This is a genomic window from Pseudomonas sp. fls2-241-TYG-175, from assembly GCF_030209155.1.
GTDB lineage: Bacteria > Pseudomonadota > Gammaproteobacteria > Pseudomonadales > Pseudomonadaceae > Aquipseudomonas > Aquipseudomonas viridiflava.
On sequence record NZ_JARVSO010000038.1, the window covers coordinates 1 to 57,671 of the forward strand.

Annotated in this window: 40 protein-coding genes (1 of these 40 running past the window's edge); 16 read left to right on the forward strand and 24 right to left on the reverse strand. The window is 60.0% G+C overall.

Annotated elements, in window-relative coordinates; all coding sequences use genetic code 11:
* Positions 1–171 precede the first annotated feature (171 nt).
* From mdoH to pip, 4 genes are all read right to left on the reverse strand, one after another.
* Positions 172–2,754 (reverse strand): glucans biosynthesis glucosyltransferase MdoH, encoded by a 2,583-nt coding sequence (mdoH, locus tag QRN20_RS22210; RefSeq protein ID WP_004882697.1) that lies wholly within the window; start codon positions 2,752–2,754, stop codon positions 172–174.
* Positions 2,747–4,669: a glucan biosynthesis protein G gene (locus QRN20_RS22215; protein WP_285361211.1), complete on the reverse strand. Its 1,923-nt coding sequence runs from the start codon at positions 4,667–4,669 to the stop codon at positions 2,747–2,749. The genes mdoH and QRN20_RS22215 overlap by 8 nt, the downstream gene beginning before the upstream one ends.
* Before the next feature lie 257 nt (positions 4,670–4,926).
* Positions 4,927–5,364, reverse strand: a complete 438-nt coding sequence (gene dtd / locus QRN20_RS22220) for a D-aminoacyl-tRNA deacylase (protein ID WP_025993906.1) — start codon at positions 5,362–5,364, stop codon at positions 4,927–4,929.
* A gap of 39 nt (positions 5,365–5,403) precedes the next feature.
* The gene (gene pip / locus QRN20_RS22225; RefSeq protein WP_058432383.1) at positions 5,404–6,375 is read right to left on the reverse strand and encodes a prolyl aminopeptidase; all 972 of its coding nucleotides are present in this window, start codon (positions 6,373–6,375) and stop codon (positions 5,404–5,406) included.
* Between the two features lie 281 nt (positions 6,376–6,656).
* Here pip and QRN20_RS22230 point away from each other — a divergent pair, with 281 nt between their 5' ends.
* The 7 genes from QRN20_RS22230 to QRN20_RS22260 all read left to right on the forward strand — a co-directional run bounded on the left by QRN20_RS22230 (position 6,657) and on the right by QRN20_RS22260 (position 16,313).
* A complete protein-coding gene (locus QRN20_RS22230) occupies positions 6,657–9,107 on the forward strand; it encodes a glycogen/starch/alpha-glucan phosphorylase (RefSeq protein WP_004882701.1) in 2,451 nt (816 codons plus the stop codon).
* Positions 9,108–9,338: 231 nt separating this feature from the next.
* The gene (locus tag QRN20_RS22235; protein ID WP_058432382.1) at positions 9,339–12,194 is read left to right on the forward strand and encodes a DUF2339 domain-containing protein; all 2,856 of its coding nucleotides are present in this window, start codon (positions 9,339–9,341) and stop codon (positions 12,192–12,194) included.
* 26 nt (positions 12,195–12,220) lie between these two features.
* A complete protein-coding gene (locus QRN20_RS22240; protein ID WP_162868476.1) occupies positions 12,221–13,570 on the forward strand; it encodes a DUF3999 domain-containing protein in 1,350 nt (449 codons plus the stop codon).
* Between the two features lie 145 nt (positions 13,571–13,715).
* The gene (locus QRN20_RS22245) at positions 13,716–14,726 is read left to right on the forward strand and encodes a class 1 fructose-bisphosphatase (protein WP_004882704.1); all 1,011 of its coding nucleotides are present in this window, start codon (positions 13,716–13,718) and stop codon (positions 14,724–14,726) included.
* A gap of 14 nt (positions 14,727–14,740) precedes the next feature.
* Positions 14,741–15,343 carry a DUF924 family protein gene (locus QRN20_RS22250; protein WP_088236111.1) on the forward strand — a complete coding sequence of 201 codons (603 nt, stop codon included), beginning with the start codon at positions 14,741–14,743 and terminating at the stop codon, positions 15,341–15,343.
* Between the two features lie 134 nt (positions 15,344–15,477).
* Entirely contained in the window at positions 15,478–15,732 is a 255-nt protein-coding gene (bamE, locus tag QRN20_RS22255) for an outer membrane protein assembly factor BamE domain-containing protein (protein WP_004882706.1), read from the forward strand.
* A gap of 2 nt (positions 15,733–15,734) precedes the next feature.
* Positions 15,735–16,313: a lipocalin family protein gene (locus tag QRN20_RS22260; protein WP_058432380.1), complete on the forward strand. Its 579-nt coding sequence runs from the start codon at positions 15,735–15,737 to the stop codon at positions 16,311–16,313.
* 59 nt (positions 16,314–16,372) lie between these two features.
* Here QRN20_RS22260 and hemE read toward each other — a convergent pair whose 3' ends face one another.
* From hemE to QRN20_RS22320, 12 genes are all read right to left on the reverse strand, one after another.
* The gene (gene hemE, locus QRN20_RS22265; protein ID WP_004882708.1) at positions 16,373–17,440 is read right to left on the reverse strand and encodes a uroporphyrinogen decarboxylase; all 1,068 of its coding nucleotides are present in this window, start codon (positions 17,438–17,440) and stop codon (positions 16,373–16,375) included.
* Positions 17,441–17,577: 137 nt separating this feature from the next.
* Entirely contained in the window at positions 17,578–18,345 is a 768-nt protein-coding gene (locus tag QRN20_RS22270) for a S1 family peptidase (protein WP_058432379.1), read from the reverse strand.
* A 576-nt stretch (positions 18,346–18,921) separates the two neighbouring features.
* On the reverse strand, positions 18,922–20,340 hold the full coding sequence (locus QRN20_RS22275) for a glutamate synthase small subunit GltD family protein (protein WP_004882710.1): 1,419 nt from the start codon (positions 20,338–20,340) through the stop codon (positions 18,922–18,924).
* A gap of 121 nt (positions 20,341–20,461) precedes the next feature.
* Positions 20,462–24,907 (reverse strand): glutamate synthase large subunit, encoded by a 4,446-nt coding sequence (gene gltB / locus QRN20_RS22280; protein ID WP_122417890.1) that lies wholly within the window; start codon positions 24,905–24,907, stop codon positions 20,462–20,464.
* 359 nt (positions 24,908–25,266) lie between these two features.
* Positions 25,267–26,895, reverse strand: a complete 1,629-nt coding sequence (locus QRN20_RS22285) for an SPOR domain-containing protein (protein WP_122417891.1) — start codon at positions 26,893–26,895, stop codon at positions 25,267–25,269.
* A 9-nt stretch (positions 26,896–26,904) separates the two neighbouring features.
* Positions 26,905–28,008, reverse strand: a complete 1,104-nt coding sequence (aroB, locus tag QRN20_RS22290; RefSeq protein WP_058432376.1) for a 3-dehydroquinate synthase — start codon at positions 28,006–28,008, stop codon at positions 26,905–26,907.
* A 125-nt stretch (positions 28,009–28,133) separates the two neighbouring features.
* Positions 28,134–28,652 (reverse strand): shikimate kinase AroK, encoded by a 519-nt coding sequence (aroK, locus tag QRN20_RS22295; RefSeq protein WP_004882714.1) that lies wholly within the window; start codon positions 28,650–28,652, stop codon positions 28,134–28,136.
* A 4-nt stretch (positions 28,653–28,656) separates the two neighbouring features.
* Positions 28,657–30,756 carry a type IV pilus secretin PilQ gene (locus QRN20_RS22300; RefSeq protein WP_058432384.1) on the reverse strand — a complete coding sequence of 700 codons (2,100 nt, stop codon included), beginning with the start codon at positions 30,754–30,756 and terminating at the stop codon, positions 28,657–28,659.
* Positions 30,757–30,803: 47 nt separating this feature from the next.
* A complete protein-coding gene (locus tag QRN20_RS22305) occupies positions 30,804–31,331 on the reverse strand; it encodes a pilus assembly protein PilP (RefSeq protein ID WP_122413125.1) in 528 nt (175 codons plus the stop codon).
* A complete protein-coding gene (gene pilO, locus QRN20_RS22310; protein WP_004882717.1) occupies positions 31,328–31,951 on the reverse strand; it encodes a type 4a pilus biogenesis protein PilO in 624 nt (207 codons plus the stop codon). Before pilO ends, QRN20_RS22305 begins: the two co-directional genes overlap by 4 nt.
* Positions 31,948–32,526 carry a PilN domain-containing protein gene (locus QRN20_RS22315; RefSeq protein ID WP_025993896.1) on the reverse strand — a complete coding sequence of 193 codons (579 nt, stop codon included), beginning with the start codon at positions 32,524–32,526 and terminating at the stop codon, positions 31,948–31,950. The genes pilO and QRN20_RS22315 overlap by 4 nt, the downstream gene beginning before the upstream one ends.
* Positions 32,526–33,590, reverse strand: a complete 1,065-nt coding sequence (locus QRN20_RS22320) for a pilus assembly protein PilM (protein ID WP_004882719.1) — start codon at positions 33,588–33,590, stop codon at positions 32,526–32,528. Before QRN20_RS22320 ends, QRN20_RS22315 begins: the two co-directional genes overlap by 1 nt.
* Before the next feature lie 209 nt (positions 33,591–33,799).
* Here QRN20_RS22320 and QRN20_RS22325 point away from each other — a divergent pair, with 209 nt between their 5' ends.
* On the forward strand, positions 33,800–36,241 hold the full coding sequence (locus QRN20_RS22325) for a penicillin-binding protein 1A (protein ID WP_371306676.1): 2,442 nt from the start codon (positions 33,800–33,802) through the stop codon (positions 36,239–36,241).
* A 346-nt stretch (positions 36,242–36,587) separates the two neighbouring features.
* A complete protein-coding gene (locus QRN20_RS22330) occupies positions 36,588–37,043 on the forward strand; it encodes a YkgJ family cysteine cluster protein (RefSeq protein ID WP_004882721.1) in 456 nt (151 codons plus the stop codon).
* Between the two features lie 217 nt (positions 37,044–37,260).
* Here the strand turns inward: QRN20_RS22330 and typA are convergent, their stop codons facing one another.
* A complete protein-coding gene (gene typA, locus QRN20_RS22335; RefSeq protein ID WP_025993639.1) occupies positions 37,261–39,081 on the reverse strand; it encodes a translational GTPase TypA in 1,821 nt (606 codons plus the stop codon).
* 143 nt (positions 39,082–39,224) lie between these two features.
* Complete coding sequence (thiI, locus tag QRN20_RS22340; RefSeq protein WP_004882723.1) at positions 39,225–40,679, reverse strand: tRNA uracil 4-sulfurtransferase ThiI; 1,455 nt, start codon at positions 40,677–40,679, stop codon at positions 39,225–39,227.
* A 334-nt stretch (positions 40,680–41,013) separates the two neighbouring features.
* On the opposite strand from thiI, the gene glnA reads away from it, so the two are divergent.
* From glnA to ntrC, 6 genes are all read left to right on the forward strand, one after another.
* On the forward strand, positions 41,014–42,420 hold the full coding sequence (gene glnA / locus QRN20_RS22345; protein WP_004882724.1) for a glutamate--ammonia ligase: 1,407 nt from the start codon (positions 41,014–41,016) through the stop codon (positions 42,418–42,420).
* A gap of 184 nt (positions 42,421–42,604) precedes the next feature.
* On the forward strand, positions 42,605–43,162 hold the full coding sequence (locus QRN20_RS22350) for a chorismate mutase (RefSeq protein ID WP_058432198.1): 558 nt from the start codon (positions 42,605–42,607) through the stop codon (positions 43,160–43,162).
* 69 nt (positions 43,163–43,231) lie between these two features.
* Positions 43,232–43,771 (forward strand): DUF4124 domain-containing protein, encoded by a 540-nt coding sequence (locus tag QRN20_RS22355; RefSeq protein ID WP_050575422.1) that lies wholly within the window; start codon positions 43,232–43,234, stop codon positions 43,769–43,771.
* Positions 43,768–44,391, forward strand: a complete 624-nt coding sequence (locus QRN20_RS22360) for a DUF4124 domain-containing protein (RefSeq protein ID WP_058432197.1) — start codon at positions 43,768–43,770, stop codon at positions 44,389–44,391. The genes QRN20_RS22355 and QRN20_RS22360 overlap by 4 nt, the downstream gene beginning before the upstream one ends.
* A gap of 525 nt (positions 44,392–44,916) precedes the next feature.
* Positions 44,917–46,002 carry a nitrogen regulation protein NR(II) gene (gene glnL, locus QRN20_RS22365; RefSeq protein WP_024686098.1) on the forward strand — a complete coding sequence of 362 codons (1,086 nt, stop codon included), beginning with the start codon at positions 44,917–44,919 and terminating at the stop codon, positions 46,000–46,002.
* Positions 45,999–47,435 (forward strand): nitrogen regulation protein NR(I), encoded by a 1,437-nt coding sequence (ntrC, locus tag QRN20_RS22370; protein ID WP_004882730.1) that lies wholly within the window; start codon positions 45,999–46,001, stop codon positions 47,433–47,435. Before glnL ends, ntrC begins: the two co-directional genes overlap by 4 nt.
* 247 nt (positions 47,436–47,682) lie before the next feature.
* Here the strand turns inward: ntrC and mgrA are convergent, their stop codons facing one another.
* The 4 genes from mgrA to QRN20_RS22390 all read right to left on the reverse strand — a co-directional run bounded on the left by mgrA (position 47,683) and on the right by QRN20_RS22390 (position 53,626).
* Positions 47,683–48,720 carry an L-glyceraldehyde 3-phosphate reductase gene (gene mgrA, locus QRN20_RS22375; protein ID WP_004882731.1) on the reverse strand — a complete coding sequence of 346 codons (1,038 nt, stop codon included), beginning with the start codon at positions 48,718–48,720 and terminating at the stop codon, positions 47,683–47,685.
* A gap of 26 nt (positions 48,721–48,746) precedes the next feature.
* Complete coding sequence (locus QRN20_RS22380) at positions 48,747–49,682, reverse strand: sulfonate ABC transporter substrate-binding protein (protein ID WP_122417893.1); 936 nt, start codon at positions 49,680–49,682, stop codon at positions 48,747–48,749.
* Positions 49,683–50,003: 321 nt separating this feature from the next.
* A complete protein-coding gene (locus tag QRN20_RS22385; protein WP_088236120.1) occupies positions 50,004–51,329 on the reverse strand; it encodes an LLM class flavin-dependent oxidoreductase in 1,326 nt (441 codons plus the stop codon).
* A gap of 29 nt (positions 51,330–51,358) precedes the next feature.
* Positions 51,359–53,626, reverse strand: a complete 2,268-nt coding sequence (locus QRN20_RS22390; RefSeq protein ID WP_122413121.1) for a TonB-dependent receptor — start codon at positions 53,624–53,626, stop codon at positions 51,359–51,361.
* 218 nt (positions 53,627–53,844) lie between these two features.
* Between QRN20_RS22390 and QRN20_RS22395 the strand changes: the two genes are divergently transcribed.
* Entirely contained in the window at positions 53,845–54,891 is a 1,047-nt protein-coding gene (locus QRN20_RS22395) for a LacI family DNA-binding transcriptional regulator (RefSeq protein ID WP_285361232.1), read from the forward strand.
* Positions 54,892–54,977: 86 nt separating this feature from the next.
* Here the strand turns inward: QRN20_RS22395 and betT are convergent, their stop codons facing one another.
* Positions 54,978–56,933, reverse strand: coding sequence for a choline transporter BetT (gene betT / locus QRN20_RS22400; RefSeq protein WP_161627598.1), 1,956 nt, complete (start codon positions 56,931–56,933; stop codon positions 54,978–54,980).
* A 432-nt stretch (positions 56,934–57,365) separates the two neighbouring features.
* On the reverse strand, positions 57,366–57,671 hold the 3' end of the coding sequence (epsC, locus tag QRN20_RS22405; RefSeq protein ID WP_004882745.1) for a serine O-acetyltransferase EpsC. 648 nt of this gene lie beyond the right edge of the window; the window shows 306 of its 954 coding nt (coding positions 649–954); its start codon lies off the right edge, out of view; it ends in the stop codon at positions 57,366–57,368.

A 57,671-nucleotide genomic window follows, 5' to 3' on the forward strand; every position in this document is an offset into this window, starting at 1 on the left:
CGGTCGTAACCGTGCCCGCTCCAAACGCTTATCGCGACTTGTGTATAACGCAGAGTGATCCGCGTGGGTATCCAGCCTGTGACGCTCCGCGTCACTTGCGCGGTCGTGAGCCGGGCGCATAAAAAAGCCCCTGAAGCAGCACTTCAGGGGCTTTTTCAAACCGGGTGGCGATCAGGCCAGAACCGGCTGTACCTCAGGTTTCAGTGGCTGCAATGGCAGCAACGGCGCATGAGGGTCAGCTGCAATGGAAGCTCTCCACGCTGCCAGCCATTCTTCATGGCCACCACTCCAGACCAGCTCATGCAGACGCCCCAGGGCAACCGGATCGCTCAGCAACATCAGGCGCTCATGATTGCCAAGCTTGTCCGGACCAACCTTCAGTGCATGCTCGACGCGCTCCATACGGACCACTTCGATCGGCCTGGCCTGCTTGTGACGCGACGTTGCCAGTGCACAGGCCAAGGCATTCTGCTGTGGATCAACCACGGCGCGAATAAAGCCTTCCTTCAGCGCATGCCAACGGTTCTCGTGGGTGTACTGATCGGTAGAGATCAGTTCCTGCGGCGGCTCGAACTCTTCCGGGATCAGGAAGAACTTCTCGTCGCGCGCCTTGAGACCCAGACCGGTACGGCTGGAAATCACCGACACCGGAATCGACAGCATCAACGACACCACAATCGGTGCCAGCCACCAGAGGAAGCTCGGGTTCAGCGAGAACACCAGAGCGGCCCAGCAAGCGCCCAGCAGCGTCTGAGGACCGTGACGTTTGACCGCTTCGATCCATGGCGTGGAGTCATCGTCGCGCTGTGGGGAGTTCCAGGTCGCTGCCCAGCCCAGGAAAGCGGCCAGTACGAAGCGGGTGTGGAACAGCATGCGAACCGGCGCCAGCAGCACCGAGAACAGCATTTCCAACAGCATCGAGATGGTGACCTTGAACTTGCCGCCATAGCCCTTCGCGCCCTTGGCCCAGATCAGAATGACGCTGAGCAGTTTGGGCAGGAACAACAGGACGATGGTGGTCGAGAACAGCGCAACGGCTTTTTCCGGGTGCCATTGTGGCCACAGCGGATACAGCTGACGCGGTTCAAGGAAGTAGGTCGGCTCCATCAGCGTGTTCACGGCCAGCAAGGCAGTGGACAGCACCAGGAAGAAGAACCACAACGGCGCCGACAGGTAAGACATCACGCCTGTCAGGAACACCGCACGGTGAACCGGGTGCATGCCCTTGACCAGGAACAGCCTGAAGTTCATCAGGTTGCCGTGGCACCAGCGGCGGTCACGCTTGAGTTCGTCGAGCAGGTTGGGTGGCAACTCTTCGTAGCTGCCCGGCAGATCGTAGGCAATCCAGACGCCCCAGCCGGCACGGCGCATAAGCGCAGCTTCGACGAAGTCGTGAGACAGGATCGCACCGGCGAAGGCCCCCTTACCCGGCAACGGCGCCAGTGCGCAGTGCTCGATAAAAGGCTTCATGCGGATGATCGCGTTGTGACCCCAGTAGTGGGATTCACCCAGCTGCCAGAAGTGCAGACCGGCAGTGAACAGCGGACCATAGACACGTGTGGCGAACTGCTGCATGCGCGCATACAGCGTGTCCATGCCCGAGGCACGTGGCGCGGTCTGGATGATACCGGCGTCCGGCGTGGCTTCCATCAGGCGAACCAGACTGGTCAGACACTCGCCGCTCATGACGCTGTCGGCGTCGAGCACGACCATGTAGCGGTATTCACCACCCCAGCGACGGCAGAAGTCATCGAGGTTGCCGCTTTTGCGTTTGACGCGACGGCGACGACGACGATAGAAAATCTTGCCGAAACCACCGGCTTCACGGCACACGTCAAGCCAGGCCTGCTGCTCGGCAACGGCGATATCGGTGTCGTTGGTATCGCTGAGGACGAAGAAGTCGAAGCGATCCAGGTCACCCGTGGCCGCCACCGACTCGAAGGTCGCACGCAGACCGGCGAACACGCGAGGCACGTCTTCGTTGCAGATCGGCATGACCAGAGCAGTACGCGCGCCGACTTCAATCGGCTCGTTACCTGCGCTGGCACCGGAGATGCGGTACTTGTCGCGACCAGTCAGCAATTCCAGGAAGCCCATCAGCGCGGTCCAGAAACCCGCCGATACCCAGCAGAACAGAATCCCGAACAGCAACAGGATGCTGGTCTGCAAGGCGTAAGGCATGACCTGCAACGCAGTCTGCACGAAGGTCTGGCGCGTGATTTCGTCCAGCGAAACCAGCGACCAGCCCTGATACGGCAGGATGCCTTTCATGTACCAGCCAGCCACGATCGTCTGACCCAGCATGAGAACCAGCAGGATATAACGACGGATCGAGCCGACCGTGCGCCAGCGCGACTTGGGCAGGTCGCGTGGCAGATCGTCGTGCTCAGGCTTCGGCGGATTGGTCTTGCCGGTCAGCCGACGCCAGCCGCGCACCAGAATGTTGGTGCGCCACGGCTCGGGAACGACCTTGGTGCGACGGATTGGTGGAGTGGCCTTCAGGCACAGGCGACCGCTTGCATCGACACCGAGCATCTCGGCGTCCTGCAATTCGTCGGCTGTGGACAGCGTCAGGCGACGGCCTACCGAAGCCTGTGCGGCCTCGGCAGTGTCGGTGAATGGCTGCGCCGAAAGGCGTTCGTGCAACTCGGCGAAGGATTTGCAGCCGGCCAGTTCGGCCCGCTGCTCGTCGCTCATCGGTAAATGCGCCAGGTACTCGTTCAGAGACACTGGCACCGGTAGAGAATTACTCATCGCTCGGCAACTGATAGCTCCAGGTCTCGGTCATGACTTGCAACGTCTTGGCCGGTTCCGGATGGGTGGGCGCGGCCTCGGTTTCAGGCTGCTGGATTTCTTTACCGTCCTTGTCCTTGGCTACGTCAGCCTTGGCGGCGTCGGTTTTGGCGACGTCACCTTTGGCAGCGTCAGGCTTGGATGCCTCACCTTTCGCAGCTTCAGGCTTGGCAGCTTCGACCTTCGGCGCATCGGCCTTGGCAATTTCTACCTGGTCCGTGTCCTTGGTTGCCGCAGGTTTGGCGGCTTCCTTGGCAGCCGCTTCCTTGGCAGCGACTTTCTTGTCTTCTGCCTTGTCGGCAACCAGCAGTGCAGGCTCCTTGCCCGGTTCGGCCGGAATCTCGCGCAGCAGGTAAGCGCGCATTTCAGTCGGCTTGCCGGAGTCCTTGACCTTCACCCGCAGGGTCAGGCGATAGCCTTTGGTGACCGGGTTGTAGCGCAGGTTGTTTTCGACCAGCTCGACGTTGTCGTCGGTGGTCACCTGGCTGCGAATGGTCTTGTCTTCAGGCAGTGCAGCCAGCACCGGACCGACAAAATCGACCAGGAATGCGAGGCTGCCATCCGGCTGACGAATCAGGTTGGACTGACGCACGTCACCGATGGAGCGCTGAGTCTGCTTGACCCAACCCAGATCCGGGGAGTGAATCGAGTTTTCCTGCATGGTCCAGTGGATGCGGTAGTTGAAGTCCATCGGCCCGCCCGGCTTGGCCAGGGTCTCAGGCTTCCAGTAGGCAACGATGTTGTCGTTGGTTTCGTCGGCAGTCGGAATTTCGACCAGCTCGACCGTACCTTTGCCCCAGTCACCTTTCGGCTCGATCCAGGCGCTTGGGCGCTTGTCGTAGCGGTCGTCGAGGTCTTCGTACTGGCTGAAGTCACGGCCACGCTGCAACAGACCGAAACCACGCGGGTTCTCGACCGAGAAGCTGCTGATGGACAGGTGTTTAGGGTTGTTCAGCGGACGCCACAGCCACTCACCGTTGGCTGCCTGAATCGACAGACCGCTCGAATCGTGAAGCTCGCGACGGTAGTTAGGCACACGCGAAGGCTGGTTGGCACCGAACAGGAACATGCTGGTCAATGGCGCAACGCCCAGCTTGTTGACGTTGTCACGCAGGAACATGCGCGACTTCACGTCGACCAGCGTGTTGGTACCAGGACGCAGGGTCAACTGATAGGCACCGGTGGCACGCGGCGAATCGAGCAGTGCGAAGATCACCAGATGGTTGTCATCCGGGCCTGGCTTCTCGATCCAGAATTCCTTGAAGCGCGGAAACTCTTCGCCCGACGGCGATGCAGTGTCGATGGCCATGCCACGAGCGGACAGGCCGTAGACCTGGCCCTTGCCGATCACGCGAAAGTAGCTCGCGCCCAGCATGGTCATGATCTCGTCCTGTTTGTCATCCTTGTTGATCGGGTACAGCACACGGAAACCGGCATAACCCAGTTTTTCGGTGGATTTCGGATCGATCTTCAGGTCGCCGAAATCGAAACGACTGGGGTCGTACTTGATTTCGTCAACGGACGTGGCGGTGACTTCGTTGATCTTGACCGGCGTGTCGAAATGCATGCCCTGATGATAGAAGGACACTTTGAACGGCGTCTTGTCGCCCGCCCACTCGGCCTTGTCATCACGGAACCGGATTTTCTGGTAGTCCGCGAACTTCATGTCGCGCAACTCGTTGGGCAGATTGCTTCTCGGCGCTTCGAATTTCTGCCCGGCCATTTCTTTGGCTCTGGCCGCTACATCATCCAGGCTGAAAGCCCACAACTGACCCGCACTGAACAGGCAGACCAGCGCCGAACTTGCCAGGAGCGCACTGCGCAGGCGCTTGACAGATTTCTTTGGAGCATTACAGGGACTAACAATCACGAGCAACCCTCGCCGAAAACAGATGAAGAAACCAACGGCCAGCTATCGATGCCGGGTTGGCGAGCATTGTTCCGACTCCAATTGGGCCTAATGATTCCCCAACCTGGTGTCAGAACCGCTTTTGTCATGCCAGATGGACCAACCACCGCTGATCTCCGTTGCGCGCGATTATCCAGTAGCACGCGTCACAACGCATCAGGTATGACAAAGAATTTTATTCCCCCCGGACTTATGAATCCGGGAGAAGACAACGGAATATTAGCTCAGGTTTCAAGCAGGAAAGTCACAGGGCCATCATTGACCAGATGCACTTGCATGTCCGCACCAAACTGGCCCGCCGCAACCGTTGAATGCGCGATCCTGGCCTGACTCAATAGATAGTCGTACAACTCGGCACCCAGCGCAGGCGGCGCCGCTTTCGAGAAGCTTGGACGCATGCCGCTTTTGGTATCGGCCGCCAGCGTGAATTGCGAAACCAGCAGCAATCCGCCGCCCACTTCACGCAGGGAAAGATTCATCTTGCCCTCGGCATCACTGAACACTCGATAGTTGAGCAACTTGTGCAGCAACTTATCGGCACTGGCCCGAGTGTCTTGAGGCTCCACACCGACCAGCACCAGAATGCCCTGATCGATTGCGCCAACCACCTCGCCACCCACTTCCACGCGTGCACCCTGCACGCGCTGCAATAAAGCTTTCATAGAGACTCTTTTCAGACCTGCGACAAGGACGCGACGGTATCAGGCTTCTTCAGGTGGCAGGTCAAGCAGACGACGCGCGACCTGTGCGGCGGCCCGTACCAGCGCATCGGTGATGCCCGGCTCCGACGCCGCGTGGCCTGCATCACGAATCACCTGCAGCTCGCTGTTGGGCCACGCCTGATGCAGCTCCCAGGCATTGTCCAGTGTGCAGATGACATCGTAACGACCATGAACAATGATGCCCGGCAGATGGGCGATCTTCGGCATGTCGCGAATCAACTGGTTGGTTTCCAGGAAGGCATTGTTCATGAAGTAGTGACACTCGATACGCGCAATCGACAGGGCGCGTTGCGGCTCGGAGAACCGGTCGACTACCTGGGGATTGGGACGCAGGGTGGCCGCACGACCTTCCCAGGTTGACCAGGCCTTGGCGGCATGCATCTGGGCGATCTGGTCCGGGCCGGTGAGGCGCTTGTGGAAAGCCGCCAGCAGGTTGTCCCGCTCATCCAGCGGAATCGGTGCGACATAGTCCTGCCAGTAATCGGGGAACAGGCGGCTGGCGCCCGCCTGATAAAACCAGTCGATATCCTGCTGGCGCGCCAGAAAAATTCCGCGCAGGATCAGCGCATGAACGCGGTCCGGGTGAGTCTGGGCGTAAGCGAGCGACAACGTCGAACCCCACGAGCCGCCGAACAGCACCCACTTTTCGATGCCTAGGTGTTCACGGATTCGTTCGAGATCTTCAACCAAATGCCAGGTGGTATTGTTTTCGATGCTGGCGTGAGGCGTGGAGCGACCGCAGCCGCGCTGATCGAAAGTAATGATGCGGTACAGGTTCGGATCGAAGTAACGACGGCTCTGTGCATCGCAACCCGAACCCGGTCCACCATGGATAAAGACCACGGGAAGGCCTTCGGGCGACCCGCTTTCATCGACGTAAAGCACATGCGGCTGTTCCACGGCCAGATCGTGCCGGGCGTAAGGTTTGATCTGCGGGTACAAAGTCTGCATATGTGCTCCATGAGTCCGATTCAGAGGCTTCTATTATTCTGCCGTTGGGCATCATAAACCCGAAACGAGGAATGAGCATGCTGCACATCATCGTTGCGAGTGGAACGATCAATGCAAGCGTTTTGCCAATTTGCAAAGTTCGCGAACCTGCGCAGGCGCGCTGGGTCGAAGCGAGAGCTCTGTCTTCAATTATTTCTTTCATTTTCAGGAAATAACTGACGACACGCCTACAGTCTAATAACCCCATCTTTCAATCCGTCAGACTACTTGAGGTCGTACCGATGTCTCAGGAACCACTCGTTCGTGACGCTGATGTGGCTGCTTTCCGCGCCGCAGTGCTCGCCAAACTCACTTACTCAGTGGGCAAGGACCCCGACCATGCGTTTGAGCATGACTGGTTCGAAGCTGTTGCCCTGGCTGCTCGTGACCACATGGTCGAGCACTGGATGGACCACACGCGACAGATTTATCGCAAGGTTCAGAAACGGGTCTATTACCTGTCGCTGGAATTTCTGATCGGCAGATTGCTGTACGACAGCCTGAGTAACCTGGGCCTGCTGGAAATCGCTCGCGAAGCCATGACCGAACTGGGCGTGGACATCGAGCGCATTCGCCTGCTCGAACCCGATGCCGCGCTGGGTAACGGCGGCCTGGGTCGTCTGGCGGCCTGCTTCATGGAAAGCATGTCGACTCTGGGCATTGCGGGTCATGGCTACGGCATTCGCTACGAACACGGCCTGTTCCGTCAGGCAGTGGTCGACGGCTGGCAGCAGGAGCAGACCGAGAACTGGCTGGACTTCGGCAACCCGTGGGAATTCGAACGTCCGGAAGTGGTGTACTCGATCGGCTTCGGCGGCAGCGTCGAAACCTTCACCAACGAAGCCGGTGAGACGCGTCAGGTCTGGCGCCCGGGCGAAACCGTCCGCGCCATTGCCTACGACACGCCGGTAGTCGGCTGGCGTGGTGCAAGCGTGAACACCCTGCGCCTGTGGCGCGCCCGTGCGGTGGAAGATCTGCACCTGGAACGCTTCAACGCCGGTGACCACTTTGGTGCCGTGGCGGAAGTCGTGCGCGCTGAAAGTATTTCCCGTGTGCTGTATCCGAACGACGCGACTGAAGCCGGTCAGGAACTGCGCCTGCGCCAGGAATACTTCTTCGTTTCGGCTTCCCTGCAGGACTTGCTGCGTCGTCACCTGAACATGCACGCTACGCTGACTGATCTGCCGGAGCATGCGGCGATCCAGATGAACGACACACACCCGTCCATCGCGGTGGCCGAGCTGATGCGTCAGTTGATCGACAACCACAACATTCCGTGGGACACCGCCTGGAAAATCACCGTCGGCACCCTGGGCTACACCAACCACACCCTGCTGCCTGAAGCGCTGGAAACCTGGTCGGTCGGCCTGATGGAGCGGATGCTGCCGCGCCACATGCAGATCATCTACCTGATCAACGCGCAACACATCGACACGCTGCGCGCCAAGGGCATCCACGATTTCGAAGTGCTGCGCGCGGTGTCGCTTATCGAAGAAGACAATGGCCGTCGCGTGCGCATGGGCAACCTGGCATTCCTCGGTTCCCACAGCGTCAACGGCGTTTCGGCATTGCACACTCAGTTGATGCGCAAAACCGTATTTGCCGAACTGCACAAGCTGTATCCGGAACGGATCAACAACAAGACCAACGGCATCACCTTCCGCCGCTGGCTGTTCCAGGCCAACCCGAAGCTGACCGAAATGCTGGTCGAAGCGCTCGGCCCGGACGTGCTGGACAACGCAGAAACCCGTTTGAAGGAGCTGGAGCCGTTCGCCGAGAAGTCATCCTTCCGCAAGCAGATGGCCGATCAACGCCTGCACAGCAAACGTGCGCTGGCGGCGATCATTCATGAACGCCTCGGCATCGCAGTCAACCCGGCGGCGATGTTCGACGTGCAGGTCAAGCGGATCCACGAATACAAGCGTCAGCTGCTGAACCTGTTCCACACCGTCGCCCTGTATCAGGCGATTCGTGCAGAGCCGGGCACGGACTGGGTGCCTCGGGTCAAGATCTTCGCAGGCAAGGCAGCAGCCAGCTATCACTCGGCCAAGCTGATCATCAAGCTCACCAACGACATCGCCCGCACTGTCAACAACGACCCGACCGTACGCGGCCTGCTCAAAGTGGTGTTCATGCCCAACTACAACGTCAGCCTGGCCGAGAGCATCATTCCGGCAGCCGACCTGTCGGAGCAGATCTCCACTGCAGGCCTTGAAGCCTCGGGCACCAGCAATATGAAGTTCGGCCTCAACGGCGCACTGACCATCGGCACGCTGGACGGTGCCAACGTGGAAATGAGCGAGCAGATCGGTCTGGAAAACATGTTCATCTTCGGCATGACCTCGCAGGAAGTCGAAGCCCGCAAGCAGGCAGGCGACTTCAGCGCACATGGCGATGTTGCCGCGTCCGGTCGTTTGAACGATGTGTTGCAGGCGATTCGTGGCGGGGTGTTCTCGCCGGATGATCCGAACCGCTATGCAGGTCTGGTCGATCAACTGCTGGCCTATGACCGTTTCCTGGTCTGCGCCGACTTCGACTCGTACTGGGCCGCCCAGGCCAAGGTCGAGGAACGCTGGCACGACTCCAAGGAATGGTGGCGTTCGGCAGTGCTCAACACGGCACGCATGGGCTGGTTCTCCTCGGACCGGACCATTCGCGAGTACGCGGGCGAAATCTGGAAAGCACTGGACTGAAACAAGGGGGGCACATCCGTAATCTGATGCACCGCCCCTTTCGCGGACAAGTCCGCTCCTACTGGCAGAAACCGGCTTTCGACCTGTAGGAGTGGACTTGTCCACGAAGACTGGCTTTCAGACGCTCCATTTCGACTGAATGTACCGCTCCACGTCAGGAGCGCGCTGAGTCCCTCTCTCCCCTATACTGCGCACCGATAAACCTTCACACATCGAAAAGGATGTCGTCGCGTGCTTTGGATTTGTCTGGTAGTGGGCGGTGCAGTGCTCGGGTACTCGGTCAGTTACGACGAGTGGGAAGGCATGCTCATCGGTGCAGTCATGGGCTGGGGGCTATGGGCGGGTGTTCGCCTGTATCTGCTGGACAAACGCTCGGCCGAGCAGTCTCTGGAGTTACTCGCTACCCGGAAAACCGTCGAATCCCTCCAACAGCGTCTGACGCTTCTCGAATACCCGCCCGTTCCAAGCCCGCAACCCGCCGCCAAAGCGCAGCAGACCGCTCCGTTGCCCGCCGACTCGGTCATCATCGCAGCGCAGACCACCGGCCCCGAGCTGATCTGGGACCTGCCTGCTGAACAAGCACCTGTAGCGCCGACCGCTGCCCCAGCTGCAACGGCCACGACCAGGCAGGCATCGACCACACCGTCTTCACCCAACTTCATCGAAAAGACTCTATCCGGCGCCATGGGCTGGCTGATGGGTGGCAATACGGTTTTGCGGGTCGGCATCGTCGTGCTGTTTCTGGGGCTGGCTTTTCTGTTGCGCTACGCCACCGAAGGCATGGTCGTACCCATCGAGGCGCGCTATGCAGGTGTGGCCGCCAGTGCGCTGGCATTGTTGGGGCTCGGCTGGTGGCTGCGCCTTCGCAACGCCCCTTACGCCTTGATGCTTCAGGGCGCGGGCATCGGTGTGCTGTACCTGACAGTATTCGCCGCGATGAAACTGCACACGCTGCTCGACCCGACCCTGGGCTTCGGGCTATTGGTAGCGATCACAGCGTTCTCGGCCGTGCTGGCCCTGACCCAGAATTCGCTGGCGCTGGCCTGCGCAGGCGCACTGGGCGGGTTTGCCGCGCCGCTGCTCGCCTCGACCGGGCAAGGCAGCCATGTGTCGCTCTTCAGCTACTTCGCCTTGCTCAACGCCGGTATCTTCGCCATCGCCTGGTTCCGGGCCTGGCGCGTGCTGAACCTGATCGGTTTTTTCGGCACGTTCGGCATCGGCTTTGCGTGGGGTATCAAGGCCTACACACCGGAGCTGTTCTGGAGCACCGAACCATTCCTGATCCTGTTTTTCCTGATGTACCTGGCCATCGGCCTGCTGTTTGCGCGGCGCAAGCTTCAGGAGCAGGCAGGCGGCCCACAGGAAGACAGCCGCAACGCCTTGCTGCGCTGGTCGGCGCGTCAGGGTGATTATGTCGACGGCACGTTGCTGTTCGGGACGCCTATCGTCGGGTTCGGCCTGCAATATGCGCTGGTCGAACACTTCGAACTGGGCGCTGCATTCAGTGCGCTGGCGCTGGGTGTGATTTACATGGGACTGGCGCGGGTGCTGGCAGCGCGCGGCTCGGAAAGAACCAGGATGCTAATGGAAACCTGCCTGGCGCTGGGCGTGGTGTTCACGACACTGGCGATCCCGCTGGGGCTGGGTTCGCAATGGACCACCTGCGCCTGGGCCGTGGAAGGCGCAGCCATCTTCTGGCTGGGCATGCGCCAACATCGGGTATTGGCGAGTGCGTTTGGTCTGTTCCTGCAATTGGCTGCCGGCATCACCCTGCTGAGCAACCTGGATCTGTCGGACACATCGCTGTTGCTCCACGGTGATTACTGGACCGCGATGATTCTGGCGATTGCCGCCTTTGTCAGCGCCTGGTGCATCCATCGCTACCAGACGTTGACGCTGATGGATCAGGAATTGGCCAGAGCGTTGTTGATGGTCTGGGCTGCGGCGTGGTGGATGTTTTCAGTCATCAACGTCGTCCAGCTGTTCGTGCCTGTCTTGCTGCAGACCTCTGCGCTGCTGATGGCGGCGGCGGCCAGTGCCGCGCTCTGGACCGTGCTGGCATTGCGGCTACGCTGGTCCGATCTGGCGACGTTGTGCGCCACACTGACTCCGCTTTGCACCCTTGTGCTGCTGACCTCGCTGAGCAGTCAGTATCATCCGGCGCAGGATGGCGGCTGGATCGCCTGGCTGGCGGTATTCGCGGTGCATTTGCTTTCGCTACGTCGTCTCGCCGAACTGGCCCCGAGCCTTGCGATTCGCCTTGCACATGTCGTTGGCTGCTGGCTGATCATCGCCGTACTGGCCCTGGAGCTGCGCTTCGGGCTGATGCAATTGTCCGAGCAGTACAACGCATGGCGCTGGCTGGGTTGGGCCGTTGTGCCGAGCCTGTACCTGTGGGCAATGACGTCGCAGCGCCAATGGCCGTGGCCTGTGTCCGCCTACCCTCAGGCCTACCGGGTCAGCGCCGCCGCTCCCCTCGCCGTATTGATGCTCGCATGGTTCTGGCTGGCCAATATCTTCAGCGACGGTGCAGCAGATCCCCTGCCGTACATCCCACTGCTCAACCCGCTGGAAATCGGTCTGCTGTTCTCGCTGACCGGCGTCTTCCTGTGGACGCGCAATTACTTGCCGAAGATGGGCCTGGATGACACGCGCTCGCGCAATATTCCCCTGCTGATAGCCGGCGCTTCACTCTTTGCGCTGGTCACGGCAATGGTCATGCGCACTGCGCATCACTGGGCTGACGTGCCCTGGGACACCGAATATCTGCTCGAATCGATGCGCGTTCAGGCCGGGCTGTCGATCGTCTGGACGTTGATGGCACTGGCGCTGATGATCGGCGGGCACATGCGCGCCCATCGACAGATCTGGCTGGGCGGCGCAGCGTTGATCGGCGTGGTGGTGATCAAACTGTTCTTCATCGAACTGGGCAATCGCGGGGGCATGGAACGTATTGTCTCGTTCATAGGAGTTGGCATTCTGCTACTGGTGGTGGGATATTTCGCACCATTACCGCCGAAACCTCCCGTTACCCAGACTGACGGGGAGCCCGGCACGGCTCCAACCGCTGAGCCGAACAGCCCATGAGGAAACCGTTCTTGAGTCGTTCACCCCTGAAAATCGCCGTGCTCGGCCTGACCCTGTGCACGACGATGGCCGCCCATGCTCAAGACAAACCGGCCGATTTCGCCAGCCAGACGCCGCTGACACTCAGCGGTGATGGCCCGTGGTACCGCATTGAACTGCCGCTTTCCGTGCAACTGAATGCGCGGCAGGCCGATCTGAGCGATCTGCGCGTGTTCAATAACGAAGGCCAACCGCAGGCGTATGCCCTGAATCAGAAGCAGGCTTCGCAGGAACAGGAGCCCACGCCGATCCCGGTCAAGTGGTTCGCGCTCTACAGCACCCAGGAAGCGGGCGATGCCACACCGGTCATTCGCATCGAGCGCGCCAGCAATGGCACGGTGATCGAAGTCCAGCCGCAAAGTGACATCGAGGCCGGCGAAGAAGTGTTGCGCGGCTGGCTGCTGGACACCAGCGCGATCAAGGCCCCACTTGAACAACTGATCATCGACTGGAGCGCCGAGCGCGAGGGTTTCCAGAGTTTCAGCATCGAGGCCAGCGATGACCTCCAGCACTGGCGCGACTGGGGTGAAGGACAGGTTGCACGCCTTTCGTTCGCCGATGAAGTGGTCGATCAGCGCGAGGTGGGTCTGCCCGGTCAGAGCGCCCGCTATCTGCGCTTGCTGTGGCGCTCGCCGCACAGCGCCCCCACGTTGATCTCGGCCCATCTGTTCGCAGCCGACAGCGAAACGCCCACCCCGCCGTTGACCTGGTCACCACCGGTCACCGGCAAGGTCGAAAAGGCCAACGAATATGTCTGGGAGCTGCCTGCGGGCCTGCCGGTCGAACGTGTGAAAGTCGACATCGCCCAGCCCAACAGCCTTGCACCGGGCACACTCTACGCACGCAGCGACGCCAGACAGCCTTGGCAACCGATCAGCAGCGGACTGCTGTATCGCCTGACGCAAAATGGCAGCGATGTGGTTCAGGATCAGTTGCAGTTGTCCGGGCGTATCGTCCAGCAACTCAAACTCGTGGTCGATGACCGCGGCGGCGGACTGGGCACAGAAGCGCCAGCATTGAGCGTCGCCGTCCGGGCCAGCGAAGTAGTGTTTCTGGCGCGCGGCAACGGGCCGTTCACTCTCGCCGTGGGCAACACCTCCGTGAAGGCCGCCAACCTGTCGCTGGCGACTCTCATTCCCGATTTCACCCCGCAGAAACTGGCCACACTCGGCACGGCGAAACCGACGTCCGCCACGGTCGCCAACATGGCCGCACCGCTGCCGGTCGTGCAGGAAAGCGTCGATTTCAAGCGCATCGGACTGTGGGCAGTCCTGGTGCTGGGCGTGCTGTTTCTGGGCTGGATGGCGATGAGCACCCTGCGTGCCTCGAAACGCTGAACAGGCCGTCCGAGAGCGCCGGATTCCAGCTACGCTGATCCGGCGTATGAACTGAAACAGTCATAAGCCAGTCTGATAGCAGTATTACGTCGCCACTCGCGTTAAACTGCGCGGGTTTTCATACCCCCCTATTTCGGAGCTATCCATGTCCCGCGTTACACTAAGTCGCTACTTGATTGAGCAGACCCGCAGCAACAACACTCCTGCCGATCTGCGCTTCCTGATCGAAGTAGTGGCGCGAGCATGCAAGGAAATCAGCCACGCCGTCTCCAAGGGCGCACTGGGCGGTGTACTCGGGAGCATGGGCACCGAGAACGTGCAGGGCGAAGTACAGAAAAAGCTCGACGTGATCTCCAACGAAATCCTGCTGGAAGCCAATGAATGGGGTGGTCACCTGGCCGGCATGGCGTCCGAAGAAATGGACAACGCCTACCAGATTCCCGGCAAATACCCCAAAGGTGCCTACCTGCTGGTATTCGACCCACTGGACGGCTCGTCCAACATCGACATCAACGCACCGGTCGGCACCATCTTCTCGGTATTGCGTTGCCCGAACCAGTACCTGAGCCAGAACGAAGCCCTGAACGAAAAGGCTTTCCTGCAGCCAGGCACCGAGCAGGTCGCTGCCGGTTACGCGATCTATGGCCCACAGACCATGCTCATCCTGACGCTGGGCGACGGCGTCAAAGGCTTCACGCTGGACCGCGAAATGGGCAGCTTCGTACTGACCCACGAAGACATCACCATCCCTGAAACCACTCAGGAATTCGCCATCAACATGTCCAACCAGCGTCACTGGGAAGCCCCGGTACAGCGCTATGTGGACGAGTTGCTGCAGGGCGAAGAAGGCCCGCTGAAGAAGAACTACAACATGCGCTGGGTTGCGGCCATGGTTGCCGACGTACACCGCATCCTGACCCGTGGCGGTCTGTTCATGTATCCGCGTGACAGCCGTGAGCCTTCCAAGCCGGGCAAACTGCGCCTGATGTATGAAGCCAACCCGATGTCGTTCCTGGTTGAGCAGGCCGGCGGCGCGTCCACCGACGGCCATCAGCGCATCCTCGACATTCAGCCTGAAGGCCTGCACCAGCGTGTCGCGGTGTTCCTGGGTTCGAAGCAGGAAGTCGAGCGCGCCACCGCTTATCACAAAGAGTAAGAGGGACAGGACCGATGCGTGCGCCCTGGCTGCCGCTGCTCGACTGGTGGTTCGGTTCTGCCGAATCGCCCAGTGACGTGGTGAAAGCCAGGAACACGCTCTGGTTCGGCAAGAAAAAAGCCAACGACACTGAAGCGCGAGAGCGCTTTGGTGATCAGGTCGAAAAGGCCTTGGCGGGCGAACTGGCCGAATGGGCGGAAAACCCCAAGGGCTGGCTGGCGCTGATCCTGTTGCTCGACCAATTGCCCCGCATGATTCACCGCGATACCCCCAAAGCCTTTGCCGGCGACCTGCGCGCACAGTCACTGGTCAAACACGGCTTGAAACTGGAACGCGATCAACACCTTGATCCGTTGCAGCGCACCTTCATCTATCTGGTGCTGGAACACAGCGAGGACCTCGCTGACCAGAACCATGCCATCACCTGCTTTACCCGTCTGCTTCCCTTGCTGCCCGCCACTGATCGCGACTACTTCAAAAGCAGTCTGGATTACGCAGAACGCCATCAGAAGATCATTGCCCGCTTCGGGCGCTTTCCGCATCGCAATGCCATCCTGGGCAGGTCGTCGACCGACGAAGAGATAGAATTTCTCAAGAAACCCGGCTCAAGCTTCTGATCAGCCAGATAAATCCTTGTCCCTGCCGGGAACCAGATCGGCTTTTTCTCTTCTAACCTTTCGGTATTGCGCCAGCGTCAGGCTGCATCAGCCTTCGTTGCGACGCGACCCCCTTCCGTTCAGGAGCTACATCCATGTCCTTGCGCTATGTCGCGTTACTGTCGTTTTGCGTGTTTCTGGCTGCGTGCAGCAAAATCACCCAAGAGAACTACGCCAAGCTCTCCGCTGGCATGCCCAAGGCTCAGGTCGAGTCGCTGCTGGGCAGCCCGACCGAGTGCTCTGGTGCGCTGGGCATGTCGAGTTGCACATGGGGTGATCAGAACACTTTCATCAGCGTCCAGTATGCAGCCGACAAGGTCGTGCTGTTCTCGGGCCAGGGCCTCAAATAAACATGATCAAGGTACTCGTTCGGTTTGGTATCTTCGTGATGGCCAGTTTTCTGGCCATCGGCTTCGCACACTCGGCTGACAACCTCGAGCCGAGGACAGTCGACAGCGTCGATCTCAAGCAGTATCAGGGCACTTGGTACGAGCTGGCGCGCCTGCCGATGTTCTTCCAGCGCAAGTGCGCCCAGTCCGAGGCCCATTACGCACTGAAGGATGACGGCAACATTGCGGTGACCAACCGCTGCCGTACGATTGAAGGCGAGTGGCAGGAAGCAACCGGTACTGCATCGCCACAGGTGCCGGGCAAGACCGACAAACTGTGGGTCGTGTTTGATAACTGGTTCTCGCGCCTGCTGCCGGGCGTCGCCAAGGGCGATTACTGGGTGCTGGATATCGGCGATGGCTACAAGACTGCCGTGGTCGGCAATCCGGACCGCAAATACCTGTGGCTGCTGTCGCGCACGCCAACTGTCTCCGAGTCGGTCAAACAGGACATGCTGAGCAAGGCCCGCCAACAGGGTTACGACACCTCACGCCTGATCTGGCGCGAGGATGATTCGAAGATTGGCAAAGAAGCGAAGTAACGATTCAAGCGAGGAAATCTGATCGTGCCCGCCGACTGGCACGATCAGACAGTGCCGACTCAGTTCTGGTGATACTGCGCCGACAACTCGTGCACGGCCTCAATGAAAGCGCCCGCATTCGCCGGGTCGACTTCCGGCGTAATGCCATGACCCAGATTGAACACATGCCCGGTGCCACTGCCATAGCTGGCAAGGATGCGTGCGACTTCCTGGCGGATAGCCTCAGGACGCGCATAAAGTACGGTCGGGTCCATGTTGCCCTGCAATGAAACCTTGCTGCCGACACGCCGACGCGCTTCACCAATGTCGCAGGTCCAGTCCAGCCCCAGTGCATCGGCACCGGCATCGGCAATGCTTTCCAGCCACAATCCGCCACCCTTGGTGAACAGAATCACCGGCACCTTGCGCCCGTCGTGCTCACGGATCAGGCCGTTGACGATCTTGCGCATGTACGCCAGAGAAAACTCCTGATACGCCGCCGAAGACAGGCTGCCGCCCCAACTGTCGAAAATCTGCACCGCCTGCGCGCCCGCCAGAATCTGGCCGTTGAGGTAGGTGGTGACCGACTGCGCCAGCTTGTCCAGCAACAGGTGCATGGCTTGCGGGTTGTCGTAGAGCATGGCCTTGGACTTGCGGAAGTCCTTCGAGGAGCCGCCTTCGACCATGTAGGTCGCCAGGGTCCACGGGCTGCCGGCAAAGCCGATCAGCGGAACGCGACCATTGAGTTCGCGGCGGATGGTGCTGACCGCGTCCATCACGTAACCCAGATCCTTCTGCGCATCAGGGATCGGCAGGGCTTCGATGTCAGCCAGTGTGCTGACGGTCTTCTTGAAGCGCGGGCCTTCACCGGTTTCGAAATACAGGCCAAGCCCCATCGCATCGGGAATGGTCAGGATGTCGGAGAACAGGATCGCCGCATCGAGCGGGTAGCGGTCAAGCGGCTGCAGCGTGACTTCACAGGCGAACTGCGGGTTCTTGCACAGGCTCATGAAGTCGCCGGCGCTGGCGCGGCTGGCACGGTACTCGGGCAGATAGCGGCCCGCCTGACGCATCATCCAGACAGGGGTTACGTCCACGGGTTGCTTGAGCAGGGCGCGCAGGAAACGGTCGTTCTTCAGGGCAGTCATGTCGGCATCCGCTATAAAAGTGCGGGCATTTTCTCAGAGCGCGACGCAAAAGGCACGGTAAGAGCCGTGCCTTTTATCTATCGGGTCGATTTGCCGCAGGCGCCAACGACGTCATGACTGTATGTAACCCGGCAGTTCTACGGGTTGGTTTGCATGATTTGCCTTATCCAACCGTCGAAGAATGACACCCGTGTGTACTGTCCGGCACCGTACATCAAGGTACGGCTGACCAGTCCCACTTCGACATACCCGCTTGCTGTCTTGTACAGGAGAGGCCCGCCAGAATCGCCTCCCGCCTGGTTGTAGCCTGCACAGATGTTGTTATCGGGGTTGAAGTTGGTGTCGGGATAGCCCTCTGGAATGTAGATGCACCTTGCGTCATTCAATATGCGCCCCTGGCCCTGATACAAGACATCGGCCAGCACCCCCTCATCGGTCCGACCGAACCCGATCAGTGTCACTGGCGTGTTCTTGTAAAGAGGAAGAGGAGATTGGCCGCTGTCCAGCTTGAGAAACTCCGTGCTCTGGGCAGGACGGCTCAGCTTGACCAGGGCGATGTCGTACTGACCCCGATTAAGACCCGCATGAAGAAAGACATCACCAACAGTAATACGCTCTCTCTCGATAACCTCAGGGCGGTATTGTTCCAGCCCGATACTGACTGCGTGTGCCTTTTTTTCAGGATTGGTCAGGCAATGCGCGGCCGTCAGGACCCACTGCGGTGCAATCAACGCACCACCGCAGATGTGCTCGCCATCCTCTTCGACCAACGCCGCAAAAAACGGGTATTGACCGCTGGGAGCGGGCTCACCGCCGACAATCTTTCCGACATCTTCGACGGCACGGTCTGCGCCACAACCAGCCAATATGGCGACCAGACAACTTAACGCGAGTAGCTTGTTCATGATCAACTCCCTGATCGTGACTGAATCCCTGTTACAACGCGCCTGCGATCCTGCAGCACACGTCGAAATATCGGCGTCTCGAACGAGCCAGCCGATTTTCAGTAAAGCGAAATGCGTCAGGAACGGGAACTGTCAAAACTGACAGCAAAGGCGGGAAAACAGCCTGAAGAAGGCTGTTCAGACCTGAAAGTCTCAAAGACGCCCCTCAGACAATGCGTGATTTACTGAAGAAACGCGATTTTGTGGGAGGCCCCTACACGTCTTCGACGTAGCGCTGCCGCGCAGCAAACACCGGACCGTGGGAGGCGGCTTGCCGGCGATGAACGATGACGCGATTTTCCTGACATACCGCGTCGGCTGCATCGCCGGCAAGCCGCCTCCCACAACAACGTGTTCAGTCAGCAGATTACGTGTTGTTTGATAAGAGCGGACTTGTCCGCGAATACTGTATTTCAGACGATGAATATTCGTCGGATGTAATGGCCTTCGCGGACAAGTCCGCTCCCACCGTGTTTGCTGCGCGACCGCGCTACGTCGAAGACGTAGCGAGGCCTCTTATCTACAGAGTCAGAGCCATCAAACGCCCAGGTAATCCAGAATCCCTTCAGCCGCATTACGGCCTTCGAAGATTGCGGTAACCACCAGGTCGGAGCCGCGAACCATGTCGCCACCGGCGAAGATTTTCGGGTTGCTGGTCTGGTGCTTGTACTGCGACTGCTCGGGCGCAATCACGCGGCCCTGGCTGTCGGTGTTGATCGTGAAGGGTTCGAACCATGCAGCCGGGCTCGGGCGGAAACCAAAGGCGATGACCACGGCGTCGGCCGGGATGATTTCCTCGGAGCCCGGAATCGGCTCGGGGCTGCGACGGCCACGGGCATCCGGCTCGCCGAGACGGGTCTCGACCACTTTCACGCCCTCGACCTTGTCTTCACCGACAATGGCGATCGGCTGACGGTTGTAGAGAAACTTCACGCCCTCTTCCTTGGCGTTCTTCACTTCCTTGCGCGAACCCGGCATGTTTTCTTCGTCGCGACGATAGGCACAGGTCACGGATTTGGCACCCTGACGGATTGACGTGCGATTGCAGTCCATCGCGGTGTCGCCACCGCCCAGTACCACGACCCGCTTGCCTTTCATGTCGACGAAATCTTCAGGCGACTTTTCGAAGCCCAGATTGCGATTGACGTTGGCGATCAGGAAGTCGAGTGCATCGTGTACGCCCGGCAGGTCTTCACCGGCAAAGCCGCCTTTCATGTAGGTGTAGGTGCCCATGCCCATGAACACGGCATCGTATTCTTCAAGCAACTGGTCGATGGTGACGTCCTTGCCGACTTCGGTATTGAGACGGAACTCGATACCCATGCCGGTGAACACCTCGCGACGATGGCTCAGCACGCTCTTCTCGAGCTTGAACTCGGGAATGCCGAAGGTCAGCAGACCGCCGATTTCAGGGTTCTTGTCGAACACCACCGGCGTTACCCCGCCACGCACCAGCACATCGGCGCAACCCAGGCCCGCAGGTCCGGCACCGATGATTGCCACGCGCTTGCCGGTCGGCACGACCTTGGACATGTCGGGACGCCAGCCCATGGCGAAGGCGGTGTCGGTGATGTACTTCTCGACCGAACCGATGGTCACGGCGCCGAAGCCGTCGTTCAGGGTGCAGGCACCCTCGCACAGACGGTCCTGCGGGCATACGCGGCCGCAGACTTCCGGCAGGGTGTTGGTCTGGTGCGACAGCTCGGCCGCCGCCAGGATATTGCCCTCGGCGACCAGCTTGAGCCAGTTGGGAATGAAGTTGTGCACCGGGCACTTCCATTCGCAATACGGGTTACCGCAGCCCAGGCAGCGGTGCGCCTGATCGGCGGACTGCTGGGGCTTGAAGGGTTCGTAGATCTCCACGAACTCTTTCTTGCGCTGACGCAGCAGCTTCTTCTTCGGGTCTTTACGCCCGACATCGATGAACTGAAAGTCGTTACTTAGACGCTCGGCCATTCTCTAGAACCTCTACACGACAGCTTCAGGCCATGGCCGTGAAGCTGCAGGAAATCATGTTCGCAGGCATTCGCGCACTGCTGTGGTCGTGCGGCGTGAAACACGCCGCGTGCAGTTGCGCTTATTGCGGGTTCGCCCGGGTGCTGGAGAGCAGCGACTTCAGGTTGGCAGCCTTGGGCTTGACCAGCCAGAAACGACGCAGGTAGTCGTCCAGGTTTTCCGCAAGGTTGCGACCCCATTCACTGTCGGTTTCCGCGACATACTCGTTCAGCACGGTCTGCAGGTGGGTGCGATAAGCCTCCATCGCCTCGCCGCTGATGCGCTGGATTTCAACCAGCTCATGATTGACGCGGTCGACGAACGTGTTGTCCTGATCCAGCACGTAGGCGAAACCGCCCGTCATGCCGGAGCCGAAGTTGTAGCCGGTCTTGCCGAGGACACAGACGAAACCGCCGGTCATGTATTCGCAGCAGTGATCGCCCGTGCCTTCCACAACCGTGTGGGCACCGGAGTTACGTACCGCGAAACGCTCACCCGCCGTGCCCGCCGCGAACAGCTTGCCGCCGGTTGCGCCGTACAGGCAGGTGTTGCCGATGATCGCACTTTCGTTGGTCTTGAACGGGCTGCCCTTGGGCGGCACGATAACCAGCTTGCCAGCGGTCATGCCTTTGCCGACGTAGTCGTTGGCATCGCCTTCCAGATACATGTTCAGACCACCGGCGTTCCACACGCCGAAGCTCTGACCGGCCGTGCCCTTGAAGCGGAACGTGACCGGCGCCTTGTTCATGCCCTGGTTGCCATGCAGACGAGCGATTTCGCCGGAGATCCGCGCGCCGATGGAACGGTCGCAGTTGCAGATATCCATCTCGTACTCGCCACCGCTGAGGGCTTCGATGGCCGGTTTGGCCAGCTCTACCATCTTCTCGGCCAGCAGGCCCTTGTCGAACGGCGGGTTGCGATCCACGAGGCTGAACTGAGGCTTGTCAGCCGGAATGTGGTCGCTGCCCAGCAACGGCGTCAGATCCAGATGCTGCTGCTTCTCGGTTTCGCCCGGCAGTACTTCCAGCAAGTCGGTACGGCCGATCAGCTCTTCCAGCGAACGCACGCCCAGTTTTGCCAGCCACTCACGCGTCTCTTCAGCCACATAGGTGAAGAAGTTGATCACCATATCGACGGTGCCAATGTAGTGATCCTTGCGCAGCTTCTCGTTCTGGGTCGCAACGCCGGTGGCGCAGTTGTTCAGGTGGCAGATACGCAGGTATTTGCAGCCCAGCGCGATCATCGGCGCAGTGCCGAAGCCGAAGCTCTCGGCACCCAGAATTGCCGCCTTGATCACGTCAAGGCCGGTTTTCAGGCCGCCGTCGGTCTGCACACGGACCTTGCCGCGCAGGTCGTTGCCGCGCAGGGTCTGGTGAGTTTCAGCCAGGCCCAGCTCCCACGGCGCACCGGCGTACTTGATGGAGGTCAGCGGCGAAGCCCCGGTACCGCCGTCATAACCGGAAATGGTGATCAGGTCGGCGTAAGCCTTGGCAACACCGGCCGCAATCGTACCGACGCCCGCCTCAGCTACCAGCTTGACCGAAACCAGCGCCGCCGGGTTGACCTGCTTGAGGTCGAAAATCAGCTGCGACAAGTCTTCGATGGAATAGATGTCGTGGTGCGGTGGTGGCGAAATCAGGGTCACGCCCGGCACTGCGTAACGCAGCTTGGCGATCAGACCGTTGACCTTGCCGCCCGGCAACTGCCCGCCTTCGCCAGGCTTGGCGCCCTGAGCAACCTTGATCTGCAGCACGTCGGCGTTGACCAGATATTCCGGCGTCACGCCGAAACGACCTGTCGCGATCTGCTTGATCTTGGAGCTGCGGATCGTGCCGTAGCGCGCCGGGTCTTCACCCCCTTCACCGGAGTTGGAGCGGGCACCCAGACGGTTCATCGCCTCGGCCAGCGCTTCGTGCGCCTCGGGCGACAGTGCGCCCAGCGAGATACCGGCAGAGTCGAAGCGCTTGAGAATCTCGGGCAGCGGCTCGATTTCGTCGATGCTCAGCGGCTGGTCGAGGGTCTTGACCTGCAGCAGGTCGCGAATCATCGACACCGGACGCTTGTCCACCAGCGAGGTGTATTCCTTGAATTTGCTGTAGTCGCCCTGCTGCACCGCAGCCTGCAGGGTGCTGACAACGTCCGGGTTGTAGGCGTGGTATTCGCCACCGAACACGAACTTGAGCAGACCGCCTTGCTGGATCGGCTTGCGCGGGCTCCAGGCTTCGGCCGCCAGGGCCTTCTGCTCGGCTTCGATGTCGACGAAACGCGCGCCCTTCAGACGGCTCGGCACACCGCGGAAGCTGGTGTTGCAGACTTCCTCGGACAAGCCAATGGCTTCGAACAGCTGTGCACCACGGTAGGACGCGACGGTCGAGATGCCCATCTTGGACAGGATCTTGAGCAGGCCCTTGGTGATGCCTTTACGGTAGTTCTTGAAGACTTCGTACAGATCGCCCAGCACTTCGCCGGTACGGATCAGGTCGCCCAGCACTTCGTAGGCCAGGAACGGGTAGACCGCCGACGCACCGAAACCGATCAGCACCGCAAAGTGATGCGGGTCACGGGCGGTCGCGGTTTCGACCAGAATGTTGCTGTCGCAGCGCAGACCCTGTTCGGTCAGGCGGTGGTGAACCGCGCCAACGGCCAGCGAGGCATGGACCGGCAGTTTGCCGGGTGCGATATGACGGTCGCTCAGTACGATCAGGGTATGACCGGAACGCACCGCTTCTTCGGCCTGATCGGCGACGTTGCGGACTGCCGCTTCAAGGCCCATCTGCTCGTCGTAGTTCAGATCGATGATGTAGCGTTCGAAGCCCGGCCGATCCAGGTTCATCAGCGAGCGCCACTTGGCCGGGGAAATGACCGGCGAGCTGAGGATCACGCGCGAAGCGTGCTCGGGCGACTCCTGGAAAATGTTGCGCTCGGCACCGAGGCAGATTTCCAGCGACATGACGATGGCTTCACGCAGCGGGTCGATCGGCGGGTTGGTGACCTGCGCGAACTGCTGGCGGAAGTAATCGTAAGGCGAGCGCACACGACGCGACAGCACGGCCATCGGCGTGTCATCACCCATCGATCCCACGGCTTCCTGACCCTGCTCGCCCAGCGGACGCAGCACCTGATCACGCTCTTCGAACGTGACCTGATACATCTTCATGTATTGCTTGAGCTGGTCGCTGTTATAGAAAGCCGAACCGTGGTCGTTGTCTTCCATGGTTGCCTGAATGCGCAAGGCGTTCTTGCGCAGCCACTGCTTATATGGATGACGCGACTTGAGGCGGTTATCGATAGCGTCGGTGTCGAGGATCTGACCGGTCTCGGTATCGACCGCGAAGATCTGGCCCGGACCGACACGGCCCTTGGCGATAACGTCTTCAGGCTTGTAGTCCCACACGCCGATTTCCGACGCCAGGGTGATGTAACCGTTCTTGGTGGTGACCCAGCGCGCCGGGCGCAGACCGTTACGGTCCAGCAGGCAGACCGCGTGGCGACCTTCGGTCATCACGACACCGGCCGGACCGTCCCACGGCTCCATGTGCATGGAGTTGTATTCATAAAACGCCCGCAGATCCGGGTCCATGGTCTCCACGTTCTGCCACGCAGGCGGGATGATCATGCGCACGCCACGGAACAGGTCGATGCCGCCAGTGACCATCAGCTCAAGCATGTTGTCCATGCTCGACGAGTCGGAACCGACGCGGTTGACCAGCGGCCCCAGCTCATCCAGTTCCATCAGGTCGTTGGTGAACTTGGTACGACGCGCCTGCGCCCAGTTGCGGTTACCGGTAATGGTGTTGATCTCGCCGTTGTGGGCGAGAAAGCGGAACGGCTGAGCCAGCGGCCATTTCGGCAGGGTGTTGGTGGAGAAACGCTGGTGGAACACGCAGATCGCGGTTTGCAGGCGCTCGTCGCTCAGGTCCGGGAAGAAGGCCGTGAGGTCGGCCGGCATCATCAGACCTTTATAAATGATGGTCTTGTGCGAAAAACTGCAGATGTAGTGATCGCTGTCAGCAGCGTTGGCAACCGATGAACGGCGACGCGCACTGAACAGCTTGATCGCGAATTCCTGATCACTCAGGCCTTCACCGCCGATGTAGACCTGTTCGATCTTCGGCAGACGCTCCAGCGCCAGACGACCCAGCACGCTGGTATCGATCGGCACCTGACGCCAGCCCACCAGTTCCAGGCCCTCGGCCAGGATTTCGCGGTTCATGTTTTCGCGTGCGGCTTCGGCTTTGGCGTCATCCTGATTGAGGAACACCATGCCCACAGCATACTGGCGGGGCAGATCGACACCGAAGTGTTCCTTGGACATCGCGCGCAGGAAGCCGTCGGGCTTCTGAATCAGCAGACCGCAACCGTCACCGGTCTTGCCGTCGGCATTGATGCCACCACGGTGGGTCATGCAGGTCAGGGCTTGGATAGCCGTCTGCAACAGGTGATGACTGGGCTCGCCTTGCATGTGTGCGATCAGGCCGAAACCACAGTTATCCTTGAATTCATCTGGTTGGTACAGACCTGCTTTCATAGACACTTTCTCACCAGGCTGCCTCTATGCGAGGCAAATTTCCTTTTAATTCAACCAATTACCTGACACGCCGAACGTACGCCGGCTTCGGACGGGCAAAACGGAGGTCATTGTACACAGCGACACTAGGGCTCACAAATTTAACGACGATTGGTGGATAATCAATGTCGCAATTGTGAAAGTTTTAAAGCGGGTCACTGTGGTAGTCAAAGTATTTCTTGAATAATCTGACTGAAGCGACTGAGACTGCGGAGCGTTTGTAACGCAGACGCCACAAGGCGCGCCCCGAAAAGGCGGCGCGCTCAAGCGGGTAAAGTCAGGTTTGCCGGGTGAGCGGCCTGGATAAGGCCGCTGCGACTTCAGCGAGTGGCGCCAAGCTCTTGTTGGATGCTTGCGACAGTACGAGGCCAAGGTTTACCAGCCTGAACCTTGGCTGGCAATACCTTGATGGCTGCCAGGGCGGCAGCACGGTCAGAAAAGTTACCGTAGGTCACCACATACAGCGGCTTGCCCTGCAGGGTTTTCTTGAAGTAACGGTACTCGCCGCCCTGCTCTGCCACGTAGGCCTGAGCCGTCGCTTCCGAGCTGGTGCCGAGGATCTGCACAACATAGTGGCCTGGCGCCTGACCGCTGTACCAGTTGCCACCGGCAGCCGGTTTGGCGGCAGCAGGCTTCTCGGCGGGTTTGGCGGCCGGCGCTGGAGCGGGTTTGGCAGTCGCCACCTGAGTCGGCGCTGGCGCAGGCTTGGCGGCGGGTGCAGGCTGAGTCGCAGAAGCGGCAGATGTCGGCGCAGGAATCGACGAGCGTGGCGTCTGAGCTGCAGCCTGACCGGCAGGAACACCGGCTGGCGGCGCAGTCGTGGTCACGGTCGGAGGCTGAGCGGGCGAGCCGGTTGGCACTGCGTCTTCGTCGGAATCACTCGAACCTGCCGCCTCGGCCAGCGGGCCGCGCATGACCGGTTGCGAGTTGCCACCCAGCGGCAACGGCATGGGCTGGGAGTTGCCCGCGAACTCGATGGCCGGGCCACCGTTGTTCGACTGCTGGGCAGATGGCGTGCCCTGCCCCAAAGGCAGTTGCGCCTGAGCGGAAGCAGGGTCACTGGCAGGTGTCTTGTCGCCACGGCCCGGGATCAGCACAGCGGCTGCCACGGCCACGAGCACGACAGCACCCAGAGCCAATACGTGTTTTTTCGGCATGTTGAACCCCACACTTGGACGCTTGACCGCAGAACGACTTGCGATCATCGCCTCGATCATTGAATCGCGGGCCACCTGGTTGATCGCCCCAGGCCAGCCATCGGACTGTTCATGGATATCGGTGATCTGGTCGGCAGTAAACAGTGCGATTCCCTGCCCTGCACCCTCCAGACGTTGAGCCAGATACTCCCGGGTTTCTTCTTCCGTATAAGGTTGCAACTCGATGACGTGAAAGCGCTCGCCCTCGACGTCGCCCTGCAGTTCGGCACACAACTGATCGAGACGATCGAGCAGTGACGGTTCGCCAAACAGGAATACGTGCGGGCGCCCTTCCGGCGTACCCGCTGCGAGACCCAGCAACGCTTCGAGCGCCGAATCGCCCAGTTGTTCCGCATCGTCAACCAGCAGGTACACCTCCTGCCCCGTCAGACCGAGCTGAACCACCTGCGACAGGATCGACTGCATTTCGGCATGGGCAACGCTCAGGGCCTGCGCGACTTGTTGCAGCACACCGGCCGCATCGCTGGCGCCCCGCGCCGAAACCACCACGCTCTGGACCGATTGTTTGTTGGTACTCGCTACCAGTGCCTGACGCAGCAGGGTCTTGCCGCTGCCCTGAGGCCCGGTGACCGCCAGCAACAACTGACTGTAACGCGCCAGATGGTGAAGCTGACCCAGCACCGGCTTGCGCTGGGCAGGGAAGAATTTGAAGCCAGGTACCCGCGCTGCAAAGGGGTCATGACTCAACTGGTAATGGCCGAGGAAGGCCTCGTCGGCGTGCAAACTAGTCATGGGTTTCCGTTAACCTCTAAGCTGATCCACCAGGGCGCGGTAATCCGCAACCAGAGTGGCCTGTAGTACTTCTTTTGGATAATCGTCCGTGATGACCGCTTCACCCATCTGACGCAGCAGCACCAGACGCAGGCGTCCGTCGATGACTTTTTTGTCGATTGCCATGTGTTCGAGGAAATGCTCCTCGGTCATGTCCTGCGGAGGCACCACCGGCAGACCGGCACGCTGGAAAAGACGTATGCCGCGGTCGCGGTCTTGCGTGCTGATCCAGCCCAGGCGCGAGGACATTTCCAGCGCCATGACCGTACCGGCGGCAACCGCCTCGCCATGCAGCCAGACACCATAGCCCATATGCGTCTCGATGGCGTGACCAAATGTGTGACCCAGGTTCAATGTCGCCCGCACACCCGACTCGCGCTCGTCGGCACCGACGACCAGTGCCTTGGCCGCGCAGGAACGTTCGATGGCCGTGGTCAATGCAGTCTGATCCAGCCCGCGCAACGCGTCGACATGCTCTTCGAGCCAAGTCAGGAACGGCTCGTCGCAGATCAGCCCGTACTTGATGACTTCCGCAAGCCCGGCGGACAGCTCACGCGCAGGCAGGGTATTGAGCGAAGTGGTGTCGATCAGCACGACACCCGGCTGGTAGAACGCACCAACCATGTTCTTGCCCAGCGGATGATTGATGCCGGTCTTGCCGCCCACCGAGGAATCGACCTGCGACAGCAGCGTGGTCGGGATCTGAATGAAGTTCACGCCGCGCTGATAGCACGCGGCGGCAAACCCGGCCATGTCGCCGATGACGCCGCCACCCAGCGCGATGACCGTTGTGCGGCGGTCATGGCGGGCCGTCAGCAGACCGTCGAAAATGGTTTGCAGGGTTTCCCAGTTCTTGAAAGCTTCGCCATCGGGAAGCACGATTGGCAGCACGTTATAACCGGCGAGCGTGCGGGTCAGTCGCTCCAGATACAGCGGCGCGACCGTTGTATTGGACACGATGGCCACCTGGCGCCCGACGATATGCGGGGTCAGGAGTTCGGGACGGTCCAGAAGGCCTTCGCCGATATGGATCGGATAGCTACGCTCACCAAGCTCGACCTTAAGTGTCTGCATGTGTCCCCACGTTGATTGCCGGTTCGACGGTTGCACACCTGGGTGCGTCAGGATGGCCATTGTGCCGGACCCTGTACCGTCGCTGTTTTATTGGTCGCCGAGGATAGCGCATTTTTGTCTGCGCTTTAACGGGGAGGAAGCTCGGCAAGACGCGCCAGGATGTCCAGAACCACCATACGCGGCGGCCGCTCGTCGGTTTCGACCACCAGATCGGCAATCTCCCGGTACAGCGGGTCGCGAATGGCCAGCAATTCGCCCAGCACGCGAGCGGGATCCGCCGTACGCAACAAGGGCCGATTGCGGTCGCGTGCCGTCCGGCCGACCTGCTGCTCGACCGACGCATGCAAATACACCACTCGTCCACCAGCGTGCAGCGCCTGACGATTTTCGCTGCGCATGACCGCACCGCCGCCCGTGGCCAGAACAACGCCATCGGCTTCACACAGTTCTGCAATCATGGCCTGCTCACGGTCGCGAAAGCCCGGTTCGCCTTCCTTGTCGAAAATCCAGGGAATATTGGCACCGGTGCGCAACTCGATTTCCTTGTCGGAATCCTTGAACGGCAGTCGCAACTCTTTGGCAAGCAAACGGCCGATGGTGCTCTTGCCAGCACCCATCGGCCCCACAAGTATTAAATTTCGCACAGAATCAACGACTCACAGCAATCGCCTGGTTGTTCATGATACGCGGTGTCAGAAATACCAACAGCTCGGATTTCGCCTCCGCCACCACGTCGCGCCTGAAAAGGCGGCCAAGATACGGCACATCACCGAGAAATGGCACTTTCTCTACAACTTTACTTTGCGTATTGGAGAACACCCCGCCGATCACGATGGTCTCGCCGTCGGAAATCAGCACCTTGGCGTTGACCTCGTTCTTCTTGATAGGAGGCACGCCCAGCACCGCATTGAGGTAATCAGGCTCGTCCTTGGTAACCTTGACCTCCATGATGATGCGGTTGTCCGGCGTGATCTGTGGCGTGACCTCAAGCGACAGGGACGCCTCCTTGAAGCTCACTGTCGTGGCACCGCTGGAGCTGGATTCCTGATACGGAATCTCCGTGCCCTTGAGGATCTTGGCAGTCTCCTTGTCGGAGGTGACGACCTTGGGCTGGGAGACGATTTCACCGTTGCCGGTCTTCTCCATAGCACTCAGCTCAAGGTCCAGCAGTGCATTGTTGGTCAGGAAACCGATCCCGACACCCGCCGTGGCATCTGGAGCACCCAGATCCACAAACGGAATGTTGGCCGTCAGATCGTTGCCCGTATTGCCTGCTTCATCGCCGTTATCGTCGAGACCGCCGACGCTCCACTTGCGCGACCGGTCGGTTCGCCCGCCCCAGCGCACGCCGATCTGCTTGTCATAGTCGACGTTGGCTTCGACGATTCGCGCCTCGATCATCACCTGACGTACCGGAATATCCAGCTGCGAGACGATACGGCGCAGCTCGTCGAGTCGATCCTGAGTCTGGTAGGCGATGATGTTGTTGGTGCGCTCATCCACGGTAATGGAACCACGCTCGTCCGCCTTGGACTCGGCGCTGGTGACCGACTGGAACAGCTTGGCGATGTCCGCTGCCTTGGCGTAATTGACCTGCAACAGCTCACGACGCAACGGGGCCAGTTCGGCAATCTGCTTGAGCGACTCCAGCTCCTGACGCTCACGCGCGGCGATTTCGTCAGCCGGGGCGACCAGCAACACGCTGCCGACCTTGCGCTTGTCCAGCCCTTTGGTCTTGAGCACCAGGTCCAGCGCCTGATCCCACGGCACGTTCTGCAGACGCAGGGTGATGCCGCCCTGAACCGTGTCACTGGCGACCAGATTGAGGTTAGTGAAATCGGCGATCAGTTGCAGTACCGAACGCACATCGATGTCCTGAAAATTCAGCGAAAGCTTCTCGCCGGTGTAGACCGGCTTGTCAGCAGCGCGACGATCCACGTCCTCATTGGTCAATGGGCGCACGCTGATGGTCAGCTTGTTTTCGGTCTGGAACGCCGAATAATCGAACGCACCCGATGGCTCGATGGAAATGCTGGCCTTGTCGCCGGACGCCGTGGCGCTGACGAATTGCACGGGTGTGGCAAAGTCTTTCACGTCCAGACGCACACGCAGCGGATCGGGCAATTGCGTCTTGGCGAAATCGACACGGATCTTGCCGCCCTGCTCCTGAATATCTGCAGCGATGCCGGCATTGCTCAGGTCGATGACCACGTTGCCTTCGCCCAGCTCACCGCGCTGGAAGTCGACATTGCGGATGGCTCTGACGCCCGCAGGCACATAGGGCCGCGCCGATGCCGGTGTGGGTGGCGGCACGGCGACCCGTGCAGCGCCCTTGGCGGTGGTCGGCTGCGAAGCCTGTGCCGCCGCCGCACCCTGACCGATCACCACGAACAGGTTGTTGCCATCGACGCGTGAGCTGTACGGCGAAAGCGTCGTCAGGTTGATGATGACTCGCGTACGGTCCTGCGCCTGCACAACCACCACACTGCGGGCATTGCCTGCGCCCAGATCACGGCTCTTGGTCGCCAGCTGGCTGGTCACGCCCGGCAGGTCCAGCGCAATGCGCGCAGGCTGCTCGGTGGTATAGCCGCGTGGCGCGGGCACCGGTGCATCAAAGGAAAGCTTGAGCTCGATTCGATCACCCGGCAGGGCTGCGACGTCGAGCGTCTTGAGATTGGCAGCCTGGAGAACCGGCGACATCATCGCTATCCATAACGAAACGCCGATAATCGAGAGAATCCGGGTCATGATCAATTTCCGTTGTGCGGTGCTGTACATGCTTGGCCTTGCCCACTTCATGAGCGTTCTTTGAGGGCGATACTGCGCGGCCTTTCCAGCCAGGCCCCCTCTCCATCAGGAACTATTTCAATGACATCGACCTGCCCGTCGCTGACCGACACGATGCGACCGTTGTTGCGACCCAGATAATCACCCACTTTCACGCGATAGACGCCTCCTGCCCCTTTCAACAGGGCGAAGATGCCGGAGTCGTTGCCGATGGTACCGACCATGTCGAATGACTCGATGTTGAAGCCTTCGAGAAACTGCCTGACGCGAGTATCGTCCGGCGCGACCAGACGCGAGCCTTTCTGACGACTGAGCGCATCGACCTTGACCGCAGGCTGAAAGGGGCTGCGCAGACTGGCGGCGTTGTAGGTGAACGCCTCATAGGCACGAAACCTAGGCAAAGGCTCGATTGTGCCGCTCGGACGCGACTGGGCCTGAGCCACAAACTCGCTCAGGTCAGCGTAATCATTGCCGCCACCGCAACCGGCCAGCCCCGCCAGGACCGTACTGACGCACAACACACGCGCCACCCTCATTTCTTCAGCCCTTCATCGTTGTAGCGGTAGGTCTTGGCCAGAATGTTCATGCGCAACTTGGCAGGCACCTTGGGATCAGCCGGTTTGATGTCGAAATCATGCAGCGTCACGATGCGCGGCAACCCTGCCACGCCACTGACGAAGGTCGCCAGATCGTGATAGCCGCCGACCACTGTGATCTGTATCGGCAGTTCGATGTAGAACTGCTGCACCGCCTCGGGCAACAGTTTGATTTCTTCGAACTCAAGGCCGCTGCCCAGACCGGTGCGGGTAATGTCTTCAAGCAGGCCAGGCACTTCGGTGTCGCTGGGCAATTGCCGAAGCAGAGCGCCAAAGGTGTTCTCCATTTCCTCCATCTGCTTCTTGTAGGGTTCCAGGTTCGCGGCCTGGAACGCCTTGGTGGAGAACTGCTCCTTGAGCGAAACCTCACTGGCCTGCGCGTTCTCAAGCTGGGTTTCCATGTCCTGAATGAACAGGAAATAGCCCAGGGCGAAGATCAAAACAGCCAGCAGCACACCGGCAATTGCCTTGACTGCGGCAGGCCATGAACCCAGGTTGTTGAGGTCGAGTTCGTTGAGTTCGACCTTGCGCAGCCCTTCCAGCCACTCGCTCATGTTCATGGCTTGGCTCCTTCGGCAGGAACTTGTACCTGCGGCTGGGTCTGGCGCACGGTCAATTGAAAGACGTTGGCCTGATCCACGGCACCCGCAGTCGTCGCCTTGACCTCGGTCAGGCTTGGCGCTTCCAGCCAGTCGGATGCTTCAAGATTACGCATGAGGTCGGAAACCCGGTTGTTCGATTCGGCCGCACCGGTGATCGCGATGAGTTTGTCAGTCATCTTGACCTGCGAGAAATACACGCCATCCGGCAGGGTGCGGGCGAGCTGATCGAACACCCGTCCGGTGATCGGGCGGTTGCCCTGCAGGTCCTGGATGATTTTCATGCGCTCCAACAACTGCTTGCGCCGCGCTTTCAAATCGCTGATTTCCTTGATGCGCACATCAAGTTGCGCGATCTCTTTCTGCATGAAGGTATTGCGCGCCAACTGGTTGTCGATCGCCATACCGATGTAGCGATCGATCAGGAACAGCACGCCGACAGAGACCACCAGCACGCAGACCAACACAGTCAGGAAGCGTTTCTTGCGCTCTTCGCGCAGTTCTTCACGCCAAGGTAAAAGGTTAATCCGCGCCATCAGTCGAAGCTCCTCAAAGCAAGACCGCACGCGATCATCAGCGCGGGCGCGTCACTGGCCAGCGCTCCGGCGTTGACCTTGGAACTGAGGGCCATGTCGGCAAACGGGTTGGCCACCTGGGTCGGCGTGCCGAGTCGGCGCTGGATCAGATGCTCCAGGCCGGAAATGGAAGCCGTACCGCCAGCGAGCATGATGTGATCCACAGAGTTGTACTGGCCTGCCGCGAAGAAGAATTGAAGCGAGCGCGAGACCTGCTGCACCAGCGCATCCTTGAAGGGTTCCAGCACTTCACTGACATAGTCATCCGGCAGCCCGCCCTGTTTCTTGGCAAGCCCGGCCTCTTCCATCGACAGGCCGTAGCGGCGCTGGATTTCTTCGGTCAGTTGGCGTCCGCCGAACAGTTGCTCACGGGTGTAGATGATCCGGCCATGGTGCAGGACGCTCAGCGTGGTCATGGTTGCGCCGATGTCGACAACCGCCACGGTCAGCTCATCGTGACCATTGCCCAGCTGCGCAGCCAGCAGCCCGAACGAACGCTCAAGGGCATAGGCTTCGACATCAACGACTTTTGCGGTGAGGCCAGCCAGCGCCAGCGCGGCCTCGCGCACCTCGACGTTTTCCTTGCGGCAGGCAGCCAGAAGGACTTCCACGCGTTCGGGGTTGCGCAGCGAATAGCCCTGCACTTCGAAATCGATGGCCACTTCTTCAAGGGGATAGGGGATGTACTGGTCAGCCTCGAGCTTGAGCTGATTTTCCATGTCGTCGTCCGAGAGACCGGCATCCATTTCGATCGTCTTGGTGATGACTGCGGAGCCTGCGACAGCGACCGCCACTATTCTGGCGCTGGTCTTGGCCTTGCCAACGACCCGTGACAACGCCTGACCAACCCCTTCGAGTTCGGCAATGTTCTTCTCGACGACGGCATTGGCCGGCAACGGCTCAACAGCGTAAGACTCGACTTTGTAGCGGGTTCCGGAACGACTCAATTCAAGGAGCTTGACCGAGGTGGAACTAATATCGATCCCTAGAAGGGTGTTGGCCTTCTTACCGAAGAGTTCGAACACAACCTGATTCCTATGAGTTTCCGTCACTTACGGAGTTATTTCGGGTCGGCGTCACTGCCAACAGCCTTGACAGTAGCGCAAATCACGCTTGGGGACGAAAAATGCTTATAATGCCCAGCGTTTTTTTCGTTTGAGAAAGCTTCAAGGCGTGTTCATTTGTAAATGCCTGCGCTTAACCCATTATTTTTTCTGGAAATCCAAAAGCCTTGATACGCCTGCTGAAGTTTTTCTGGTGGTCTCTCGTCGCGGTATTCTGCTCGCTGCTGCTCGGCCTGAGCGGCGCGTTCCTTTATCTGAGCCCCACTCTGCCATCCGTTGAGGCGCTGCGAAGCATCCAACTGCAAATCCCTCTGCGCGTGTACAGCAGCGACGGCAAGTTGATCGCCGAATTTGGCGAGATGCGTCGCACGCCGATTCGCTTTGCGGAAATCCCGCCCAATTTCATCAACGCCCTGTTATCGGCCGAAGACGACAATTTCGCCAATCACTATGGTGTCGATCCAAGCAGCCTGATGCGCGCCGCCACCCAACTGGTGAAGAGCGGCCACATTCAATCGGGCGGCAGTACCATCACGATGCAGGTCGCGAAAAACTTTTTCCTGACCAGCGAAAGAAGCTTTTCGCGCAAAACCACCGAGATTCTTCTCGCCTTGCAAATCGAGCGCCAACTGACCAAGGACGAGATTCTCGAGCTGTACGTCAACAAGATTTATCTGGGCAACCGGGCCTATGGCATCGAGGCGGCGGCGCAAGTCTACTACGGCAAATCGATTCGCGATGTAAGCCTTGCGCAAATGGCCATGATTGCCGGTTTGCCCAAGGCACCGTCACGTTTCAACCCACTGGCCAACCCCACCCGTGCCAAGGAACGCCGCGACTGGATCCTGGGCCGCATGTACCGTCTGGGCAAGATCGACCAGACCGCGTATCAGGCCGCTCTGAACGAGCCACTGAACGCCAGCTACCACGTTCCGACACCTGAAGTTAACGCGCCTTACATCGCGGAAATGGCACGTGCCGAAATGGTCGGCCGCTACGGCAGCGACGCCTACACCGAGGGTTTCCGGGTTACCACCACCGTCCCGAGCGGCTTGCAGGAAGATGCCAACAAGGCGATTCAGCGCGGCCTGATCGACTACGACCAGCGTCATGGCTATCGCGGACCGGAAAGCCGCTTCCCCGGCATGACCCGCGCCAACTGGGCTCAGGAACTGACCAAGCAACGCACGATCAACGGCCTGGAGCCTGCCATCGTGACTCAGGTCGACAAGACCGGCCTGAAGGTTCTGACCCGTAACGGCGAGCAGGAAGAGACGGTCGAGTGGAGCACCATGAAGTGGGCGCGTCCTTACCTGAACACCAACAGCCTGGGCGCCAATCCCAAGCAGCCGGGAGATGTGGCCAAGGTCGGTGATCTGGTTCGTCTGCTGCGTCAGGACGACGGCTCGCTCAAATTCAGTCAAATTCCCGTCGCGCAGAGCGCACTGGTGTCACTGGATCCGCAGAATGGTGCCATTCGTGCACTGGTGGGCGGCTTCGCGTTCGAGCAGAGCAATTACAACCGTGCCATGCAGGCCAAGCGTCAGCCGGGCTCCAGCTTCAAGCCGTTCATCTATAGCGCCGCGCTGGACAATGGCTACACCGCGTCCAGTCTGGTGAACGATGCTCCTATCGTGTTCGTCGACGAATACCTGGACAAGGTCTGGCGTCCGAAGAACGACACCAACACCTTCCTGGGTCCGATTCGCCTGCGCGAAGCGCTGTACAAGTCGCGTAACCTGGTTTCGATCCGTCTGCTCCAGGCTCTGGGCGTGGACAGCACAATCGATTACATCACCCGCTTCGGCTTCGCCAAGCAGGACCTGCCGCGCAACCTGTCGCTGGCACTGGGTACGGCAACGCTGACGCCGATGGAAATCGCCACCGGCTGGAGTGCGTTCGCCAACGGCGGCTACAAGGTCAGTCCTTATCTGATCCAGACCATCGAGAACCGCGACGGCCAGACGATATTCGCCGCCAACCCGCCGAGCGTTCCGGCTCATGACGTGAAGACTGCGCCGGACACGTCGACCTTTGCGGTACACGACAGCCCGAACCTGACGACTCCATCGTCCACGACGCCTGTCGAACCTCAGGCACCTGCCGTGGCCGAGCGCATCGTCGACAGTCGCACCACCTTCATCCTCAACAGCATGCTGCAGGATGTGATCAAGCGCGGCACCGGACGTCGTGCGCTGTCGATGAACAGGCCTGACATTGCGGGCAAGACCGGTACGACCAACGAATCCAAGGATGCGTGGTTCTCGGGCTACAACGCTGATTACGTGACCACGGTCTGGAGCGGTTTCGACCAGCCGGAAAGCCTGGGACGTCATGAATTCGGCGGCACGGTTTCCCTGCCGATCTGGATGGACTACATGAGCGCGGCCTTGAAAGACAAACCGCCGCATCAGCAGGCAGAACCGGATGGCATCCTCAGCCTGCGCGTCGACCCGGTCAGCGGCCGTGCGGCCACGCCGAGCACGCCGAATGCGTTCTTCGAACTGTTCAAGAGCGAAGACACGCCGCCAAGCGTCAACGAACTGGGCGGCGGCAGCGCGCCGGGCAGCCCACTGCCAGCAGATGAGTCAGCGCCGATCGACCTGTTCTGACGCATTGATAGGGACGCAGAGCGTCCCGAGAGGCATTCCTCACGCGGAGCGTAGGAACGATCAGCGTGATCTCAAGCACGCCGATCGTGCCCACGCTTGTGCTCAGCGTTATACCGAGCCTTGCTGCGACCACCTCCCACGGGGTATGCATTCAGTTAGATACTTACGTTTTGGCCCCGTTTTGCGCGTCTTCCAGACTTGTGTGTAACGATGAGCACTCTGCGTGGGCACGCTGTACGTACGCAGACCTGCACGACCGACAGTCGCCCCGACAATTTTTACTTACTCCAAAACCGTCGAGCCCGGTATGATCGCGCGCCCGATTCACCCGGAAGTCTGAATTCAAATGAAACCCACCTTGATCGCCGCCGCAGAACTCGATCGCATCGATACCTGGGCCAAGTACTCCAGCCACATGTGCGGAGGCTGCGTGTCCAGCTGCTGCACGCTGCCGGTCGAAGTGAAGATCAAGGACCTGATCCGTATCGGCATCGTCGATGATTTCGAACGCGGGGAGCCTGCGAAGAACATCGCCAAGCGGTTGCAGAAGGAAGGGATCGTCGAGCGCTACAACCAGAAGACCGAGATCTTCACCCTGCAGCGCATGAGCAACAACGACTGCCTGTACCTGGATCGCAAGAGCCGCCTGTGCACCATCTACGACAAGCGCCCGGACACATGCCGCAACCACCCCAAGATCGGCCCACGTCCCGGCTACTGCGCCTACAAGCCCAAGGCTGTCGTGCGCCCGGAAAGTGGCTCACTGAGAAACGCCACCAGCGCGCCTGTCCCGAAGTTCTGAGTGACTGCCTGATGTGACACGGAGCGTCACGGGCTGCATGGTCACGATCATCTGTAACGCATGATCGTTCCTACGCTCCGCGTGGGAATGCATCTCAGGACGCTCCGCGTCCGCTCTCCCATGTGATGCACGGGCCAGGCTTTCATAAAACCCACACAAACAAAAACGCCCCCGGCCTTTCGACCGGGGGCGTTTTTTATTCAGCAAGGGCTAAGTATCAAGCCTTGGCTTTCTTGGCAGCGCGGGTACGCTCGCCTTCGTCCAGGATCTTCTTGCGAAGACGGATCGACTTAGGCGTAACTTCGCACAGCTCGTCGTCCTGGATGAATTCCAGAGCCTGTTCCAGAGTGAAACGAACAGGTGGAACCAGAGCGATGGTTTCGTCTTTACCCGAAGCACGCATGTTGTCGAGCTTCTTGCCTTTGGTTGGGTTGACGCCCATGTCGGTGTCACGGCTGTTCAGACCAACGATCTGACCGTTGTAGATCTCTTGACCGTGCTCAACGAACAGCTTGCCACGCGCCTGGAGGGTTTCCAGGGAGTAGGTCAGCGCCTTGCCGGTTTCAACCGAGACCAGAACACCGTTCTGACGGCCGGACATCTGGCCGGACTTCATGGTGTCGTAACGATCGAAGATCGAGGTCAGGATGCCAGCACCGTTGGTCAGGGTCAGGAACTGGTTACGGAAACCGATCAGACCACGAGCAGGGATGTTGTATTCCAGACGAACACGGCCTTTGCCATCCGGCACCATGTTGGTCAGGTCGCCCTTACGCAGACCCATCTCTTCCATCACCTTGCCCTGGGATTCTTCCGGGGTGTCGATGGTGACGTTTTCGAACGGTTCCTGCTTGTTGCCGTCAACGACGCGGATGATCACTTCCGGACGACCAACGCCCATTTCGAAGCCTTCGCGACGCATGGTTTCGATCAGTACCGAGAGGTGCAGCTCACCACGGCCGGAAACCTTGAACTTGTCAGCCGAGTCGCCTTCTTCAACGCGCAGAGCAACGTTGTACAGCAGCTCCTTGTCCAGACGCTCCTTGATGTTACGGGAGGTCACGAACTTGCCTTCTTTACCGCAGAACGGCGAGTCGTTTACCTGGAAGGTCATGGAAACGGTTGGCTCGTCAACAGTCAGAGGCTTCATGGCCTCGACGTTGTCCGGCTGGCACAGTGTGTCGGAGATGAACAACGAGTCCATACCGCTCACGCATACGATGTCGCCGGCAAACGCTTCTTCAACGTCGATACGGTGCAGACCGTGGTGACCCATCAGTTTCAGGATACGACCGTTACGCTTCTTGCCGTCAGCACCAATGGCGACGACCGGGGTGTTCGGCTTGACGCTACCACGAGCAATACGGCCAACACCGATGACGCCCAGGAAGCTGTTGTAGTCCAGTGCGGAGATCTGCATCTGGAACGGGCCGTCACGGTCGACCTTTGGAGCCGGTACGTTGTCGACGATCGACTGGTACAGCGGGGTCATGTCTTCAGCCATGTCGGTGTGGTCCAGACCGGCAATACCGTTCAGGGCCGAGGCGTAGACGACTTTGAAGTCCAGCTGTTCTTCGGTGGCACCCAGGTTGTCGAACAGGTCGAAGATCTGGTCCAGAACCCAGTCCGGACGCGCGCCTGGACGGTCAACCTTGTTGATGACCACGATTGGACGCAGGCCGGCTTCGAAAGCCTTCTTGGTCACGAAACGGGTCTGCGGCATAGGGCCGTCCTGAGCATCGACCAGCAGCAGCACGGAGTCGACCATCGACATCACGCGCTCTACTTCACCACCGAAGTCGGCGTGGCCCGGGGTGTCCACGATGTTGATGTGGAAGCCGTTCCAGTTGATCGCGGTGTTCTTCGCGAGAATGGTAATACCGCGCTCTTTTTCCTGGTCGTTGGAGTCCATCACGCGCTCGTCGTTGAGCTCGTTGCGCTCCAGAGTGCCGGATTGACGCAGGAGTTTGTCTACCAGGGTGGTCTTACCATGGTCAACGTGGGCGATGATGGCGATGTTGCGTAGATTTTCGATCACTTGTGTATCTCGATCAGAGGATTCGGTCTGCTGACGGTTTAACGCCGGCGATTAACAGTTACTAGTCGGCAAAAGCCGTTACGGCTTGGCGACTGGTGTCGGGGGGCCGGTGACGCAAGCCACAGGCAAACAGCCCCGGGCACTTAGCTCGGTCGATAAACGCGCACATTGGCATGCCCCTCACTGAGCAAATGGTGAGCATGCAGGCGACTCATGACGCCTTTGTCGCAATACAACAGGTACTGGCGCGTGTTATCCAGTTCCTTGAAACGGCTGTTCAGTGCATAGAACGGCAGCGTTTGTACTTCTATGCCCGGCACCTGCAGCGGCTGGTCTTCCTGCGCATCCGGGTGACGGATGTCGATGACGACCTGACCGGCCAGCGCCTGGCTGACTTCTTCTATATCGACATTGCGGCTCAGATCGTCGATGACCCGATCGATCGAAACCAGCTTTGCGCGCTCGAGCGCCTGCTCGAGAATCGCCATGTCGAACTGTTTTTCTTCGTACTCAACGCGATTCCGCTTGGCGTTGGTCTTGGGGTTGACCGAGATCACCCCGCAATATTCAGGCATGTGCCGGGCGAAGTCGGCCGTACCGATCTCCGTCGCCTGATCCACGATGTCCTGCTTGTGGCTGGCCACCAGAGGCCGCAACACCAGCTTGTCGGTCGCCGAATCGATCAGCGACAGGTTGGGCAGCGTCTGGCTCGACACCTGTGAAATCGCCTCGCCCGTGACCAGCACATCGATTTCGAGACGATCAGCCACGGATGAAGCAGCGCGTAACATCATACGCTTCAAAACTACACCCATATGACTGTTATCGACTTTCTGCAGAATTTCTCCGAGAACTTCCTCGAAAGGCACGCTCACGAACAGCACTCGCTGGGAGCTGCCGTACTTCTTCCAGATGAAATGAGCGACTTCCATCACGCCCAGTTCGTGGGCACGACCGCCCAGATTGAAGAAGCAGAAGTGGGCCATAAGCCCGCGGCGCATGATCTGATAGGCCGCAACGGTCGAATCGAAACCGCCGGACATCAATACCAGGGTCTGCTCCAGCGCGCCGAGCGGATAACCGCCCAGGCCTTTATGCTGGTCATGAACGACAAACAACCGTTGGTCGCGAATTTCCATTCTGACCACCAGATCGGGCTTTTTCAGCTCGATTCCGGCCGCGCCGCACTGCTGACGCAACTGGCTGCCGACGTATTTCTCGACATCCATGGAGCTGAAATCGTGTCGTCCGGCACGCTTGCAACGCACGGCGAACATCTTGCCCGGCAGCAGGTCGGCGTAGTGCGCTTTGCACTTGGCAACGATGTCATCCATGTCGCCCAGCGGGTACTCGGCCACCTGTAGAAAGTTGGCGATGCCAGGCATGCAACTCAGGCGTTCAGTAATGCCCTGCAGCACTTTGGGGTCGGTCAGCCGGGTCTCCACCTCGAGGTTGTCCCATACGCCACCCACAACAATGTCCGCGTCCAGTTCCCGGAGCACGGTACGAATGTTCTTGCCCAGCTGCCGGATGAACTTCTTGCGAACCGGCGGGCTTTTGATGGTGATTTCTGGGAAAACTTTAACGATTAGTTTCATGGAAACGGTGCGTGAGGTGCCGACCAAAAAAGGGGGGCGCGGATTATAGCGGAAATTGCTCACGGTTTAACCAGTTATCGTACGGCCAATCATCGACGCACCAAAAAGGGTCGGCGCTTCAATTTCCAGCGCCATAAAGGTGCGTGATTTTTCCGAGAATCCTCATTTGACGCCCTGAAAGCTTCGGATTGAGGCAAAAAACCCAACACGGGGCACTGGCATGCAAATTGCTCCCTTGTGAGGCAGGTTGCCTTGGCAGAGTATTCGCGCCGGCATCACCCAAATTCAAGGGGCCCAAAACTATAAGGCGGTCCCTAGCCACCCGGAGGACACCATGTCGAAGTCGGTTCAACTCATCAAAGATCATGACGTTAAGTGGATTGATCTGCGCTTCACAGACACCAAGGGCAAGCAGCAGCACGTCACGATGCCTGCGCGCGATGCGCTGGAAGACGACTTCTTTGAAGTCGGCAAAATGTTCGACGGTTCCTCCATCGCTGGCTGGAAAGGCATCGAAGCCTCCGACATGATCCTGCTGCCGGACGACGAGACTGCCGTTCTCGATCCGTTCACCGAAGAGCCGACCATCATTCTGGTCTGCGACATCATCGAACCTTCGACCATGCAGGGCTACGATCGCGACCCGCGCGCCATCGCCCACCGTGCCGAGGAATACCTGAAGTCCACCGGTATCGGTGACACCGTATTCGTAGGTCCTGAGCCAGAATTCTTCGTCTTCGACGAAGTGAAGTTCAAGTCCGACATCTCCGGTTCCATGTTCAAGATCTTCTCCGAACAGGCTTCCTGGATGACCGACGGCGACATCGACGGCGGCAACAAGGGCCACCGTCCTGGCGTCAAGGGTGGCTACTTCCCGGTTCCACCGGTCGACCACGACCACGAAATCCGTACCGCAATGTGCAACGCCCTGGAAGAAATGGGCCAGATCGTGGAAGTACACCACCACGAAGTTGCCACTGCCGGCCAGAACGAAATCGGCGTGAAATTCAACACGCTGGTCAAGAAGGCTGACGAAGTTCAGACCCTCAAATACTGCGTACACAACGTTGCCGATGCCTACGGCCGTACCGCTACCTTCATGCCGAAGCCTCTTTATGGCGACAACGGTTCGGGTATGCACGTGCACATGTCCATCTCCAAAGATGGCAAGAACACCTTCGCAGGCGAAGGCTATGCCGGTCTGTCCGACACTGCCCTGTTCTTCATCGGCGGTATCATCAAGCACGGTAAGGCTCTGAACGGCTTCACCAACCCGTCGACCAACTCGTACAAGCGTCTGGTCCCAGGTTTCGAAGCACCGGTCATGCTGGCCTACTCGGCACGTAACCGTTCGGCTTCCATCCGTATTCCTTACGTCTCCAGCCCACGCGGCCGTCGTATCGAAGCACGCTTCCCGGATCCGGCAGCCAACCCGTACCTGGCGTTCGCTGCACTGTTGATGGCTGGCCTGGACGGCATCCAGAACAAGATTCACCCTGGCGACGCAGCTGACAAGAACCTGTATGACCTGCCGCCTGAAGAGGCCAAAGAGATTCCACAGGTTTGTGGCAGCCTGAAAGAAGCCCTGGAAGAACTGGACAAGGGCCGTGCCTTCCTGACCAAGGGCGGCGTATTCAGCGACGACTTCATCGATGCCTACATCGAGCTGAAAAGCGAAGAAGAAATCAAGGTTCGTACCTTCGTACACCCACTGGAATACGAGCTGTACTACAGCTGCTGATCCAGTTGCACCAACGTTGATGGCCTGACGTTGATGGCGTAACAAAAGACCTCCTTCGGGAGGTCTTTTTGTTTGCGCAATATCAATTGTCGGACAATTCATGAATCTTTATTCACTCGAAGGCACTGGCCCCGAACCGCGACGTGGCGTTAACTCTTCATCCTTTCCCACGATGGAGCGCCCCATGCGCATGCTTCTCGCCAGTTCGTTACTGACCCTGACCTGTCTGTCCTCAGGCTTTATCTTCGCCGCCGAGCAGAAACCTTCCGCTCTTGAACCGTTGCTGCAAGCCATCAGCGAGCGCCTGACGATTGCCGATCAGGTGGCTCTCAGCAAATGGGACAGTGGCAAGGCCGTCGAAGACCCGCCCCGCGAGCAACAGGTGATTACCGCTGCCCAGGCGCGTGCCGCCGAGTTCAAGTTGAACCCGGAGGATGTCCAGCGGCTGTTCCGTGCCCAGATTGAAGCCAACAAGCGTGTGCAGAACGCCCTGCTTGCCCAATGGCACGCGGCAGGCAAGGCGCCCGACACCGTACGTCTGAGCCTGGTCGACGACATCCGTCCGAAACTGGATCGCCTGCAGACTGAATTGTTGAAGGCCTACGCGGACTTCCAGCCGGTGCGCATGTCGAGCGATTGCCAGACGCTGCTGGACGCCGCACTCAAGCGCCACCTGAGCGACCCAATCCATGATCAGGCGCTGGTGCTGGCCACTGCGGATCTGTGCGCACCAAAACTGTAAGCCTGTCTGCACGACACAGGGCGAAGTGTTCTATGCTGGTGACCTTTGCCCTTCGCTGTCGAGCCCCCCATGCGTCAAAGCCTCATCTGCCTGTTCCTATTGATCAGCCTGCCTGCCGTAGCGCAGATCTATAAGTACACCGACGCGAATGGCAATACGGCGTTCAGTAATGAGCCACCCAATGGCGTCAAGACCGAAGTCGTCGAACTGCCGCCGCTCAACAGCGTGGAATCCCGTCCCTCCCGACCGGTCCTCAACACCGCGCCGCAAGCAGTCGAGTCGCAGACTCAAACGCCGGCACAGTCTCAAGACGCCTACAGCACGCTCGAACTCTCTGACCTGCCGACCGACGAGGCACTGCGCGCCAACAACGGTTCTTTCATCATCGGCGTGAAAATCCAGCCGCGTCTGCAACAGGCCCACCGCCTGCAACTGCTGCTGGACGGCAACCTGTATGGCCAGCCCACCAACCTTCCGCGCTTTCAGGTCATGAACATTGATCGTGGCGAGCACAGCTTCGCAGTGGTGGTGAAGGACGGCGAACGCATCATCCAGCAAAGCGAGACCATCACCCTGACCGTGCAACGCGTTCACCTCGGCAAGCCATGAACGTGCGCAACCTGCTGCTGACGCTGTTATTGCTGTGCGCGCTGCCCGCGCTGGCGGACGTTTACACCTATATAGATGCCAACGGTAATCGAGTCTTTACCGACCAGCCGCGCAAGAACGCCAAGCGCGTCGACATCCCGCCCAGCAACAACATGACCGGCACGCCGCCGACCCGGACCCTCAAGAGCAAACCCGTCGAAAGCAAGCCGCCAGCGATCTTCCACTACCAGTTGTTGAGAGTACTTGTGCCTGAACCGGACGCCGCGATCAGCAGCCCCAGCGGCGACCTGATCGTGACGGTGACCAGCGATCCGGTGTTACAGCCCGGCCATAGTTATCGCCTGGTGCTGGACGGGACTGCCGTCGGCCAGCCGGGACGCAGCCCGGTGTTTCCACTGAGCAATATTGACCGGGGCACGCATCAGATCTCTGTCGAGATCTTCGACCCATTGGGACGGGTACTGGAAAAGACGCCCAACCAGTCCTTTCACTTGAAGCGCATTTCCCTTGCACAGAAGCGTGCAGTCAACCCGTGCAAGACCGAGGAGTACGGTGTTCGCCCTGAGTGCCCGATCAAGGACAAGCCCGAACCGGAAAGCAGCATTCTGCCGTTCCTCTGAAGCTATCTCGTCTTCGACGTAGCGCTGTCCCGCAGCAAACACCGGACCGTGGGAGGCGGCTTGCCGGCGATCTGCCGGGAACCGGCAGCAAAACCTGCACACGCGGTGTGTCAGATGCACCTTGGGGCCGCTGCGCAGCCCATCGCTGCCGTCGTAACCTGCGAGAGCTCCTACGCCCTGCGGGCAGAAGCCGATTTCAACCAATCTTCAGGCACTGGACGCGTGACAGGAGACGGCATACGCCAGGGCACCTTTTTGGTGCGCTAATCTGGCATCCACGCAACAATACAGCCCACTTTGGTTCAGAAATCACCCTCAAGTAGCGCCGTATGCGGGCACGCGTTCGAAAAAAGCACCTGTTTTGCAGAGAAAACGCTTCTTTTCGGAGCCTTGGTTTGGTTTTTGCAACTTCACCGGCATAGCACCCCGTCAAGCACCATATGGGTGGCTCTGCCCGTGCTGACAAGGACCTGTCAGCACCCGCATAGCGCGATTGCCATGTGCCAAAAGAGGTCAACACGATTCATGACTATCAGCGACGCGCTGCACAGACTGTTACTGGATAACCTGACCACTGCCACCATTCTGCTCAACGCCGACCTGCGTCTCGAGTACATGAACCCGGCGGCGGAAATGCTGCTCGCCATCAGTGGGCAGCGCAGCCATGGGCAATTCATCAGCGAGCTGTTCACCGAGTCGGCCGAAGCGCTGAGTTCACTTCGCCAGGCAGTCGAACAGGCCCACCCTTTCACCAAACGTGAAGCCATGCTCACCGCGCTGACCGGCCAGACCCTGACCGTCGACTACGCCGTAACCCCGATTCTGAGCAAGGGCGAAACCCTGCTGCTGCTTGAAGTCCACCCTCGTGACCGCCTGCTGCGTATCACCAAGGAAGAGGCCCAGTTGTCCAAGCAGGAAACCACCAAGATGCTGGTGCGCGGCCTGGCCCACGAAATAAAGAATCCGCTGGGCGGGATCCGCGGCGCAGCACAACTGCTGGCTCGCGAACTGCCTGAAGAAAGCCTCAAGGATTACACCAACGTCATCATCGAAGAAGCCGACCGCCTGCGTAACCTCGTTGACCGGATGCTGGGCTCCAACAAATTGCCTTCGCTGGCGATGACCAACGTGCATGAAGTGCTCGAGCGGGTGTGCAGTCTGGTCGAAGCCGAAAGCCAGGGCTGCATCACGCTGGTGCGCGACTATGACCCGAGCATTCCGGATGTCTTGATCGACCGCGAGCAGATGATTCAGGCCGTGCTCAATATCGTGCGCAACGCCATGCAGGCCATCAGCGGTCAGAACGAATTGCGCCTGGGCCGCATCACCATGCGCACCCGTGCCATGCGCCAGTTCACCATCGGCCACGTGCGCCACAGGCTGGTGAGCAAGATCGAGATCATCGACAACGGTCCGGGCATCCCGGCCGAGCTTCAGGAAACCATTTTCTACCCCATGGTCAGTGGCCGCCCGGATGGCACAGGGCTCGGTCTGGCCATTACCCAGAACATCATCAGCCAGCACCAGGGGCTTATCGAGTGTGACAGCCATCCCGGCCACACCACATTCTCGATCTTCCTGCCGCTGGAACAAGGAGCAGCTTCGACATGAGCCGTAGTGAAACTGTCTGGATCGTAGACGACGATCGTTCCATTCGCTGGGTACTGGAAAAGGCCTTGCAACAGGAAGGCATGACCACGCAGAGCTTCGACAGCGCCGATGGGGTGATGAGTCGCCTGGCGCGTCAGCAACCGGACGTGATCATTTCCGACATCCGCATGCCGGGTGCCAGCGGCCTGGACCTGTTGGCGCGAATTCGCGAACAGCATCCACGTCTGCCGGTCATCATCATGACCGCCCATTCGGACCTGGACAGCGCCGTAGCGTCGTATCAGGGCGGTGCGTTCGAATACCTGCCCAAGCCGTTCGACGTCGATGAGGCCGTCTCGCTGGTCAAGCGTGCCAACCAGCACGCCCAGGAACAGCAAGGCCTGGATGTCGCACCCACGTTGACCCGCACTCCCGAGATCATCGGTGAAGCGCCGGCGATGCAGGAAGTGTTTCGCGCCATCGGGCGTTTGAGCCACTCCAACATCACCGTATTGATCAATGGCGAATCGGGTACCGGTAAAGAGCTGGTCGCCCACGCCCTGCACCGTCACAGCCCGCGTTCGGCGTCACCGTTCATTGCGCTGAACATGGCGGCGATTCCCAAGGATCTGATGGAGTCCGAGCTGTTCGGGCACGAGAAAGGCGCCTTCACCGGCGCAGCCAACCTGCGTCGCGGCCGCTTCGAGCAGGCTGACGGCGGCACGTTGTTTCTCGACGAAATCGGCGACATGCCTGCCGACACCCAGACGCGACTGTTGCGTGTTCTGGCAGACGGCGAGTTCTATCGGGTCGGTGGTCACACGCCGGTCAAGGTCGATGTGCGCATCATCGCTGCGACCCACCAGAATCTGGAAACCCTCGTGCAGGCCGGCAAGTTCCGCGAGGACTTGTTCCACCGCCTGAACGTGATCCGTATTCACATTCCGCGCATGTCGGACCGTCGCGAAGACATCCCGACACTCGCCCGTCACTTCCTGAGCCGTGCCGCGCAGGAACTGGCGGTCGAACCGAAACTGCTCAAGGCCGAGACCGAGGAATACCTCAAGCATCTGCCCTGGCCGGGCAACGTGCGTCAGCTGGAAAACACCTGCCGCTGGATCACGGTCATGGCCTCGGGCCGTGAAGTGCACATCAGCGACCTGCCGCCAGAACTGCTCAGTCTGCCGCAGGATGCTGCGCCGGTCACAAACTGGGAGCAGGCACTGCGTCAGTGGGCCGATCAGGCCCTGTCACGCGGTCAGTCGAGCCTGCTGGACAGCGCCGTGCCGACCTTCGAACGCATCATGATCGAAACCGCCCTCAAGCACACGGCAGGCCGCCGTCGCGATGCCGCCGTGCTGCTGGGTTGGGGCCGAAACACCCTGACCCGAAAAATCAAGGAGTTGGGCATGAAGGTCGATGGTGGGGATGAAGACGAGGGTGAGGAAGGCTGATAACGCCGATCTGGAGGCTGATAGTGCCCACGGTACCCGTGGGCATGTAGCCGCAAGGGTCAGCACTCGGCGTTATGCACAAGTCTTCGGAGGAACACGATAATGATCGTTCCCACGCGATGGGCACGATCAGTGTTAAGGCGGACGATGAGCGCGGAGCATGGGCACGATCGGTGTTTATCGGGTCAATGATCGTTCCCAGCGTGGTAACGCCGCTCAGGACACTCTGCGTCCCCCCTCGGCTGGATCACTCAGCCAGAGAAGGTTTCTCCCACAGATTGATCCCGCCTTCTACCGCAAAGCTGTCGATCTCGGTCAGTTCTTCCTGACTGAACGACAGGTTTTTCAAGGCGCCGACGTTCTCGACGATCTGCTCGGGACGGCTTGCGCCAATCAGCGCTGATGTCACACGTGGATCGCGCAGCGTCCAGGCCAGGGCCATTTGTGCCAGGCTCTGGCCACGACGCTGGGCGATTTCATTCAAGGCACGCACGTGAGCGATGTTCTGCTCGGACAGGTGCGAAGCCTGCAACGAACCGCCGCCCGGACGATTGACCCGCGCATCCTTGGGCACACCGTTCAGGTACTTGTCCGACAGCAGACCCTGCGCCAGCGCAGTAAAGGCAATCACGCCTGCGCCCAGCTCTTCAGTCGCATCGAGCAAGTCTTTCTCGACCCAGCGGTTGAGCAGGTTGTAGGCCGGTTGATGGATCAGCAGCGGCACTTTCCACTCTTTGAGCAACGCAGCGATCTCGCGGGTCTTGGCCCCGGAATAGGACGAGATACCGATGTACAGCGCCTTGCCCTGCTGCACGGCAGTGGCCAGTGCGCTGGCGGTTTCTTCCAGAGGCGTGTCCGGGTCGAAGCGGTGCGAATAGAAAATGTCGACGTAATCCAGGCCCATGCGCTGCAGGCTCTGATCAAGGCTGGCCAGCACGTATTTGCGCGAACCACCGCCCTGCCCGTAAGGTCCCGGCCACATGTCCCAACCCGCCTTGCTGGAGATGATCAGCTCATCGCGGTACTGCTTGAAGTCTTCACGCAGCAGGCGACCGAAGTTGATCTCGGCGCTGCCGTAGGGAGGGCCGTAGTTGTTGGCCAGGTCGAAATGGTTGATGCCCAGATCGAACGCGGTGCGCAGCATGGCGCGCTGGGTGTCGATGGGCGTGCTGTCACCGAAGTTATGCCACAGGCCCAGCGACAGCGCTGGCAGGACCAGCCCGCTGCGACCGGTACGGCGATAAGGCATGTCGTTGTAGCGATGTTCGGCAGCGATATACGTCATTGAATCCTCTCTTGTCAGGGGGATACTCAAGGCCTGTTCCACACGGCCTGCTGGATATCGACCCGCTTGGGCACCAGGTGGTTGTCGAAAAACAGATCGGCGGTCGCTTGTTGCGCGCGGACGATCTCTGGCGTGATCGGCAGGCTCGGTGAGGCCGGGCGATGGTCAAGATACTGAGTGATGACCGCTTCGGACAAGCCCATGCTGCGCGCCAGAATCTGAATGCTCTCGGCGCGTTGCGAGCGGGTCAGCGCATCGGCGGCGGTCAGTTCGTCGAGCACGCTCTGCACGAAAGCCCCGTTATTGTCAGCGAAACCGCGGCGTGCGGTGTAGAACGGGCCGGACAATCCCAACCCCTCACCATCTGCCAACAGACGACTGTGGCCTTCGTTGAGTGCGATGGAATAGTACGGATCCCAGATGGCCCAAGCATCGACACTGCCGTTTTCAAACGCCGCGCGGGCGTCGGCCGGGGTCAGGTAGATTGGCTGAATGTCCTTGAAGGTCAGCCCTGCCTTGTTCAGCACGCGCAGCACCACGTTGTGCGCGCTGGAGCCTTTCTGGAATGCGACCTTGCGCCCTTTCAAGTCGGCCACGCTGTGCAGCCGGCTTTCGTTGCGCACCAGAATGGTTTCGGCCTGGGGCTTGGCGGGTTCGGCGCCGATGTAGACCAGATCGGCACCCGCGACCTGAGCGAAGATCGGCGGAATATCACCGGTCGAGGCGATATCGAGACTGCCAATATTCAAGGCTTCCAGCATCTGCGGCCCGGCCGGAAATTCGATCCACTTGATTTGCGTGTGCGGGAATCGCTTCTCCAACAGGCCATGTTCCTTGGCGAGGACCAGCGTGATCGAGCCTTTCTGAAAGCCGATACGCAGAGTGTCGGGTTCGCTGGCTGAAGCCGTGTTTAACAGGCCGCTGAACGCGAGAATGGCGGCGATGATTGCAAATGGTTTCATGAGGTTTTTCCTTTACCGATGATTGTTCCCACGCTCTGCGCTTGGCGTTATACACAAGTCCTCCTGGAGGAATACGATGATGATCGTTCCTACGCTCTGCGTGGGAATGCCTCCTAGGACGCTCCGCGTCCGCTCTGGAATGTGGCGCAGATGTGTGCCCAGGCTCCAGCGTTATCCACGTCATGCGCTCGGCTTACTGAATCCTCAGTCTGTGCCATTTGTGCCGCGAGCGTCACGGGAGGCATGCCCACGCAGAGCGATGGGCACGATCAGTGTCGAGACGGACTTGTGTATAACGATGAGCGCCCAGCATGGGAACGATCAAACTCGATTTATCGGGCGCTGCAGGCCGAGGTTTTCGCGCAAGGTGGTGCCTTCGTATTCCGTGCGGAACAGGCCGCGACGCTGCAACTCGGGCACCAGCAATCGCGCAACGTCTTCAAGCCCGCCGGGCAGGTGCGGCACCAGCACATTGAAGCCATCCGCAGCGCCTTGCTCGAACCAGGTCTGCAGCTCATCAGCGACCTGTTCAGGCGTGCCGATCAGGCTGTAATGCCCGCGCCCACCCGCGATGCGACGGCCCAACTGCGTGAGGTTGAGGTGTTCCCGCTCGGCCAGTTCGGTGAGCAGCTTCTGACGGCTGCGCTGCCCGCTGTCGGTCAGCGGCAGTTCCGGCAACGGCCCGTCCAGCGGGTAACCGGACAAGTCGAAATTGCCCAGCATCCGCCCCAGCAGAGCAACGCCGACCTCGGGCTCCACCAAGTCCTGAAACGACTCGAATTTTTCCCTGGCCAGCGCTTCGGTCTCGGCCACGACAATCAACACGCCAGGCATGATTTTCAGCGAATCGGCGCTGCGCCCATACGCTGCCAGACGGCCCTTGATGTCGGCATAGAACGCCTGCGCGCTGGCCAGTGAGGTCTGTGCGGTGAACACCACCTCGGCCGTTTGCGCCGCCAGATCGCGACCGACCTCCGATGAACCGGCCTGCACGACGACCGGCTGACCCTGCGGCGAGCGCGCCACGTTGAGTGGGCCTTTGACGCTGAAGTGTTCGCCCTGATGATTCAGCACCTGCACTTTGGCTGGGTCGTAATACTGACCGCTGGCCTTGTCACGGGTGAACGCATCGTCTGCCCAACTGTTCCACAGCCCGGTCACCACCTGATGAAACTCCCGGGCGCGGCTGTAACGTTCGGCATGACCGACGTGTTCACTGCGACCGAAGTTCTGCGCTTCGGCCGCCGCATCGGACGTCACCAGATTCCACCCCGCTCGCCCACCCGACAGATGATCCAGCGAGGCGAACTTGCGGGCCACATGGTACGGCTCGTTGTAGGTTGTGGTTGCGGTGGCAATCAGGCCGATGTGATCGGTCACCGCACTCAGCGCCGACAACAGCGTCAGCGGTTCGAAATGATCGGAACGCGCCATGCGGCTGGCGATGTCGCCCGTGGCGGCAGCGACACTGTCAGCCACGAACAGCGCATCGAATTTCGCGGCTTCGGCCACCTGAGCCAGATGCCGGTAGTGCTTGAAATCCAGCCCCGCGTTGGCGGGCACGTCCGGGTGTCGCCAGGCCGCCACATGGTGCCCCGTGGCCATCAGGAAAGCGCCCAATTTCATCTGTCGAGCCGTTGTGCTCATACCTGTCTCCCTTCATTGCGGTTGCCCGCTTAGAAATCCTTGCGCACCTGCACGCCGAAATAACGCTCGTCATCACGTGGCACCGAGCGATACACATAATTGCCGCCCGTGGCGAGCATCGGTGCATAGGATTTGTCCGCCAGGTTCTTGCCCAACAGCGCCACACGCCAGCCGCTGTTGTAATCGGCCAGCGCGACGCTGGCGTTCCAGATGCCGTAGGCACCCTGTTTGGTGTCCGGGTTCTGGCTGATGTCGTACTGCACTTCGCTCTGCCAGCTGTAATCGGTGCCCAGTTCGATATCCAGGCCGTTGTCCAGCGGGATGGTGTAGTCGGCGCGGACGTAGCTCTTCCAGTCCGGGCTATACGGCAGAGTCTTGCCATCCACATTGCAGGACGCGGCGGCACCGGCCGGGCAGGCGAAGGTGTCGATGCGTGCCCGGGTGTAGGACAACGCACCGGAAAACTTCAGGTTGCGCGTGGCCTGCAAGGCGTAATCCAGCTCAACGCCCTCAGTGCTGACACTGCCCGCGTTGATCAGTCGAGTCACGACCTGCCCGGCAACGCTGTCGAAAAAGTTGGCCTGATAGTTGTCGTAATCGCTGTGGAACACCGCGAGGTTGGTGGTCAGGCGATTGTTCCAGGTGGTGGCCTTGATGCCGACTTCCCACGTATTGGAGGTCTCGGGTTTCAAGGCTTCTGTGTCACGCGGCTGCATGTTGAAGAACACGTTGTAGGCCGGGCCCTTGTAGCCGCGCGAATAGGTGATGTAGCTGGTCACGCTGTCACTCAGATCGTATTGCAGCCCCAGACGGCCCGACTTGCCCTCTTCGTTGACCGAGCCGGAGCTGCTGGTCGCCGGCTGAATGCCGCTGACCGTGGTGGCCGAGGTCGAGACGCGGCGGTGATCGTACTCAAGGTCGTCGTGCGTCCAGCGCAGTCCGGCAATCGCCCGGAAGTCCGGGGTGAAATTGAACGTGGTTTCGCCGAACACCGAATAGCTTTCATTGGTCGTGGTGTAATCCGCCACGCCCTGATCGCGGCGCGTCGGCGTGATCAACGTACGCTGATAGGTCTCGTCACTCTTGCCGTGCATGTAGAACAGGCCACCGACGTATTCGATGAACTGGCCTTTGGGCGAAGCCAGGCGCAGTTCTTGCGAGTACTGGTTGAACTCAAGATCACCCTTGTCTTCGGTGCCGGGGAACGCCGCGGTGACGGTGCCCAAACGGTCGCCGTCCTGATACTGCGTGTTGTCCCAGCCGCGCCAGGCGGTGATCGACGTCAGGGTGTAGTCACCCAGTTGCCAATCCAGTTGCCCGGACAGGCCTTTATTGGTGTCTTCGACATGGCTGCGGTAATCGCTGATCACGTTGCGGTTGTCGCTGTCGGCACGCACCGGCGACAGCGCGCTGGTGAACGCTGGCGTGAGCGATTGGGTCACCACGCCGTTGGGCGCGTCGTCGTGAGACTGCATGTAGTCGGCCGCGAGGGTGAAGGTGATGTCGTCGTTGGGCGTGAATTCCAGTTTGCCCCGCGCGCCCTTACGGTTGTAGCCGTTGACCTCATGGCCGTTGAGTTTGTTGTCGACGTTGCCATCGTAGCTACCGAACAGCGTGGTGATCGAGCCTTTGAGTGTGTCCGGGATCAGGCTGCCCCCGATGCCGAAGCGCGTGCGACTTTCATTGCCGCTGTAGTAGGACTGATCGATGTAACCGTGGGTCTCTTCGGTCGGCGCCTTGGTGGTCACGTTGAGCACTCCGGCCGACGCATTTTTGCCGAACAGCGTGCCTTGCGGACCGCGCAAGACTTCAATGCGCTCCAGGTCCAGTAGATCGAGCGTGGCCTGGCCTGGACGGGCATAGACCACGCCGTCGATGACCGTCGCGACGGTCGGCTCGACGCCCGGCGAAGTAGAGATGGTGCCGACGCCACGGACGAACAGCGAGGTGTCCTTGTTCGACGCGCCGGTCCTGAAGTTCAACGACGGTACCTGCTGCACGATACTGGCGACGCCGTTGCGGTTGTCGCGCTCCAGTTGCTCTCCCTGAATCACCGACACGGCGACCGGTACTTTCTGCAGCGATTCTTCACGGCGCGTGGCGGTTACGGTGACCGATTCGAGTGTCGGCGTCTCGGCGGCCTGCTCTACCGTATCGGCCGCCATGACCGGTGCCATAGGCAAGGCCGTCAGCCCCATCAACAACCAGCCGCAACGACGCCCCCGCGCCGCATGGACCTGATCGATGGCCTGCGCCAGCCGTGTGTGTTTGACCTCATCCCCGTGTGTTGTGTGCATCTGCGTGCCTGCCTGAAATATGCCCTGATCCGACAGTGCCTCAAGCACTGACGCCTTTGGTTACGACTAAACCGGGTCCGGGCATTCGCGGTGGCGAGTAGCAGACAAACCATCTTTGTTAGCGCTAACATCGCCAGTATCGGAAACTGACAGATAGATCGTCCAATACTGAAAAATTAGTTTTATATGCTTTTTAATTTTAAAAGAAGCGCACGAACATGGCTGACCCAACACCCGTGACACGTAAACGACGGGGCGCAGGCCGCGTGACGATCAACGCGGTAGCCAAGCAGGCTGGCGTGTCGGCCATCACCGTTTCGCGCTACTTCAACCAACCGGAACAGGTGTCGCCGGAACTGCGCGAGCGCATTGCGGCGTCGGTCAATGCGCTGGGCTACGTGCCCAATCTGGTGGCAGGCGGCCTGGCGTCGGCGCGCAGCCGGGTGGTGGCGATGGTGATTCCGAACATCTCCGGGCCGATCTTCGCCGATACCATTCAGGGCTTCAGCGACACCCTGAGTCAGCACGGCTTTCAGCTGCTGCTGGCCTCCAGTTATTTTTCGGAGGAACAGGAAGAAAGCGCCGTGCGCGCGTTTCTGGGCTGGTCACCGGCAGCGCTGGTGCTGACCAGCCGCTTTCACAGCGACGCCACGGAAAAGATGATCGGGCAGGCGGATATCCCGGTGATCGAAACCTGGGACCATCAGCCTGAACGCAGTCCGATCCAGATCGGTTTTTCCCACTACGAAGTCGGTGTCACGGCGGCGCGGTATCTGCACGGCAAGGGCTACCGTCGCATTGCCTTCGTGGAGAACAGCATCGCCGGTGACCTCAGCGCGCAGGAACGCCGCGACGGCTGTGTCGCCACACTGGAAGCGCTTGGGCTAAAGCCGTGGGTGTTCGTACCGGATGCGGGGCTTGCGCCGTTTGAAGCGGGCAGGCAGGCGATGCATGTGCTGATGGACAACCATCCTCGGCCTGATGCGATTTTCTTTGCCAACGACAACCTGGCAGCGGGCGGCCTGCTCACCAGCCAGCGTATTGGCCTGCAGACACCCAGGGATTGCGCCGTGATGGGCTTCGGCGATTACGCCTTCGCGCAAATGATGATGCCCAGCCTGACCACCATCAAACCACCCGCCCAGCAGATCGGCGTACTGGCGGCGCAGCGCGTGCTGGAGAGCCTGGGCGTGTTGTCGGTCGAGGGTGAAATTCAGAGGCTGAACCTGCTGGCATGCGAGCTGGTTGAGCGGGAGAGCACGTGATTTGAGAGCGCGGACGCGGAGCGTCCCGAGAGGCGTTCCCACGCGGAGCATGGGAACGATCATCTGAGGATTTCAGACCCGCTCGATCAACGCACCAGATGCAGGAACTGCATGTGCCGCTCGTACTGGTCGAGCACGTCGTTGATCACCTGTTCCTTGGTGTAACCCACCAGATCGTAGTCCTGGCTGCCTTCACTCAAGTGAACCTCGGCGCGGTAGTAGCGGCGGTTGTTCAATTGCTTGGAACCCATGCCACCGCGTGCGAACGACGGGGTGAAGAACCCTTTCATCTGCACCTGATAGATGAACGGACGTTCCTCGCCATGGCCGATTTCCAGCGTCACCGAGTCGTTGGAAGGATCGGGCACATTGACCACGCTCAGGCCTTTCTCGACAAACACGGCCGTGACCTCGTCGATGGCCGGGCGAACAGTCTGGTCGAGGAAACGGTACACCTCGTCTCGCGACGGATAGTGCACGGCCTGACTCAGACGCTGACGCCAACCGCCACGTCGCGAACCCGACACTGGGGCCAGCGAATACAGCTGCGCGATCTGGCGCTGGGACTCCATGAAGAACGCCTTGTGCAGCCCCCACATCATCAGCAGCAGGATCAGCGAGAACGGCAGCGAGGTCAGCACCACCGCTGATTTCAGCGCATCGATACTGCCTGAGAACAGCAATCCGCTGGTGATCAGCGCGGTCGCCACGCCCCAGAACACACGCAGCCATTTCGGGCCATCCTCGTCCGGGTTGCCGCCTTTGGCCGACAGCGTCGAAAGCACCACGGTGCCCGAGTCGGCCGAGGTCACGAAGAACACGAAACTGATGAACACCGTGACGGCAATCACCGTCTTGCTCCACGGATAGGTTTCCAGCAGCAGGTACAGCGTCATCGAAGGATCGTCGATGGCTGACTGGCCCAGCGCGGTCATGCCGTGGTTGAGCACCTGATCGATGGCGCTGTTGCCGAAGATCGACATCCAGGCCAGGGTAAAGCCCAGCGGAATCAGCAATACGCCGAAGACGAATTCGCGGATGGTACGGCCACGCGAGATGCGCGCAATGAAAAGACCCACGAACGGCGACCAGGCAATCCACCACGCCCAGTAGAACACTGTCCAGCCGCCCAGCCAGTCGCTCGGCTCGTTGTAGGCGTAGACGTCGAAACTCTTGGTCGGCAGTGCACCGAGATAGTCACCGATGTTCTGCACCAGGGTGTTCAGCAAGTGCTGAGTCGGACCGGCGAACAACACGAACAGTAGCAGCGCGCAGGCCAGCAGCATGTTGATGTCGGACATCAGGCGCACGCCTTTGTCGACGCCCGCAATCGCCACCAGAATCGCAGCGCCCATCATCAGCGTGATCAGACCGACCTGAATCCAGTGGGTGTGTGCGACGCCGAACAGGTAGTCCAGCCCCGAATTGAGGTGCAGCACGCCGAAGCCCATGTCGGCGCCCAGGCCGAAGATGGTCGCAATGATGCCGAAACCATCCACCGCGTAACCGATGGGGCCGTTGATGCGTTTGCCGATCAGCGGATACAGCGCCGAACGCAGCGCCAGCGGCAGGTTGTGGCGATACGCGAAGTACGCCAGCGCCATGCCGACGAAGGCAAACACGCCCCAGCCATGCAGGCCCCAGTGCAGGAACAGCAGCTGCATGCCCTGCCGCGCTGCCTCGGTGGTACCGCCCTCGCCTTGCGGCGGTTGCAGCAGGTGAGTCAGGGGTTCGGACACGCAGAAAAAGAACAGCGTGATGCTGATCCCGGCAGCGAACAGCATGCCGGCCCAGGACAGGTAACTGAATTCGGGCTCGTCGTGGTCGGCACCGAGCTTGATCTTGCCGTAGCCAGATACGGCGGTGACCACCACGAAGACCAGATACAGCGTCATGACCAGCATGTAGTACCAGCCGACCGTGTTGGCCGCCCAGTTCTGCGCTGCCAGCAGCCACGCACCGGCGGCTTGCGGGAAGGCGATCACGATGACGCCGAAGATCAGAATAAAGCTCGCAGCGAAGTAAAACACTGGAGCGTTCATGCGGACCGTACCGCTGGGTTGCGTACTCGGAGTACTCATCGACTGCATGCCTCCGGACTGATTGAAACCATTACAAAAAACGCATACGGCAAGGGTTAGCCTCCTGTTGTGAGCGGGCAGCGAACCACCGGTTTAACTTGAATGAACGTTCAATTTAAACACGAAAGGCCCCGTGATTACGAATCGCGGGGCTGTGATTACTGGCTCAGACCTGGGTAGGACGTGTGCAGGAGAGGGTTCGTTCCCGGGTGCGGAATGTGTATCCGGAGCGCAATTACGCGTCAGTCGGAAGAGTGACGCGGAGCGTCACAGGCCGCATGCCCACGCGGAGCATGAGCACGATCATCCGGCTTGATTCTGATCGTTACAACGCTCCGCGTTGTGATGCATCTCAGGACGCTCCGCGTCCGCTCTCGGACGCGCTACAAAAATCTACTTCTGCGTCCCGTCATCCTGCTGCAGCAGGTTGGCCTGGGTCAGGTTGCAGCCTGCCGGGACGCTGCGGGTCAGCCAGACGTTGCCGCCGATGGTCGAGCCCTGACCAATGGTGATGCGGCCCAGAATGGTCGCACCGGCGTAGATCACCACGTCGTCCTCCACGATCGGGTGGCGCGCGTGGCCCTTCTGCAACTGGCCGTCTTCATCCGCCGGGAAGCGCTTGGCGCCCAGCGTGACAGCCTGATAAATCCGCACTCGCTCGCCAATGATGGCGGTCTCGCCAATGACGACGCCTGTGCC

What these genes read in the sequence shown, in the direction of transcription:
- dtd (WP_025993906.1), bottom strand. Translation starts at nt 5,364, where the DNA reads ATGAAAGCTTTATTGCAGCGCGTGCAGGGTGCACGCGTGGAAGTGGGT.
- QRN20_RS22260 (WP_058432380.1), top strand. Translation starts at nt 15,735, where the DNA reads ATGATCAAGGTACTCGTTCGGTTTGGTATCTTCGTGATGGCCAGTTTT.
- QRN20_RS22230 (WP_004882701.1), top strand. Translation starts at nt 6,657, where the DNA reads ATGTCTCAGGAACCACTCGTTCGTGACGCTGATGTGGCTGCTTTCCGC.
- QRN20_RS22390 (WP_122413121.1), bottom strand. Translation starts at nt 53,626, where the DNA reads ATGCACACAACACACGGGGATGAGGTCAAACACACACGGCTGGCGCAG.
- betT (WP_161627598.1), bottom strand. Translation starts at nt 56,933, where the DNA reads ATGAACGCTCCAGTGTTTTACTTCGCTGCGAGCTTTATTCTGATCTTC.
- pilO (WP_004882717.1), bottom strand. Translation starts at nt 31,951, where the DNA reads ATGAACATGAGCGAGTGGCTGGAAGGGCTGCGCAAGGTCGAACTCAAC.
- glnL (WP_024686098.1), top strand. Translation starts at nt 44,917, where the DNA reads ATGACTATCAGCGACGCGCTGCACAGACTGTTACTGGATAACCTGACC.
- gltB (WP_122417890.1), bottom strand. Translation starts at nt 24,907, where the DNA reads ATGAAAGCAGGTCTGTACCAACCAGATGAATTCAAGGATAACTGTGGT.
- QRN20_RS22300 (WP_058432384.1), bottom strand. Translation starts at nt 30,756, where the DNA reads ATGACCCGGATTCTCTCGATTATCGGCGTTTCGTTATGGATAGCGATG.
- QRN20_RS22360 (WP_058432197.1), top strand. Translation starts at nt 43,768, where the DNA reads ATGAACGTGCGCAACCTGCTGCTGACGCTGTTATTGCTGTGCGCGCTG.
- thiI (WP_004882723.1), bottom strand. Translation starts at nt 40,679, where the DNA reads ATGAAACTAATCGTTAAAGTTTTCCCAGAAATCACCATCAAAAGCCCG.
- QRN20_RS22330 (WP_004882721.1), top strand. Translation starts at nt 36,588, where the DNA reads ATGAAACCCACCTTGATCGCCGCCGCAGAACTCGATCGCATCGATACC.
- QRN20_RS22250 (WP_088236111.1), top strand. Translation starts at nt 14,741, where the DNA reads ATGCGTGCGCCCTGGCTGCCGCTGCTCGACTGGTGGTTCGGTTCTGCC.
- aroB (WP_058432376.1), bottom strand. Translation starts at nt 28,008, where the DNA reads ATGCAGACACTTAAGGTCGAGCTTGGTGAGCGTAGCTATCCGATCCAT.
- QRN20_RS22350 (WP_058432198.1), top strand. Translation starts at nt 42,605, where the DNA reads ATGCGCATGCTTCTCGCCAGTTCGTTACTGACCCTGACCTGTCTGTCC.
- glnA (WP_004882724.1), top strand. Translation starts at nt 41,014, where the DNA reads ATGTCGAAGTCGGTTCAACTCATCAAAGATCATGACGTTAAGTGGATT.
- ntrC (WP_004882730.1), top strand. Translation starts at nt 45,999, where the DNA reads ATGAGCCGTAGTGAAACTGTCTGGATCGTAGACGACGATCGTTCCATT.
- QRN20_RS22380 (WP_122417893.1), bottom strand. Translation starts at nt 49,682, where the DNA reads ATGAAACCATTTGCAATCATCGCCGCCATTCTCGCGTTCAGCGGCCTG.
- QRN20_RS22315 (WP_025993896.1), bottom strand. Translation starts at nt 32,526, where the DNA reads ATGGCGCGGATTAACCTTTTACCTTGGCGTGAAGAACTGCGCGAAGAG.
- bamE (WP_004882706.1), top strand. Translation starts at nt 15,478, where the DNA reads ATGTCCTTGCGCTATGTCGCGTTACTGTCGTTTTGCGTGTTTCTGGCT.
- hemE (WP_004882708.1), bottom strand. Translation starts at nt 17,440, where the DNA reads ATGACTGCCCTGAAGAACGACCGTTTCCTGCGCGCCCTGCTCAAGCAA.
- pip (WP_058432383.1), bottom strand. Translation starts at nt 6,375, where the DNA reads ATGCAGACTTTGTACCCGCAGATCAAACCTTACGCCCGGCACGATCTG.
- QRN20_RS22270 (WP_058432379.1), bottom strand. Translation starts at nt 18,345, where the DNA reads ATGAACAAGCTACTCGCGTTAAGTTGTCTGGTCGCCATATTGGCTGGT.
- QRN20_RS22285 (WP_122417891.1), bottom strand. Translation starts at nt 26,895, where the DNA reads ATGACTAGTTTGCACGCCGACGAGGCCTTCCTCGGCCATTACCAGTTG.
- mdoH (WP_004882697.1), bottom strand. Translation starts at nt 2,754, where the DNA reads ATGAGTAATTCTCTACCGGTGCCAGTGTCTCTGAACGAGTACCTGGCG.
- QRN20_RS22305 (WP_122413125.1), bottom strand. Translation starts at nt 31,331, where the DNA reads ATGAGGGTGGCGCGTGTGTTGTGCGTCAGTACGGTCCTGGCGGGGCTG.
- QRN20_RS22245 (WP_004882704.1), top strand. Translation starts at nt 13,716, where the DNA reads ATGTCCCGCGTTACACTAAGTCGCTACTTGATTGAGCAGACCCGCAGC.
- QRN20_RS22275 (WP_004882710.1), bottom strand. Translation starts at nt 20,340, where the DNA reads ATGGCCGAGCGTCTAAGTAACGACTTTCAGTTCATCGATGTCGGGCGT.
- QRN20_RS22355 (WP_050575422.1), top strand. Translation starts at nt 43,232, where the DNA reads ATGCGTCAAAGCCTCATCTGCCTGTTCCTATTGATCAGCCTGCCTGCC.
- mgrA (WP_004882731.1), bottom strand. Translation starts at nt 48,720, where the DNA reads ATGACGTATATCGCTGCCGAACATCGCTACAACGACATGCCTTATCGC.
- QRN20_RS22395 (WP_285361232.1), top strand. Translation starts at nt 53,845, where the DNA reads ATGGCTGACCCAACACCCGTGACACGTAAACGACGGGGCGCAGGCCGC.
- QRN20_RS22385 (WP_088236120.1), bottom strand. Translation starts at nt 51,329, where the DNA reads ATGAGCACAACGGCTCGACAGATGAAATTGGGCGCTTTCCTGATGGCC.